Source organism: Shewanella sp. MTB7 (assembly GCF_027571385.1).
Lineage (GTDB): Bacteria > Pseudomonadota > Gammaproteobacteria > Enterobacterales > Shewanellaceae > Shewanella.
In genome coordinates, this window is the sequence record NZ_CP085636.1 from 3,657,672 (window position 1) to 3,715,342 (window position 57,671).

52 protein-coding genes, 1 pseudogene and 1 riboswitch (2 of these 54 cut by a window edge) are annotated in these 57,671 nt (G+C 41.9%); of the genes and pseudogenes, 13 read left to right on the top strand and 40 right to left on the bottom strand.

Going from position 1 to position 57,671, the window contains the following annotated elements; translation table 11 throughout:
- The 15 genes from HWQ47_RS15745 to HWQ47_RS15815 all read right to left on the bottom strand — a co-directional run.
- On the bottom strand, nt 1-18 hold the 5' portion of the coding sequence (locus HWQ47_RS15745; protein WP_269967017.1) for a hypothetical protein. The gene continues 648 nt to the left of window position 1, outside the view; 18 of the gene's 666 nt are visible here — the first part of the coding sequence; it begins with the start codon at nt 16-18; its stop codon lies off the left edge, out of view.
- A 54-nt stretch (nt 19-72) separates the two neighbouring features.
- A complete protein-coding gene (locus tag HWQ47_RS15750) occupies nt 73-513 on the bottom strand; it encodes a phage tail protein (RefSeq protein WP_269967018.1) in 441 nt (146 codons plus the stop codon).
- A 285-nt stretch (nt 514-798) separates the two neighbouring features.
- Nucleotides 799-2,769 (bottom strand): phage tail sheath C-terminal domain-containing protein, encoded by a 1,971-nt coding sequence (locus tag HWQ47_RS15755; protein ID WP_269967019.1) that lies wholly within the window; start codon nt 2,767-2,769, stop codon nt 799-801.
- Nucleotides 2,770-2,950: 181 nt separating this feature from the next.
- Nucleotides 2,951-3,535: a hypothetical protein gene (locus HWQ47_RS15760; protein ID WP_269967020.1), complete on the bottom strand. Its 585-nt coding sequence runs from the start codon at nt 3,533-3,535 to the stop codon at nt 2,951-2,953.
- A 327-nt stretch (nt 3,536-3,862) separates the two neighbouring features.
- Nucleotides 3,863-4,294 carry a glycoside hydrolase family protein gene (locus HWQ47_RS15765; protein ID WP_269967021.1) on the bottom strand — a complete coding sequence of 144 codons (432 nt, stop codon included), beginning with the start codon at nt 4,292-4,294 and terminating at the stop codon, nt 3,863-3,865.
- Entirely contained in the window at nt 4,291-4,803 is a 513-nt protein-coding gene (locus tag HWQ47_RS15770; RefSeq protein WP_269967022.1) for a UpxY family transcription antiterminator, read from the bottom strand. The genes HWQ47_RS15765 and HWQ47_RS15770 overlap by 4 nt, the downstream gene beginning before the upstream one ends.
- 96 nt (nt 4,804-4,899) lie before the next feature.
- A complete protein-coding gene (locus HWQ47_RS15775) occupies nt 4,900-5,523 on the bottom strand; it encodes an RNA polymerase sigma factor (protein WP_269967023.1) in 624 nt (207 codons plus the stop codon).
- Nucleotides 5,524-6,266: 743 nt separating this feature from the next.
- Nucleotides 6,267-6,887, bottom strand: a complete 621-nt coding sequence (locus tag HWQ47_RS15780; protein WP_442802062.1) for a thiol:disulfide interchange protein DsbA/DsbL — start codon at nt 6,885-6,887, stop codon at nt 6,267-6,269.
- A gap of 57 nt (nt 6,888-6,944) precedes the next feature.
- A complete protein-coding gene (locus HWQ47_RS15785) occupies nt 6,945-7,760 on the bottom strand; it encodes an SDR family oxidoreductase (RefSeq protein ID WP_269967025.1) in 816 nt (271 codons plus the stop codon).
- Nucleotides 7,761-7,843: 83 nt separating this feature from the next.
- Nucleotides 7,844-9,058: an HD-GYP domain-containing protein gene (locus HWQ47_RS15790; RefSeq protein ID WP_269967026.1), complete on the bottom strand. Its 1,215-nt coding sequence runs from the start codon at nt 9,056-9,058 to the stop codon at nt 7,844-7,846.
- Nucleotides 9,059-9,423: 365 nt separating this feature from the next.
- Nucleotides 9,424-9,891, bottom strand: a complete 468-nt coding sequence (locus HWQ47_RS15795) for a DUF2919 domain-containing protein (protein ID WP_269967027.1) — start codon at nt 9,889-9,891, stop codon at nt 9,424-9,426.
- 143 nt (nt 9,892-10,034) lie between these two features.
- Nucleotides 10,035-10,526: a DUF1842 domain-containing protein gene (locus HWQ47_RS15800; RefSeq protein WP_269967028.1), complete on the bottom strand. Its 492-nt coding sequence runs from the start codon at nt 10,524-10,526 to the stop codon at nt 10,035-10,037.
- Between the two features lie 212 nt (nt 10,527-10,738).
- Nucleotides 10,739-12,751 carry an NAD-dependent DNA ligase LigA gene (ligA, locus tag HWQ47_RS15805; protein WP_269967029.1) on the bottom strand — a complete coding sequence of 671 codons (2,013 nt, stop codon included), beginning with the start codon at nt 12,749-12,751 and terminating at the stop codon, nt 10,739-10,741.
- A 67-nt stretch (nt 12,752-12,818) separates the two neighbouring features.
- The gene (gene zipA, locus HWQ47_RS15810; protein WP_269967030.1) at nt 12,819-13,748 is read right to left on the bottom strand and encodes a cell division protein ZipA; all 930 of its coding nucleotides are present in this window, start codon (nt 13,746-13,748) and stop codon (nt 12,819-12,821) included.
- 27 nt (nt 13,749-13,775) lie between these two features.
- A complete protein-coding gene (locus tag HWQ47_RS15815; protein ID WP_269967031.1) occupies nt 13,776-17,180 on the bottom strand; it encodes a chromosome segregation protein SMC in 3,405 nt (1,134 codons plus the stop codon).
- A 216-nt stretch (nt 17,181-17,396) separates the two neighbouring features.
- Between HWQ47_RS15815 and cysZ the strand changes: the two genes are divergently transcribed.
- The 3 genes from cysZ (at nt 17,397) to HWQ47_RS15830 (ending at nt 20,258) form a co-directional block, all read left to right on the top strand.
- Nucleotides 17,397-18,170: a sulfate transporter CysZ gene (gene cysZ, locus HWQ47_RS15820; RefSeq protein ID WP_269967032.1), complete on the top strand. Its 774-nt coding sequence runs from the start codon at nt 17,397-17,399 to the stop codon at nt 18,168-18,170.
- Nucleotides 18,171-18,892: 722 nt separating this feature from the next.
- A complete protein-coding gene (locus HWQ47_RS15825; RefSeq protein ID WP_269967033.1) occupies nt 18,893-19,270 on the top strand; it encodes a nuclear transport factor 2 family protein in 378 nt (125 codons plus the stop codon).
- Between the two features lie 61 nt (nt 19,271-19,331).
- Entirely contained in the window at nt 19,332-20,258 is a 927-nt protein-coding gene (locus HWQ47_RS15830) for an MBL fold metallo-hydrolase (protein ID WP_269967034.1), read from the top strand.
- Here HWQ47_RS15830 and HWQ47_RS15835 read toward each other — a convergent pair.
- From HWQ47_RS15835 to HWQ47_RS15845, 3 genes are all read right to left on the bottom strand, one after another.
- Nucleotides 20,255-21,031, bottom strand: coding sequence for a helix-turn-helix domain-containing protein (locus tag HWQ47_RS15835; protein WP_269967035.1), 777 nt, complete (start codon nt 21,029-21,031; stop codon nt 20,255-20,257). The genes HWQ47_RS15830 and HWQ47_RS15835 overlap by 4 nt on opposite strands.
- 24 nt (nt 21,032-21,055) lie before the next feature.
- Nucleotides 21,056-21,580 carry a YbhB/YbcL family Raf kinase inhibitor-like protein gene (locus tag HWQ47_RS15840; protein ID WP_269967036.1) on the bottom strand — a complete coding sequence of 175 codons (525 nt, stop codon included), beginning with the start codon at nt 21,578-21,580 and terminating at the stop codon, nt 21,056-21,058.
- Between the two features lie 197 nt (nt 21,581-21,777).
- Nucleotides 21,778-23,568, bottom strand: a complete 1,791-nt coding sequence (locus tag HWQ47_RS15845) for an acyl-CoA dehydrogenase C-terminal domain-containing protein (protein WP_269967037.1) — start codon at nt 23,566-23,568, stop codon at nt 21,778-21,780.
- Nucleotides 23,569-23,954: 386 nt separating this feature from the next.
- Here HWQ47_RS15845 and HWQ47_RS15850 point away from each other — a divergent pair, with 386 nt between their 5' ends.
- The 5 genes and pseudogenes from HWQ47_RS15850 to HWQ47_RS15870 all read left to right on the top strand — a co-directional run bounded on the left by HWQ47_RS15850 (nt 23,955) and on the right by HWQ47_RS15870 (nt 29,283).
- Nucleotides 23,955-24,803 (top strand): D-hexose-6-phosphate mutarotase, encoded by an 849-nt coding sequence (locus HWQ47_RS15850; protein ID WP_269967038.1) that lies wholly within the window; start codon nt 23,955-23,957, stop codon nt 24,801-24,803.
- Nucleotides 24,804-24,912: 109 nt separating this feature from the next.
- Nucleotides 24,913-25,011, top strand: a pseudogene (locus HWQ47_RS15855) (D-hexose-6-phosphate mutarotase); the annotation flags it as partial.
- Between the two features lie 108 nt (nt 25,012-25,119).
- Nucleotides 25,120-28,647 carry a YdbH domain-containing protein gene (locus tag HWQ47_RS15860; protein WP_442802230.1) on the top strand — a complete coding sequence of 1,176 codons (3,528 nt, stop codon included), beginning with the start codon at nt 25,120-25,122 and terminating at the stop codon, nt 28,645-28,647.
- An 87-nt stretch (nt 28,648-28,734) separates the two neighbouring features.
- Entirely contained in the window at nt 28,735-28,935 is a 201-nt protein-coding gene (locus tag HWQ47_RS15865; RefSeq protein WP_144041698.1) for a YnbE family lipoprotein, read from the top strand.
- A gap of 27 nt (nt 28,936-28,962) precedes the next feature.
- Entirely contained in the window at nt 28,963-29,283 is a 321-nt protein-coding gene (locus HWQ47_RS15870; RefSeq protein ID WP_269967040.1) for a YdbL family protein, read from the top strand.
- 113 nt (nt 29,284-29,396) lie between these two features.
- Here the strand turns inward: HWQ47_RS15870 and HWQ47_RS15875 are convergent, their stop codons facing one another.
- Nucleotides 29,397-32,225, bottom strand: a complete 2,829-nt coding sequence (locus HWQ47_RS15875) for an ExeM/NucH family extracellular endonuclease (protein WP_269967041.1) — start codon at nt 32,223-32,225, stop codon at nt 29,397-29,399.
- Nucleotides 32,226-32,720: 495 nt separating this feature from the next.
- Between HWQ47_RS15875 and HWQ47_RS15880 the strand changes: the two genes are divergently transcribed.
- Nucleotides 32,721-34,022 carry an anaerobic C4-dicarboxylate transporter gene (locus HWQ47_RS15880; RefSeq protein ID WP_269967042.1) on the top strand — a complete coding sequence of 434 codons (1,302 nt, stop codon included), beginning with the start codon at nt 32,721-32,723 and terminating at the stop codon, nt 34,020-34,022.
- 110 nt (nt 34,023-34,132) lie between these two features.
- On the opposite strand, the gene HWQ47_RS15885 is transcribed toward HWQ47_RS15880, so the two are convergent.
- The gene (locus HWQ47_RS15885; protein WP_269967043.1) at nt 34,133-34,828 is read right to left on the bottom strand and encodes an aspartate/glutamate racemase family protein; all 696 of its coding nucleotides are present in this window, start codon (nt 34,826-34,828) and stop codon (nt 34,133-34,135) included.
- Between the two features lie 270 nt (nt 34,829-35,098).
- Here HWQ47_RS15885 and HWQ47_RS15890 point away from each other — a divergent pair, with 270 nt between their 5' ends.
- Complete coding sequence (locus HWQ47_RS15890) at nt 35,099-36,823, top strand: tetratricopeptide repeat protein (RefSeq protein ID WP_269967044.1); 1,725 nt, start codon at nt 35,099-35,101, stop codon at nt 36,821-36,823.
- A 43-nt stretch (nt 36,824-36,866) separates the two neighbouring features.
- Here the strand turns inward: HWQ47_RS15890 and HWQ47_RS15895 are convergent, their stop codons facing one another.
- Nucleotides 36,867-37,535, bottom strand: coding sequence for a hypothetical protein (locus HWQ47_RS15895; RefSeq protein WP_269967045.1), 669 nt, complete (start codon nt 37,533-37,535; stop codon nt 36,867-36,869).
- A gap of 273 nt (nt 37,536-37,808) precedes the next feature.
- Here HWQ47_RS15895 and HWQ47_RS15900 point away from each other — a divergent pair, with 273 nt between their 5' ends.
- Nucleotides 37,809-38,840: a DUF7450 family protein gene (locus tag HWQ47_RS15900; RefSeq protein WP_269967046.1), complete on the top strand. Its 1,032-nt coding sequence runs from the start codon at nt 37,809-37,811 to the stop codon at nt 38,838-38,840.
- Between the two features lie 96 nt (nt 38,841-38,936).
- On the opposite strand, the gene HWQ47_RS15905 is transcribed toward HWQ47_RS15900, so the two are convergent.
- From HWQ47_RS15905 to HWQ47_RS15950, 10 genes are all read right to left on the bottom strand, one after another.
- The gene (locus HWQ47_RS15905) at nt 38,937-39,977 is read right to left on the bottom strand and encodes a Preprotein translocase subunit SecY (RefSeq protein WP_269967047.1); all 1,041 of its coding nucleotides are present in this window, start codon (nt 39,975-39,977) and stop codon (nt 38,937-38,939) included.
- 284 nt (nt 39,978-40,261) lie between these two features.
- Nucleotides 40,262-41,509 (bottom strand): ABC transporter permease, encoded by a 1,248-nt coding sequence (locus HWQ47_RS15910; RefSeq protein WP_269971762.1) that lies wholly within the window; start codon nt 41,507-41,509, stop codon nt 40,262-40,264.
- Nucleotides 41,510-41,517: 8 nt separating this feature from the next.
- Nucleotides 41,518-42,720, bottom strand: a complete 1,203-nt coding sequence (locus HWQ47_RS15915; RefSeq protein WP_269971763.1) for an efflux RND transporter periplasmic adaptor subunit — start codon at nt 42,718-42,720, stop codon at nt 41,518-41,520.
- 53 nt (nt 42,721-42,773) lie between these two features.
- The gene (locus HWQ47_RS15920; protein WP_269967048.1) at nt 42,774-43,985 is read right to left on the bottom strand and encodes an efflux RND transporter periplasmic adaptor subunit; all 1,212 of its coding nucleotides are present in this window, start codon (nt 43,983-43,985) and stop codon (nt 42,774-42,776) included.
- Nucleotides 43,982-44,971, bottom strand: coding sequence for an HlyD family secretion protein (locus HWQ47_RS15925; RefSeq protein WP_269967049.1), 990 nt, complete (start codon nt 44,969-44,971; stop codon nt 43,982-43,984). The genes HWQ47_RS15920 and HWQ47_RS15925 overlap by 4 nt, the downstream gene beginning before the upstream one ends.
- 25 nt (nt 44,972-44,996) lie before the next feature.
- Nucleotides 44,997-45,683 carry an ABC transporter ATP-binding protein gene (locus HWQ47_RS15930; RefSeq protein ID WP_269967050.1) on the bottom strand — a complete coding sequence of 229 codons (687 nt, stop codon included), beginning with the start codon at nt 45,681-45,683 and terminating at the stop codon, nt 44,997-44,999.
- A 275-nt stretch (nt 45,684-45,958) separates the two neighbouring features.
- Nucleotides 45,959-46,345 (bottom strand): hypothetical protein, encoded by a 387-nt coding sequence (locus tag HWQ47_RS15935; RefSeq protein ID WP_269967051.1) that lies wholly within the window; start codon nt 46,343-46,345, stop codon nt 45,959-45,961.
- A gap of 78 nt (nt 46,346-46,423) precedes the next feature.
- Nucleotides 46,424-46,870, bottom strand: a complete 447-nt coding sequence (locus HWQ47_RS15940) for a hypothetical protein (protein WP_442802060.1) — start codon at nt 46,868-46,870, stop codon at nt 46,424-46,426.
- 131 nt (nt 46,871-47,001) lie between these two features.
- Nucleotides 47,002-47,553 (bottom strand): GNAT family N-acetyltransferase, encoded by a 552-nt coding sequence (locus HWQ47_RS15945; RefSeq protein WP_326515431.1) that lies wholly within the window; start codon nt 47,551-47,553, stop codon nt 47,002-47,004.
- A 155-nt stretch (nt 47,554-47,708) separates the two neighbouring features.
- Nucleotides 47,709-48,215, bottom strand: coding sequence for a GNAT family N-acetyltransferase (locus HWQ47_RS15950; RefSeq protein WP_269967053.1), 507 nt, complete (start codon nt 48,213-48,215; stop codon nt 47,709-47,711).
- A gap of 72 nt (nt 48,216-48,287) precedes the next feature.
- Here HWQ47_RS15950 and HWQ47_RS15955 point away from each other — a divergent pair, with 72 nt between their 5' ends.
- Both HWQ47_RS15955 and HWQ47_RS15960 read left to right on the top strand, forming a co-directional pair.
- Nucleotides 48,288-48,914: a chemotaxis protein gene (locus HWQ47_RS15955; RefSeq protein ID WP_269967054.1), complete on the top strand. Its 627-nt coding sequence runs from the start codon at nt 48,288-48,290 to the stop codon at nt 48,912-48,914.
- 39 nt (nt 48,915-48,953) lie between these two features.
- The gene (locus tag HWQ47_RS15960) at nt 48,954-49,700 is read left to right on the top strand and encodes an MBL fold metallo-hydrolase (protein ID WP_269967055.1); all 747 of its coding nucleotides are present in this window, start codon (nt 48,954-48,956) and stop codon (nt 49,698-49,700) included.
- A gap of 128 nt (nt 49,701-49,828) precedes the next feature.
- Here HWQ47_RS15960 and HWQ47_RS15965 read toward each other — a convergent pair whose 3' ends face one another.
- The 9 genes from HWQ47_RS15965 to hinT all read right to left on the bottom strand — a co-directional run.
- Complete coding sequence (locus tag HWQ47_RS15965; protein WP_269967056.1) at nt 49,829-50,377, bottom strand: NAD(P)H nitroreductase; 549 nt, start codon at nt 50,375-50,377, stop codon at nt 49,829-49,831.
- A 122-nt stretch (nt 50,378-50,499) separates the two neighbouring features.
- Nucleotides 50,500-51,090 (bottom strand): HvfX family Cu-binding RiPP maturation protein, encoded by a 591-nt coding sequence (locus HWQ47_RS15970; RefSeq protein WP_269967057.1) that lies wholly within the window; start codon nt 51,088-51,090, stop codon nt 50,500-50,502.
- 147 nt (nt 51,091-51,237) lie between these two features.
- Nucleotides 51,238-52,275, bottom strand: a complete 1,038-nt coding sequence (locus tag HWQ47_RS15975) for a phosphotransferase (RefSeq protein ID WP_269967058.1) — start codon at nt 52,273-52,275, stop codon at nt 51,238-51,240.
- A 59-nt stretch (nt 52,276-52,334) separates the two neighbouring features.
- Nucleotides 52,335-52,973, bottom strand: a complete 639-nt coding sequence (gene pnuC, locus HWQ47_RS15980) for a nicotinamide riboside transporter PnuC (protein WP_269967059.1) — start codon at nt 52,971-52,973, stop codon at nt 52,335-52,337.
- 107 nt (nt 52,974-53,080) lie between these two features.
- Nucleotides 53,081-53,341: a YkoF family thiamine/hydroxymethylpyrimidine-binding protein gene (locus HWQ47_RS15985; RefSeq protein ID WP_269967060.1), complete on the bottom strand. Its 261-nt coding sequence runs from the start codon at nt 53,339-53,341 to the stop codon at nt 53,081-53,083.
- Nucleotides 53,342-53,430: 89 nt separating this feature from the next.
- Nucleotides 53,431-55,587 carry a TonB-dependent receptor gene (locus tag HWQ47_RS15990; RefSeq protein WP_269967061.1) on the bottom strand — a complete coding sequence of 719 codons (2,157 nt, stop codon included), beginning with the start codon at nt 55,585-55,587 and terminating at the stop codon, nt 53,431-53,433.
- A 76-nt stretch (nt 55,588-55,663) separates the two neighbouring features.
- Nucleotides 55,664-55,775: riboswitch (TPP riboswitch) on the bottom strand.
- A 110-nt stretch (nt 55,776-55,885) separates the two neighbouring features.
- The gene (locus tag HWQ47_RS15995; RefSeq protein WP_269967062.1) at nt 55,886-56,275 is read right to left on the bottom strand and encodes a YcfL family protein; all 390 of its coding nucleotides are present in this window, start codon (nt 56,273-56,275) and stop codon (nt 55,886-55,888) included.
- Nucleotides 56,276-56,336: 61 nt separating this feature from the next.
- Entirely contained in the window at nt 56,337-57,341 is a 1,005-nt protein-coding gene (locus tag HWQ47_RS28100) for a PaaI family thioesterase (protein ID WP_269967063.1), read from the bottom strand.
- Between the two features lie 13 nt (nt 57,342-57,354).
- A protein-coding gene (gene hinT, locus HWQ47_RS16005; protein WP_269967064.1) for a purine nucleoside phosphoramidase crosses the window boundary here: on the bottom strand, nt 57,355-57,671 show its 3' portion. It continues 43 nt past the right edge of the window; only the last 317 of its 360 coding nucleotides appear in the window; its start codon lies off the right edge, out of view; the stop codon is at nt 57,355-57,357.

A 57,671-nucleotide genomic window follows, 5' to 3' on the forward strand; every position in this document is an offset into this window, starting at 1 on the left:
TTGCTGTTGAAAAGCCATATTCAATCTCTACGTCAATGGAAAAATATGCCGGGTTTCCCCGGCGTTAATGGCCTAAGGGAATTCCACTTCCAGATCTTCGGCGATCAGTTCAATCTTCTCTACCGCGATACTGTTCTCTTCGATATTCCACTCAGGGGCATGCAGTGCTACTGGGAAAGCACGTTTTATCTTCCATATCACTGCAGGTTCATCGGTTTTCTGAGCATTATTGTACAAGGTGATAAGCAGTTCTTTTTTATCCAGATTGCCTTCACGGATCTGCTTGAACCAGGCATATAAACCTTTAAGTCCCTTACCTACGCCACGCTCTAGGGTCAAGGTCACAGGTTCGATATCACCGGCGATATTTTCAATGGCACCATATTGGTTTACGCTGCGAGCAGTATTGAGACGCAGGTTAAGGCCATACACTTTTTTGCACACAATGGGAGAATCTTCGCCTTCCAGCGGCTCGACAAATTCCACACTGTAATTAGAGGCAAGTAATGCCATAGTTTCACTCCAATCAAATAAAAGGCCTTTTACCACCCGATATCCATCAGTGCTGTTGCCTAACGGTTAAGTTTTCACTCTATATCTTTATCTAGAATGCTCTATCTAGAACACTCTCAAAGAGATGATATTAGGAGCAGAGATGCTTACACATTAACCGGGAACATGGCGCTAAATAGATATCTTGAACAAGCTGACAATCAAGATGGTAAAAGGCAAAACGGGGCTTCCGTAAACACGGGACAATATCAATATAGGCTAGGCCCTGAATTGACTCTTCTAGGTCTAGTTATCTTGTACATAGTGGGTAAAGTTGATCACAATAAATTCCGCCGGACGACTCGCTCTTAGGCCGACATCTATTTTCATTCTGCCTTCGAGAATATCCTGTTCGTTCATGGTGATACCTTTTCCCACCCGCACAAAGAAAGCTTGCTCTTTGGTTTCTCCGACTAGGCCGCCAGCCTGCCAGAGATCTTCTAGATAACTTTCCATCATGGCGCGAACTTTAAGCCAAGTGATCGGAGTGTTGGGCTGGAATACCGCAAAGCCAGTTGCCTTTTGCAAGGATGCTTTGACCATATTGAACAGGCGACGAACGTTGACATAGCGCCACTCATTGTCGTTACCTGCCAGAGTACGGGCGCCCCATACCAGATTGCCTTTACCGGTAAAGTTACGGATAACGTTAATCGACTTACCTGCATTGACATCTACATTGAGGTTTTCCTGCTCGCGGTTATTCAAGCGACGCAAAGGCTCTATCACAGAGGCAATACCGGTGTTTGCCGGCGCTTGCCACACACCAAACGTGCTGTCGATATTGGCATAAATACCCGCAATACCCGTTGAGGGCGGTAGCACCATACGCTTGAGTTTTAGCTCTGCGAGGATGTCGTTATACAGCGCGCCTTTATCGAACTTGATATCTTTAAGCTTGATTTCTGAAGTCGCAAATTCAAGAACGGTTTCTGCCTGTTCAGTCACTGCAGTCGTGCCATTGCCCATCGCCTTGATAGTGAACAACTGTTTCTCTTTGACCTTATCCCACCCCTTCATCAGCTCCTTTATGGTCAGGGTCTCGCCCTTGATTTTTATCTCAAGGCTCGCCGAAGTGTCTGGCGTGGTTTGCGGCGTTAAAGTAAATTCAGTTGTTGCGTGGCCTTTGCTTACCATCACCTTGGCATTGCTGCTCTCAGGCCCATGGTAGAACACCCCAAGACCATTAGCATCTTGAATAGATCGCCCTTCGTGATACACCATACTTTGCACAGCAAAGGGGGTTAATAATGCATCACCGCCACCTTGAATCGCGACGTTAAAGCCTTTACGTTCAGCTTTAATTACCTTTTTCCAAAGCTTAATTGCATCGGCAGGTGTAATACCTTCAGCATCTTTGGGAATCGTCAACGTCAACTTGGTGTCAGTGGCACTGTAACTGGCCGCTACACCGTCCGCAGTGGCATTGATCACTTCTACTTGAGGGATAACACTGTCATCACCCTGGAAATAGAAGGCAACACCATTGGGATTGGCAATGTACTGAGCAATATCGTCGTCATAACCGAGTAGCCTAACTGACTCATCGGTAAAGGCATGGGTTAATGTGGTACGCACGTCGGGGTAATATGCAGCCCCGTACTGGAGGTTGTTGTTACCAATACTTTCACGGAATGCAGTTGCAGCATCTTCAATGCTATATGTATTGCCATCTCTGTCTTGATTGAGCACATCAAGAATACAGAAACGATTATCCATACTGGCACACTGCAGTAATGATTGTTGAATAAGATCATGGTAATCATCGGGATCTAAATTAACCGCATCTGTCAGGCAGATAAGCGTCGGTACGTCTGTTTTTTCAAGCGTCCTTAGTGCAGCTTCAAATTTCGCTTTATCAAAAGTATCTTCATAGGTACCCAGCGAAATAACATAGCTGACACCACCGCCGTTTTTATAGAAAAACTCCATGCAGGGAGACAACATATAACTGGTTTTTGGCGTTTGAATATCCAGGATCTCATAACCTTTCACTTTGACCGTATAAGCTGGATCCAAATAAGCTGCGCCAAACTCTTCCCTGTATTCAAGCATCGAACCCACTCTAACCAACTGAGGTAGACCGTCTGCATCCAACTCCTGTGTTTTTTCGGTATAACCGATAAATACAGGGATGGCTGTTGCGACTTCAGCGACCGAAGGTGCTAGCGTCGGTGTTTCCTTGGTATAAACACCTGGGGTTTTTAATTGTGCCATTAATTTTCCTCTTTAACTTTCTCTTTTTGAATCCAATCTGAGCATCAAAAACAATAATGCTAATAGTGTTATGGAATAGACAATATTCAAATTAGAGATAGAATTGATTTATTAGAAATATAACTCGTACCAATCGTTAATCTTTCACGCCTTTTACTAATACATCACTCCTATCTGATATTTACGTTATTGCAGACTCATTAATAATTTTCTTGTCAGCAGGTTTAGCAAGACTTATTTCGTCAAACACCTGCATGCTAGCCCGTAGATTGACCAATAGTGACAAGGGTTCCAGTTCTGTTGTTTTAATCTTTTCTATATCCATTCTATCTATGCTGTTTTCCGGTACGTCACCAGAAAAACTCCCTTTGAGAGAATCGAGGGGAATATCTTCATTTACGCTAATAACATGGAGTAAGGCTGTCATCAACATCAGCTCCGCTTGCTCAGTTGTACTGACTTTCCCCACAAAAGGGGCGCTCAATAAGGCCGTAGTGCCAACCTTGGGAGTCAACTCAAACTGACTGTCAAACCATAGCGGTGCGGGCCTTCGATGAAACATTCGTTGATCATCAACCCGAACCTTTTCCCCAACCCCTTTCAATCTTTTATTCTCAAGTACTGATGACATTTTTATGTAAATTGAAACTTGGTCATTATTAATTTGGTTGGGTATAGCCTGAGGCTTAATTATCAGCGATGTGAATTGAGAAGTTAAACTACTCGATAAAAAATCAGACAGTGACAGTTCCAGATCCAGTAACATTGTTATATCCTGATTTAGATAAGCTTCGCCGGGTCAGTCCCATGTGGACTAACAATTATTGATATGATTTAGTGTTGAGACTGTTTACATTAATATGTATAAATACAATCTGTGTTTATATTTCGACAATAACTCTTTATTAATACGGCTTCGCCGGGTTAGTCACAATAAGGACTAACAAAAAATTGAATATTAACTAAAATTATAACTTGATAAATAATTAATCAATCCAACTAAATATTAACCCAATAAAGATTTATCTATTCCATATTTATCAAGCTTATTATTAAGACGTCAGTACAAACATAATGTGAATAAATTGTTTGATTATTTTTCATTTGCAATCATTTTGACTAAATCATCACAACGCTTGCCCACTTGACCAGCCCAACGGGAGTTTAGCATTTCATGCTGAGTGGAGCTAATATCTTGCCTTTCGAGCGCTGCCAACATGTTTTTAAACCTCAATAATCCCCCCACCCCAAGGTTAAATGCCATGTTTAACAAAACCAACTGCTGAGACTCTGACAGTGTGGCTATCCAAGGAAGACGATAACTCAGTCTTAACTCCAGACGTTCAATATCATTTGCAAGCATCATAAGCGCCTCCTCCTGACTTATCCCAACGTCATCTAGATTACGCCCCACCCCTATTGTATTTTTGCCTGCTGTGCAGCGATAAGGTTTAAGCATCATACCTTCATGTTGAATAAGCATATCTGTCAACTTCTTACGGGAGTGCAGATTTAATAGCGTCATGCCGCAACTCCTTCTTTGATCAACTCAGCTTCAGGTAATGTGACTAATAAAGTTTGCCCCAACTCGGTGATATCAACGCCAACTTTATGTTTGCCACAATGTTGAACCAAGGAACCAATTTTACCTTTTAATGGACCTGAAAGTACTCTGACTCTATCTCCTTTGGCAAAAGATATCGGCTGAGCTTCCATCTCCTGATGAAGCTTATTAAGCTCTGTTAACATCTCTATCTGTTCATCAGGAATTGTCACAGGGTAACCACCAAAACGGAGGAAATAAGAGAACCCCATTAAGGTTTTGATCTCATGCTGGCCGTGAACATCACAACGAGCAAAAAGGTATGACTTAAACACTGGCTCCTCAATAATTTTTTTCCTATCACTCCAAATCTTCTCTACCCATCTCATGGGTAAACAAGCCTCAAATCCACGTTCAATCAAGCGGGCATGTAGTTTTTTCTCCGCATTGGGTTTGGTATAAATTGCATACCAGCATTGCTTATTATTCACTCTAGATCTCCTTTCATTAAATTTAAGGAAACATAGCCCCATAACGACACAAAAAAGTGGCTATCAAAAATTTAATATGGGAACGATATTTTCCAATCAACTGGCTTCGCGGAGCTTCTCTCTAGCGAGTTGAACCCGTTTTCTGACATTTGATTGACTTAAGCTTAAGAGAGTTGCTATCTCCGGATAATCAAGCTCATTAATAAAGCGATACTTTAGAATTTCTTGAAGGTTCTCTGGTAAAGTTGACCAACATTCAGATAAGTTAATGATTCTTTGCTCCCTAACAAGTTGATCCTCAAGAACTTCACTGACACCTTCGGAAAAGTATACATTTCCATTGAGATGACGAACCTTGGTAATCAAAGAATTATCTCTCTTATGCTGTCTTAAAATATCCATACACACATGGTATGCAGTTCGGCAAACAAATGAATATAGGTTGTCAATTTCAGGGGACTTATCTTTAATGAATAAATATGATTTTTCCCTAGTAACAGATAGTGCATCATCAACCTTATCTAAATGTCCCTTTAACCATTTCCTACAACAATTACTCAACCTTTCTTCGTTTAAGCTCCATGCTCTCCAAAATTCATTAACTAACTCATCTTTCATTTTTAATTCGTAAAATGTATTTTCTAATTCTTTTTTAACTCTTAATTCGTAAATTTCATTTGCTCGTTTTTCTTTCAATTTTAGTTCGCAAAAATTAGCCATTGCATATCCGCATTTGTTAATTATTGGTTTCTACATGACGCTATTCCCCATTGTTTTGTGAATATCTAAGGGCTGTTGAAAATATATCAAAACCTCCTATAGACATATCGCAAGTAATTGAAAAAAATGATTTTAATATAGTTCAACAATCAAATGCTAAATGGTATATTATATAAACAACAAAAATCAAAGGTCCATATAGATCAAGTATTTAACAGTACCGCTAATATTACAATTTTACAATATTACTAAGCACTCTCATTCGTCATGTTATAAACATAAATTAAAAAAATAATTAAATTCAATGAAATAGGAAGTGAAAAAGTAAATAAAAGAGAGAGGATACAGGTGAACACAGTCTCGCTATTCAAGTAATTACTTACCCTACGTTAAGCTCGAGTAACCACTGCAAGATATGGATTATGCTTAGCGCATGATTATTTTAAAAAGTTGCAACTTTCTAGTTTAGTATCCTTTATTATCGTAGTAAATAGACATAAATATATATTCCATGAATGATTCACTAAAGCTGACTCAAAAACATTATTGAGTTCTCAATATAGAGTTTATGCTAGTTAAGGCTTTCATTGTTGAATGACTCTCACATCCAACAATGATTAAGGAGCATTAAGGTAGGAGATCAAGTATTAAACGCATTGATAAAAAAGCCAGAAGCAGAAGCAAGATAAAAATATCGTTAACCTCACATTTAAAGGTTAACGATAACAACTTGTAGGGTGCGTTTACTGCTTATTCTCAAGTGCTGAAAGGTAAGTCACCAATTCAGCAAGCTCCTCTGCACTTCTATGCTTAGAGGAGATAAGATACTTTCCGTTAACCAGTAACGAAGGAACACCACGTATTCCTGCGAGCTGAGCCTGAGTATCGTAATTAGATACCGCCAGATTGACGTCGACAGAATTTATGGCATTCTCAACATCTGTTCGCTTAACACCTTGCTTGACGAAATAATCTGTTAGCTGATCCTTACGAGTAAACGCCAGCCCTTTTTCATGGATACGTTTAAATATATTGCCGTGGAACTGTGGGCTCAGTTTAAATTTTTGCGCTAAGTAATAAGCCTCTTGACTCAAAATCCAACTTGCCCGTCCCGCACCAATCGGGGTTCTAGCAAACTCGACCTTTCCCTTAAGCAAAATCTCTGTTTCTGCAAAGAGTGGATCCTGACGATAACAATGAGGACAGTTATAGGAGAAAAACTCTCTCACAACCGGAACACTTGGTTCAGGGATCCCAGTGACCAGCGTATAATCAACCCCCTCTACATAAGGCTTTGCCTGAACGCTCACTGATATCAAACCTACGACCAAGAGAAACAGGATTACGTTTATGGGACTTTTCATTATTTTCATCTTATCTCCGTTAATTAGCTCAGTTTAATAAGTTGATTCTCAAAGTAGCTAACAATCGGTCAGCATACTCATTGGATTTTTATGTTGATAGTCAAACTTTAAATCTCGAGTGATCTTACTACCATCGATCACTTTCGCCATTTGAGTAACCTCCCCAAATTCAGGTTCTGGCAGAGAAAGAAGTTGTGCAGCTTTAGAATAGAATGCTTTACGTGTCGGATGCTCAGCAGCACATAAGTTATAAATAGCATCAGTTTTCTCACTCGTTAACACACAAACAACAGCACTGATACAATCATCTAAATGCACTATGTTTACAGGAGCATCAGCACCAGCCAAATCTTTTTTACCCGCCAAAAATCGACCGGGATGTCTTGCTGGTCCTACGAGCCCTGCAAAACGTATCACACAGCTGTTGCTCTCACTACTAAAAAGCCCCTCAGCCTGTAATAGGATCTCACTTGCCGATGAATGAGCTTGAGCATCTTGTTCTAGGATCAATTGTTGTAATGTGGGGTAAACACCGGTAGTGCTGATAAAGATAAGTTTTCTATATTGATGGTTTGCGATAATATGCTTAAGAAGGCTCAACCGCTGTAGATAGGCATCTGGGGACTTTCGGATCTCAGGAGGGATATTAATCACAATTGCATCTGTGTGAAGGTGAGTTGTTAACGTTTTCTCATCGATACCTTCATGGTCCAGATCTAAGGTAAATCCAATGATGCTTTCTCGGTTCAATTCACTAGCAGCAAGGCTTGTCCTCTTACTGCCACTTACCACAAAACCCTGTTTGATTAATTCTCTTGCCAACGGCAAACCAAACCAGCCACAACCTACAATACTCACGGTTTTAATGTTCAAGGTATGTCCAATACACCACAATTTGTGACATCATAGCTAAAGAGACATTAAGTTACCAGAATTAGCCCTGTAGCTCACCCCCCTTAACTCTCACCTGCAACACCATTAAAATAAAAGCTTATACCCATTTCAGGTTGTAATGCTTTTATTGCTCCTTCTGAAAGTTCCTCGACTTTAAGCACTTGCTCAACCGATACTTTCTCCTGCATTAAAAAACGCAAACTCGACTCACTGCCATCGGGCTCACAGGCCCACACATGGGGTTGTTTAACCTCTTTCGTCGTCATCATCACTTTGCCTATGCTCTTATCGGAAAGTTGCACAATCGTCCCAGGAGGATAAATCCCTAAGATTTGAACTAAACAAGACATCAATGCTTCATCATGTTTACCCGCTCTATTCTTAAACAGATAACCTAGTGCAACTTGAGGAGAGCGTACTGTCTCGGCCCATAACTGTCGGTCAAAATCATTAGCCAAACTGACAATTTGCGTGGTAAGAGGTATTTTTTTACCTTTCAAGCCATCAGGATAACCCGAACCATCCATAAATTCATGGTGATGAAGAATGATATGAAGGACCTTTTCAGGAAATAGCCCTGACTTGCTGATCATATCGTAACCAAAGTTAGGGTGCATTTTCATAAAATTAGCTTCATGGTCTGTCAAAGCCACCTTCTTACGTCGAATATTATCAGGTACTTTAAGCTTGCCAATATCATGATATAAACAACCAAGAGCAATATCCTTCATATCCGACATATTAAGTTTCATCGCTTTGGCTATCATCAAAGCCACCACAGCAACTGAGATCCCATGCTGAGTAATACTGCTGTCTGACTCTCCAGCACTCACAAGTGCTAACTCTGGAAGTTCAACCTCAGACATATGCTCTAACATCTCTTCAACTAAAGCGGCAGAGCAACGATAAGCGCCCTCGGGATCGCTCCCTGTTTTACTAAAAGCGGATCGACAGTCATTCACACTCTTAATGAACCTTTGCTGACTCACTCTTAGGGATTTACGCACCTGCAATTTCACATCAACTTGCGGAGCAACCTTTTCAACTTCTGGGAGTTTCTCACTGCTAACTTCAACCTCTTCAGTTAGCAACTCTTGCCCAGCTAATAAAATAACATAAGGGATACCTAAGCTTTTTATCAGCTCGATTTGAATTTCTTCTTTAATTTGAATTCGATTAAACAGGAAAGGATGATTCTTCCAAGAAATTGGCAACTTTATCGTGAGCCCGATCTGTAACTTAGCTAAAGGTAAATGTACCTGTTCGGCTCTAGCCACTCCGTGAACCTCCAATAAAGATTATGTTTAGGTAATGAATTCTTAGAGACGAGTTTAACGTCTAACCGTATTTCCGTTAAGTATAATACTCTCTAATAGAAACGTACTTAACTTATAATGGATAACGATAGAACACAGAGTAATTTATCCTAAGCTTAATGTTAAAGTAACAGCCATTAACTGACTGTTTTCACCAATTTATACATTCAACGTCACTTTAAAGTTAAGTTTAGACATTAAAAATCTGTTTTATAGATAAATTTAGTATATTAAAATATCAGATCGGCAGGGGTTCCTGCTCTTTATTTATCGTCTAAAGCATAAACGAGTCGAGCTCAAAGACCTTAGCGATATCAATATCTAGATCACTCATTCCTGTTCCAATCAGCGAAATAGTAATTCAACCGCTTAGATTTAAACAGGTAGATAAGACTCCAAAACAGAATTATGCCGTCTAATCCCATACTCCAACTGTACAGATAATATGAATTGATACTTCTCTCAATCAGCAACAACCCATCGAGTAATAATAGCAATAAGAGCAGCCACTTAAACTTGTTAAAAAGGGGCCGTATCCAAGCAGGTGAACGTTTACGTTCAGCAATGATAAAAGCGTAAAGCAGTAATGCGCCAACGCCAGCGATTAACGCCATGATAAAATCAGCTTTCTGAGGATAAAAGAGTGTCACTAAGCCTGTGCGGTCACTGGCTTGTGTCAAAGAAGCGATGAAGATACACCAGCCTCGAGCAATAAACACTAACATCAGATATAGGTATATGGGGGGTTTAATATGGCCTTTATCATCAAGCCAAGTAATATTACTAAAATTCACAAACTTACCTTATAATCTCTTTCTTGCTGAAGATATGGAGACAAATAAAATAAATTCAATCCCGATGGGAGATCATAGAAGGAATAACCCTTTACCAAGTTAGGCAAAGGGCCAGATTCAACGTTCTAATCTAATGAGACCGTTCAAGCTGTCACACTAGGCTTGTTGACACTAGTAAAAGTCGTTAATGCATCTAAGTTGTGCTTGGTTTCATCATTTGAAACAGTCACTTGAGCTGCTTCAACCTGATGCCATTTTCCACAGTGTAAGTATGAGAAGTTTGCCGCACCAGATTGCCAGTCTTCATTAAGAGACATGCGCAAAGTTACGTTCTTATGCTCAACTGGCTGGCCGCCAATGAGAATTGAAGAGAAGTCAAATCCATCAGCGACAACCAAAATATTGCACGAGTCCACCGTGCACATATATGACCACTCACCGACAAATTGTGAGATCACATTAACCGGTGGATTGATTGCTTGAAAAACATGGCCGACACCATTCACCGTTTTATCGACGGTATTAACCACCAACTCTAATGTGAGTTGAGATGCACCTAATAAAGGTTGGTCCGCAACAGAAGGCGAAATAATATAGGAAACGCGAAATAATCCAACCTGATTCTCTTTACTCATGAGTAATTCCTTTTATGATAAACAACTAAGATGAACACGTACTTTCCATAGCAATATGGACAAGCAGAATTAAAAGTAGTCAATAGAGGAATATCTTCGTATTACACCGTATTACAGCAATGAATTAAGTATGAAAAGTGGATGAAAATAGAGAGATTAAAGAAAAATCTGGATACCTATTTACTTATTGGTATCCAGCTAATAGACCAGGGTTATTCAGTTGAAGAAAGTAACAATAGCAGCGCCTCTTCGTCGATAACCTTTACTCCTAAGTCCTGAGCTTTGGTTAACTTAGAGCCCGCAGCCTCACCAGCCACTAAGCAATCAGTATTTTTAGAGACACTGCCGGCCACCTTTGCACCCAGAGCCTGTAACCTTGCTTTAGCGTCATTGCGATTAAGTTTAATTAATGTGCCTGTCAATACCCAAGTTTGGCCTTTTAAAGAGAGCGACTCCTCTGCCACTTCTTCAATGTCAGGCCAATTAACACCGGCCTCGATAAGCGAGTTCACGACTTCAAGATTGTGAGGCTGAGCAAAGAAGTGTGTTAAATGTTGAGCAACAATAGTCCCTACATCATCCACCTTAATAAAGGTTTCGGCATCGGCAGTTGTCAACTTATCTAACGTCTTAAAGTAATTAGCTAAATTAGCTGCGGTTGCTTCCCCAACTTCTCGGATCCCTAGAGCATACAAAAAACGGTTAAACGTAGTGGTCTTGGCCACTTCAATAGCAACGACTAAGTTTGTGGCTGACTTCATGCCCATACGATCTAACATGGTCATAGCTGACGCCGTCAGTTTAAACAGATCGGCTGGACTTTCAACCAACTCTTTATCAATCAACTGTTCAACCACTTTATCACCCATGCCATCGATATCCAGAGCTTTACGGGAAGCGAAATGTTTAATGGCCTCTTTACGTTGAGCCTTACAGAATAAACCTCCAGTACAACGTGCTACCACCTCACCTTCAATCTGCTCAACCATACTGTCACACACAGGACATGTTTTCGGGAACTCAATATCAGCCGCATCATCAGGACGTTTTTCGGCAACAACGGCAACGATTTGCGGAATAACATCACCAGCACGTCGAACAATAACAGTATCACCCACTTTCACGCCTAAACGAGCAATTTCATCGGCATTATGCAAGGTTGCATTTGATACTGTGACTCCGCCAACAAAGATAGGCTTAAGTCTGGCTACTGGTGTTACAGCACCTGTGCGTCCAACTTGAAAATCAACTCCTTCAAGTAGCGTCATCTCCTCCTGAGCCGGAAATTTAAACGCGGTAGCCCATCTTGGCGCTTTAGCGACAAAACCAAGCTGACCTTGATGTTTGATACTGTCCACTTTGATCACGACACCATCAATCTCATAATCAAGAGAATCTCGACGCGTCATAATTTCAGTGTAGTAGGCCACCACAGCACTCACATCGTGACATTGTTTAACTTCCGCACTCACAGGGAAACCCCATGATTTAAGCTGCATCAATTGACCATAATGAGTGTCTGCCAACGGCCAAGACTCTGGCTCAACCACACCCAGTGCATAGGCGTAAAAGCCTAAAGCGCGGCTAGCCGTTATCTTACTGTCTAACTGCCTAAGGCTCCCCGCTGCGGCGTTCCTTGGGTTAACAAACAACTTATCTCCCTTTTTTCTAGCTCTTTCGTTGAGCGCGTCAAACGCCCTCTTTGGCATAATCACCTCACCTCGAACTTCGAGCAGAGGAGGAAAATTGTCGCCCCGTAACTTAAGAGGGATAGAGAGAATAGTACGCACATTTTCAGTGATGTTTTCACCAGTTGTACCATCACCCCGCGTTGCCGCTCGCTCGTAGACGCCGTCACGGTACAGTATGCTTACAGCGAGTCCATCGAGTTTAGGCTCACAACAGAAACTGGGGAGTTCACTTGTTTTACCGCTAATGCGTTTATAAAAAGCCTCAAACTCCTCTTCACTAAACACATTATCTAAACTCAACATGGGTTTTAGATGAGTGATTTGCTCAAACTTAGCTAACGCGATACCACCAACCCTTTGTGTCGGTGAAGTGATAAGACACAGCTCCGGATTCTCCATCTCAAGCTGTTTAAGGCGATGAATTAAACGGTCATACTCGGCATCGGGTACACTCGGTGAATCTTCAACATAATAACGATGATTATGCTCATTAAGTGTGTCGGTTAGTTGTTTGATCTCTGCTATCGCGTGCATTTTATATTTCCAGAAACGTGAAAAAGGCCGCAAATAGGCGGCCTTTCTAATTTAACTTTTACAGGTATTAGTCAAGCTGGGCGCGAATACGTTGTAGGTACACTTGCTTAGTACTTTCGCTCCACTGGACTCGGCCACCATCTAAGAGTCGGCCACTAACATCGTCGGCAAGTTGATGAGCTGAATTAAGCATGATTGAGAAGTTCATCAATGGATCACCGTGACAGGGGAGTGTCATAAATAACACCACACCTTCCGTGGTAAACTGCTCCATGTTATCCAGATTAAATATCCCTGGTTTCACCATATTTGCCAATGAAAAAAGGACTTTCCCGTTGCCAGCATTGTCTTCATGGCGATGAAAAATATCCATATCCCCGAACTTGAAGTTTAACGAAAGTAGGCAAGGCAACAATTCTGCACCATTTAACTCTTCACCTTCATTAGCCACCACATGTAACACCAACACATCCTTTGGTTCACCTAATGGTTTAATTGCTTCAACTTTTACTTCAGGCTCAGGTATCGGTTCAACTGCAACTGCAACTTCATCCTCAACAGACTCGAACAGTGAACTTTGGCTATTCTGGCCTAAACCTAACTCCATCTGCCCCTCATCGTCCTGAGCGTCGATAGAGATCACTGGATCCATCCGTTGGCGTGAACTTCGTTGTACTGGCTCATCGGTTAGGGCAAATTTTTGCTCAACATTATCTAGATCAACGGTATCCACTGAAGCGGTAAAATCTTTAACTATAGGCTGTTGCTCCTCTGGTTCAGGATCTACAGCATTTTTCTTAATCCTCACCTCTCCAATGCCATCAGAATCGAAACCGTGTGAGTCACGAGACGATGCTTGGTGCTTATAAAAGCCCGTCATAGGGCTCTCTTTTAGCGATTTAGGTTGCTGCTTCCTGATGGACCAAAAACCATGCACAAGTACCGCGATAATTGCAATCGCACCTATTACAAACAATACCAGTTGCAAATTTTCCATTGGTTACCCTGTCTTTCCTATAAATTGTTATACCGCGTCGGCCATCGCCACCGCTTCTTCAATATTGACTGCAACTATACGTGAAACTCCGGGTTCATGCATAGTGACTCCTATCAGCTGATCAGCCAATTCCATGGTGATCTTGTTATGACTGATATAAATAAATTGCACGCTTTGAGACATCTCTTTAACCAAGCGACAAAAACGCTCGACATTGGCATCATCTAAAGGTGCATCCACTTCATCTAACATGCAAAACGGTGCTGGATTTAGTCTAAATATCGCAAACACCAATGATAAAGCGGTTAACGCTTTTTCTCCACCAGAAAGAAGGTGAATTGTACTATTCTTTTTACCCGGCGGTCTTGCCATAATGGTCACACCGGCCTCTAACAGATCGTCATGGGTCAAGGCTAACTGGGCACTGCCACCACCAAATACTTTGGGGAAAAGTAAGCCTAAATCTTTATTGACCTTATCAAACGTATCTTTAAAGCGAACTTTGGTCTCTTTATCAATCTTACGAATCGCTTCTTCAAGGCTCGTTAATGCCTTCGTTAGATCGGTATCTTGACTGTCCAAATAAAATTTACGTTCACTTTGTTGCTCAAACTCTTCAATGGCCGCTAAGTTGATCGCCCCAAGGTGAACAATCCTTGCTCTAATCCTTTCAAGCTCTCGTTGACGGGCCGCCAGAGAAACATTCATATCCATGCCTGCGTGGATTTTGTCCACTTCTATCTCTTGTTCCTTGAGCTGCATAGCTTGACTGTCAGCTTGACCTTTAATTCCCTCACGACGTAACTTTAACGTGCTGATAGATTGAGTCAAGCGTTCTATCTTTCCAAGCTCTTGTTTTTTCTTTAAACCTGCCCTATCACTCGCTTCTTCTAATTGAGCTTGCTGCAGGCGTACTTGTGACAATTTATCTTGTTTTACTTGCTGCTGTGCTAAAGCATGACTTAATTGCTCTGTTAATGCACTTAACTGTCCATCGCCTTGGCGGTCTTGCTCTAAAAGCTGCTGTTCTAACGCCATTTTGGCTAACTTAAGCTCTTCAATTCGCTCTTGTTGTTGAACAATGGCTTGCTCTTTAAGTGCCTGCTTAGTTTTCAATGCTTGAATGCGACTATTTAATGCGTCCAACTGACTCTTGAGCTCGTCCCTATGAATTTTAAGCCCTCGATCTTGCATGAGGTGGGTTTGATACTCACTCTCAAGTTCAATTAATCTTTCGCTTGCATGCTTATATCGCGCTTCATCTTGAGTAAGCTTATCAGCTAATTTATTCAGCTCCTGCTCACCGTGTTCAATATCAAGCATTAGCTGTTTCAGCTCAATCTCTAATCGCCCAATACTCACCTTCTGCTCTGCAACTCTCTGTTTGGATGATGTTAACTGTGAGCTGAGACTGGCTATCAATAATTTTAACTGTTGCAGCCGCTCTTGGCCGAGATTGAGTTCCTGTTTCAAGGACTCCAACATAGCAGCCTGTTCATAGCTGGCACGGTTAATCTCATTTAACAGCGCCTCGGAATCGCCAATACTTTGCTCCAGCGCTTCTTGCTCTCGTTTTAATTGGACTAAAGAAGCTGAATCAGTGCCTTTTTTAATGCAAAAACCTTTACCCAACAGGTATCCATCAGCCGTGGCAATACGTTCATTATCAGCCAGAGAATCAAGTCCCTTTTGGGCTAACGCTAACGTTTCAACCCAGTGAACATTGGCTAGCCAAGGAGATAAATTTGCATAAGCATGAACCCCATGCCAGCACTGCTGCTCAAACATGGCAAAACCCATTCCATCATGCTCTTGTAATGCTGGCACTTTTAACAAGCCATCAAACAGAAGTTCTACCGCTTTCTCCCATCCAGGCTGAACATCAAGCAACTGCCATAAGGCCTGCCCTTCCATTTCACTCTCATCAGGAAGAAGTTTTGACACTAAAGAAAAACGACCACGCTCTTCAGCTAGAGATTGACTCAAAGCCTCCTGCTTAGCTTTTAACTTAATCTGAGTTTGATTAGCAGAGTCAAACCTCTCAACCAATTCATCGATGATCTCCTGTTGGGTAACCGACTCTTCAGTGAGTTGTTCAAGTTCATCTAACTGCGCCTGTTCTGCATGATTAGCACTGTTAACCGTCAGCTCTTCAAGTTGCAATGTCACCTTAACGCTTTGCTGTGACTTATGCTCTAGCATCGACTGATGATGGCTTAACTTCCCACGAGCTATCTCCTGCTCCAGTCGATAAGTGGAGACTAACTCCTTATGCAAACTCGCCGCTTCAGCCAGTTGCTCTGTCTGAACGCCCTGTTTATGCAACTGGTTTTTAACGTAACTGACTTGTTCACTCAAGGTTTCAAAAGCGGGCGTTAAATGAGTCAATTCAGATGAGAGCTCAGCCGTCATGACTTCATCGACACTAAGCAACTCAAGCTGGCTAGTTACTTTAACCACAATCTCTTCGATACGCGTGTCAATATGTGCATCTTGCTGTTGTCTGTGTTTAAGCTCCTGTTCAAGTTTGGCGATGTGAGTTCCACAAAGATAGAAATCTTCCACCCTCTTTTGTTCTTGTCCATCAAGTTCGACCGACTGGACCTTAAGTTGCGTCAAGCTTAACTCAGTGCTCTCTTTTAATGCTAAAAGCTCAGCCAAATCCACTTCAAGCAGATTAATTTCGCCGGTTAACGTCTCCATCAACAGGTTTAATTCGCTATAGCGGCTCACACTCAGTTCAGCGTCTAATTTACGCTCTGAGAGCTTTAATTCCCGATACTGTTTGGCTGCATTGGCTTGATCTGCCAGTTTATCTAACTGACGACCTAACTCGTTACGGATATCACCCAGTCGCTCTAAATTTTCTCGGGTATGGCGAATACGGTTTTCAGTTTCACGGCGACGCTCTTTGTATCTGGAGATCCCAGCGGCTTCTTCGATGAAGACTCGTAGATCTTGAGGTTTAGATTCAATGAGTCTAGTGATCGTACCTTGCTCAATAATGGCGTAACTGCGAGGTCCAAGACCGGTCCCCATAAAGAGATTGGTAATATCTTTACGACGGCACTTCTGGCCATTAAGAAAGTAGTTAGAATCACCATCACGACTGACTTGACGTTTGACGGAGATCTCTTGATAACCGGCATACTCCCCCGACAATCGCCCATCTTGATTATCAAACAAGAGTTCGACACTGGCCACAGAGACAGGTCGTCTCGCGGTTGAGCCATTAAAGATGACATCTGCCATCGAATCTCCACGTAGATGCTTAGCAGAGCTTTCGCCTAGCACCCAACGCACCGCATCGATAATATTGGATTTTCCACAGCCATTAGGGCCAATAACAGCGGTTAATGGATTAAGAAATGGTATTTTAGTTGGATCGACAAACGACTTAAATCCAGCAAGTTTTATCTGTTTGAGTCTCATGGTGCCAGTTAGGTCGTTTTCAGCTAATGTTGTAATAGCAATAAATTAGCGGAACAGAGCTTATTAAGTATTGATTTTCTGGATGCTACTTTACCAAAACAGGCAGTATTTTGTAACGTTTTTATTATACCAGCAGCGATTTACTGCTTGTCATCACCATCTGACTGGAACACAATCCATTTAAGCATTTTCTTATTCGATAGTCGTGTCTAATTTATGAACCAAACTACTGAAAGATCCCCAAAAAGTGGGGTTAACTATTTTCTCGATGGATTTAGCCTCATCAAAGTCAAAGGGCTAAGAAGCTTTGTGTTTATTCCCTTGATGATAAACCTAGTACTATTCGCCAGTGTGATCTATTTTGCTATCGGTCAACTCGGACTCATGTTTGACTGGGTTTCTGCTCAACTTCCAGATTATTTGAGTTGGTTAAACTTCCTGTTGTGGCCATTAGCAGTGCTTACCTTGCTTGTAGTACTCTCCTTTTTGTTCAGCTCAGTAATGAACTGGCTAGCCGCCCCTTTCAATGGGCTACTTGCAGAGAAAGTGGAACAATATCTCACAGGCAAAGACCTGAATACCGGCACGACAATCGATTTAGTCAAAGATTTACCAAGAATTTTAGGACGAGAATGGATTAAATTAAAATACTATCTCCCCAGAGCCATCATCTGTCTGATTCTATTTTGGGTCCCCTTTATCGGCCAAACCTTCGCACCCATAATCTGGTTCCTGTTCAGTGCCTGGATGATGGCTATTCAATATTGTGACTATCCGTTCGATAATCACAAGGTGCCTTTTGATGATATGAAGTTTGCGCTCAATCAAACTAAGGGAAGTAGCTTTAGCTTCGGTGCCACCGTGACCCTATTTTCAATGATCCCTATCGTAAATTTTATCGTCATGCCAGTGGCCATATGTGGTGCCACATCCATGTGGGTAGATAAGTATCGCGAAGCTTATAAACACCCTGACATCGCGCCAGAGTAACGTCTCCGGTAACGTTTAATTTAGGTTTAATCTTACCTATTTAGTCGGATTATTTGTATTGGATAGAATTGCAGAAGGGTCAAACCTTCAGCAACTCTATCGCCTCCAGCGAGGTATGTGCACCCTTGTTTCGAGAACGTTCTGTGACACACTGCAAGTACGTCTGACCTCCATATATGGAGGGAATGCAGAAAAATGTCTGGTTCATTTTCTGCCCTGCAAGTTCTACGACAGCCAATAATTTCCACGTTAAACAGCCAGTTGACCTTCTAACCCTGTCATCCCGAACGGGTTTCAGACTCCTAATTAGCTTTGTCTTCAGTTTCAGCTGTAGCGAGCTAAGCAATGGTACTAACTTGCTACTTACTCATTATTTAAACAGTGTTATGGTATTTTAAAATACGCAGAGTAATTAGGGAAAGGCGTCCAGATGTTGCATTTGGTTCCAAAACCAAAAGAACCCAAGATATCACACACTGTCAACCTCATAGCTCTACTTTCATCTCTCGCTCCTAAGCAGATAATTTATACCGAGATAGATCGTTCAGTATAGTAAAGACTTCATCTTTACTTGTTAGATTGAAATCTTAGTAGAGAAGATGTAGGTTACTTGAGTAATGCCTTATGTAAGTACTTATGCACCAAGACTACACATCCTTTACCTAGTCATACACTAGAGATCTACTGCCCATCATTCGAGCATGAAAATAAAATGGAGTCCCATGACCTCAAAAAGAAAAGCTCAAATCCACAACTTACTTAAAGGAATTGAAACGGGAGACGCTGAAGCGGTACGGGTGGTCAATCCGGATAAATACATACAGCATAACCCAGTACTCGATGATGCACTGTCATCGCTACACGCTGCATTATCAGAGTCAAATTCAAACGGCACTTTTGCGATCCAATATGACAAATTACACCGAATACTGGCGGAAGGGAACTTTGTACTGTCGGTCAGTGAAGGGCATTACCAGGGGAATCACACCTCTTTTTATGATCTCTTTCAGGTAGAAAAAGGCAAAATTATCGAGCATTGGGACACGACAGAAATCATTTTGCCCAAATCAGAGTGGAAGAACGAAAACGGTAAATTTTAGTTGGCAATAAGCGTAATACACTTGTTGTGTGACAACCTAGTCAAGCTTGGAAAAAGCCAAAATGACCAATAAAATCGGTTTATTCTTTCTATTAATCACTGCTATTTTTCAACTCACCTTTAGTCATCCTGCGGTAGCAAAAGAACATGTTTGTAAAGTAGCGGATAACGTCTACCGATATGGCGATGCTAGCTTTGGTTACTACTCCATGTTTATCATCACTGACGAGGGCGTTATCGTCATTGACCCCATGAATGTTGCACATTCAAAAGGCATGTTAAAGGCCATAAAAAAACTGACAGGTCAACCGATTCGTTATCTACTTTACAGTCATAACCATTGGGATCACATCAAAGGTGGTCATGTTTTTCGCGAGCAAGGCGCAAAAATTATCGCCCATAAAGAAGCCGCCGAGTGGATGAAAGCTAATCCTCATCCAGATCTCGTGTTACCAGATCAAGTATGGAGTGGAAACCGCCATGATCTGGCGTTAGGCGGAAAGAAAATTGAGTTACATTACTTTGGTATCAATCACGGCTTAGGCATGACTACATTTATACTACCAAAAGAGAAAATTGCCTATATCGCAGATTTAGTGACCCCAAATAGACTCCCATTCTCTATTGCCGATTTTAATATCAAAGCCTTAAGGGCAACACTTGATGAACTCGTCAAAATGGATTTTTCAAGAGCCGTCTTCTCTCACTCGCATGCGCAAGAGCCTGTTGGTGGTAAATCCGATATCATTGATACCCAAATGTTTTTTACAGATTTACAAAATGCCATTTTTGCTGAGTTTAATAAAGGCACTTCGTTTTATCAAATGCCAACTAAGTTGACACTTCCTAAATATGAGCCCTGGGGTTTTTATAATGAATGGTTACCTATCAACACTTGGAACATGATGTTTCAACTGGAGATGGGACCTTTCCCATGGCGAGTCGTAGACAAGGAAATCGAAGCCAATCAAGAGTCGTTAACCGACTAAACCGTCTTCATGTACTGTTTCGGTGTCAGTCCAAATTGTTTAAAGAAGCGTTGACCAAATCGAGATTCTGACTGGTAACCACAGGCCAAAGCCAGTTCCAGCTGTTTATAGGGTCTGGTCTGCATCAAGCTCAGTGCATGAAGCATACGCGCCTCGCTAAGGAGATCACGATAGGTAGTACCCTCCTTGGCCAATCGACGGGTTAAGGTCGACTTACTCAAGGCAAAGTGCTCGCACAGCTCATCAATCAGATGAGCTTTAGCAGGATTGCTACTAAAAAAACGGCACACTCTCTCGCGCATTGAGATAGCGGACACAGGAAAAAGTAGGTGCAGCACCCGCTCCTCTAACAACACCTGATAAAAAGCATTTAAATACTGTTGTTGAGTCTGCACATTAAATGCGAGTTCTTGCATGGCAAGTAACTGTTTTAACGCAAAATCGAGCTTAGCGCTCGTGCTCACTTCTGGCGACTTTGCCTGATAAACGGCAACATCCGCCATAGCCTCAATAATGGTTGACGCAGGAGCCGACAAAAAACAGATCTGTACCGAACGAAATGGAATATTTGATGGTAGATTGATAAAAGTAAGCGATTGATCTGCATGGGCAAATAACCATTTTCCATTATCGAATGTTAAGGTCTCTGTCTGCCAGTTTAATAATTTATGGCCTGTTTCAACCAAGATAATACTGGGGATATAAACGGGCACGTTTCGTAATGCTTGTGGCTGTGCACTTTTAAAGCGATGCACACTGATTAAATTAGCCATTCTATCCCCATGATATATAAAATTTTACCGTACGAACGTTGCAGTCAACACTGCTTTGTCTAACGCTATGCTGTTCAGCGTAAAGCCGACAACTGCAGGGGGAATATCCGCTGGCAGATCGATCTTATCTTGCGGCAATGCCCACACAGTAAATTGGTACCGGTGCATACCGTCACCTTGTGGAGGACATGCTCCGCCAAAACCGGGTTTACCAAAATCAGTACGGGTTTCAAGACCTTTGGTTATCTTGGCTCCCTGCGCTAAGTGCAAGGTTGTTACAGGTAAATTAAGTACGGTCCAATGCCACCAGCCACTGCCGGTAGGCGCATCTGGATCAAACGCCGTGATAGCAAAGCTTTTTGTTCCCTTTGGCGCCCCAGACCAAGAAAGTTCAGGTGAGACATTGCCACCATCACAGCCCATTCCTGAGAATTCAAACTGGCTGCTCATAAGCTGGCCTTCGTGGATGTCTTTACTCTTGAGCTCTAATGCCTGACTTGAAAATGATGCAGCTGCTGCCATTAGGATAATTAAGGTTTTCAGTTTCATAATAAGCTTCCGGTTAATAAACTGAGATAATGGTAAGTTAAAACAAACAGCGTAAGTTAACATTAAAGCTCAAATAGATTAAAAATACTATCAATATGAACTTTAGAGTTTAATTTAAGCCATAAAAAAAGCATAAATAGTTGATACCATCTCTACTTATGCTCTGTGTATTAAACGACTAATCGCTGAAATAGACGCTAAAAATCACACTCTTCAAATTGGGTTAACTGCTCACTGCAGGCTTCTATTTGCTTACGTAAGCTTCTAGTTTGTACCGCCCAATAACCCATGTAAAACTTAGCCGTTTTCAATTTTCCTTGGTAAAATTCAACTTCTGTGGTGCCAGCCTCAAGTGCAGCTAAAGCCGTCGACGCTGTGCGTGTCCACATCCAAGCCAACGCTGTGATCCCTAAAATTTGCATATATGCCATAGAGGCAGCACCTAGGATATCCGGATTTTTCTCAGCATTTGTAGCAATGAACTGGGTTGCTTTTTCAAGATCGCCAGATGAATCCATCAGTCCGGCAATATAGGGCTTCATCAGCTCATTGCCTATATTCTCACCAATAAGCTGTTTGACAAGTGCAGACCAACTCATGAGCGCCGCGCCTTTATCCGACAGTATCTTACGACCAACCAGATCCAGTGCCTGAACACCATTAGTGCCTTCATAGATCATGGCGATGCGAATATCACGAACAAACTGCTCCATGCCCCACTCGTGAATATAACCATGACCACCAAAAACTTGTTGCGCATCAACACAGGCATTAAAGCCTCTATCCGTCACAAAGCCTTTAACGATTGGAGTAAATAGTGCGGCTAACTTAGATGCCGCTTTAGCTTTTTCAGGATCACTATGACGCTCAGCTTTATCCAGCCATAGCGCTTGCTGGCCCATCATCGCCCTCGCCCCTTCATTAAAGGCTTTTTGCGACATCAACATACGGCGAACATCACCATGCACTAAGATAGGATCCGCCGCCATTTCAGGTGCCTTAACACCACTTAAGCCACGTCCCTGAATTCTGTCTTTGGCATAGAGAAGTGCATTTTGATAGGCAATTTCAGAAACACCTAAACCTTGTACACCAACAGCCAATCGAGCCAGATTCATCATGGTAAACATGGCTCGCAAACCTTGATGAGACTCGCCAACAAGCTCGCCGATCGCACCGTCAAAATTCATCACGCAAGTTGAGTTTCCATGAATTCCCATCTTGTGCTCGAGTGCTGAAGCACACAGTGTATTTGCTTTTCCTAAGCTACCGTCTTCATTAACCAAGAACTTAGGAACTGCAAATAATGAGATCCCTTTTACCCCTTCTGGTGCATCTGGTAGCCTTGCTAACACTAGATGTATTATATTTTCTGCTAAATCATGATCCCCCGATGAGATAAATATTTTTTCACCTGAAATAGCGAACAAACCTTCACCCGCTTCAACTGCTTTGGTACGTAACAACGCCAGATCGGTACCCGCGTGAGATTCTGTCAAGTTCATGGTACCAGTCCACTCACCCGTCACCAACTTCTCTAAGTATTTCTGCTTTAGTGCATCACTACCATGCGCATGGATCGCGGCGTAAGCACCATGAGTGAGTCCTGGGTACATGGCAAACGCCATATTCGTTGATGTCTTCATCTCAGTGGCAAACACACCGATAACTTCAGGAAGACCTTGACCACCAAATTCGGGATCACAGGTTAATGTGCCCCAACCATTCTCCACATACTGCTTATACGCTTCCTTAAATCCCTTAGGGGTAATGACATTTCCATCAAGCAATTTACACCCTTCGACATCACCACTACTATTAAGAGGTAGCATAATCTCGGTAGCAAAATCAGCAACGCCCTGCAAAATAGCATCGCTAAGATCTGCATCGATCTCATCGAAACCTTTTAGCTCTGTCTCTTGATAGATGTTAAGCAGTTCATTTAGTACAAATTGATAATCTCGAAGTGGTGCTTGATATGTTGGCATTGCCTAATCCTTTTTTTTATACCAGCTAATAAAATTCAGACTTTTCATACAATAGTTTCAATCATGCGTTTAAATACTGTTTTTTACAAGAGACAGTTTACGTCAACGACAAATAAGACTTTTTCATTACAGATTAACAATATCTGATCATACTTGTTTCTATTTGATCTTAAACAAGTTACCTCTATTATTCGGCGATAATAAATATGAGAGTTACATTTATTATCCTAATTCAGGCGTTGTTTTACCAACCGAACAGCTTAACCGTAAATTGAAGACAAGTTCCTCTTATGAAAAAGAGTAAAACACGCTAAGCTAACTCCGTTATTATTCCGACGACCGATCAAGAATAGTGCGTTCAGTATTTTGGAATGGAGAGACAGTTCATGGGTTCAGTGACAACCAAGAAACACGTTAATGGCTTAGAGTACGTAGATGTGGATACGCCAGCATGTAAAGCCAGAATTTTTTTACAAGGCGCACAAATTGATTTTTTCCAGCCTAAAGGCCAAGCCCCATTACTTTGGGTTTCGAGTGCCGATGATTATCAAGTAGGCAGCGGTATAAGAGGCGGGATCCCCGTTTGCTGGCCTTGGTTTGGTATGAATGATAATCCTGACTGGCCGCAACATGGATTTGCTCGTACCCGTTTATGGGATCTTGAATCAGTAAAGATGCAAGACTCTGGTGTCGAACTTAAATTCACCCTAAAAATAAGAGAAGATGATAAACAATATTGGCCACATGATACCCGTGTCGAGATGCTGTTTATCTTAAATGACAGTTTAACGGTCTCTTTAAGAAATACTAACTTATCTGATCACCCGATTAGCTTCACCCAAGCCCTACATACTTACTTCCCTATTGGTGATATTGCTAAACTTAAAGCCACTGGTTTTGAAGGCTCTCAATATATTGAATTTGGTGACGGTCCTTTTAAGCAAAAAGGCGATGAGGTATTGTTCGACAAGGAAACTGACCGAGTCTATACCAAGCTAAGTGATATTCAAGCACTGCATACCCCTACGGGGATCATTGAAGTCGGTCGCGAGAACAGTAACTCAGCCGTACTCTGGAATCCTTGGATAGACAAGTCTCAACGTTTATCTCGATTTAATGCCGATGACTACCTTTCAATGGTCTGCTTAGAAGCCGCTAATGTGCTCGACGATAGGGTGACATTGGCTCCAGATGAATCTCATGCCTTAACGACCAAGATCCGCTGGAAAAGTTAACCAGCACAAGTTAACCATTTATCAATGGCCGACAATCATTCGGCCTTTTTTGTCTCTCAGGTTAACTACAGCGCTCTCGATTTAACGACAACGACGACCTCTCTTTGCAATGGGCTGCTTGGAAGCCGCTAATGTGCTCGACGATAGGGTGACATTGGCTCCAGATGAATCTCATACCATAACGACCAAGATCCGCTGGAAAAGTTAAGTCATTTCTCACATATTTGTGTTTTCATCATGCTAGACTCAAACACTATTGACTGGCTATAGAAAATCACTATTGATGAGCAGTACGTTATCCCGAGCAAAGCGGCTTATGCTCGCTCTCTTTTTTATCTGTACCTGCCTACTCATAGCAATAATGTTTAGCTATGAGTGGCTTGCCATGAAAATTGCAAATCAATATCTAGTCAAATATAACACCCATATCACCGAAATCAGCATACGACCCCACTCAATCACCCATTGGCAACTGCCAAAATTGACATTGAAGGTGAATGGAAGCGAAATCAAAATCAAAGATGTCGACCTCATATTCGATAAACATCTCTCTCTATTTAATTTTTCTGCTGACCAACTGTTGAAGATTGCATTGGGTAGCATCGATGTCACCCTTAGTCCAAACATGCTCACGAATGAAGGCAAAACGTTTGACTCCCAAGGACCCACTCTGGCGTTGAATATCGCCCAACTTCCTCAAATAGATATCGGTTATACCCAGCTCAAGTTTAAAGGGATCCCGTCCACGAATTTGAGTATAGATTTAGCGTACCTAAGATTAGATAAACAGGGACAATTAACCAGTCTGCTCAATCTACAGGGCAAAAAAATTTTCGCCTTAAATGCTCAGCTAAATGAAAAAAAATGGACTATTTCAACTTCCATTGTCTTCGAGCAGCTTCAAACCCTGTTAACCCAAATAACCCAACAAGTTCATGATAGCAGTGCGTTAAGTTTACTGTTACAGGCAAAAGCAAGATTAGATAAACTTGGATTGAAGTTTAATGGCACTCTTAACAGTCAAGCTGATTTAAACCTTAAAACCGCTCAGTTATATTCCATTCATGAGCTGGTTGACACTGAAGTCACCTTAACTAAATTATCGAATTTAACCATACAGCCAAGCACGCTAGCCCTGCTGCCAAACACTTCAGTTGTATTCCCGAATGCTGAACCCCAACACTCGCCTAACCGGCTTATTAAGTTTGAGATAAACGGTCATATAGCAGATTTATCATTAACCCTGCTCCCTCTCTCTCTACAACTGGCACCTAATCATCAACAACAGGCAGCACTGCTCTCATTTATCAATGATGAGAAGTGTAACAAAATCATCAATCTGTTACACCTCGGCAATCAAAAAAATAAAAAGGAGTCTAGTAAGTTAACGCTAGTGGCCTCATTAAATAAGCCGCTCTCCTATTCATTTCAATCTCGAGAGATAAAAGCACAGCATGTGCAGTTATCACTTGAGAATGAAAATGTCACAGCAACAAGCTCTCTAAAAGAGCTAAACCTTAAACTTCCCGTTGATGATAGCGGTCCAACACTCAATAGTCAGTGGTCGCTCAAGGCTCAAACAAAAAACAGATTGGGGCTTGAACAGCTTTTTGATGAGAACCTAACCTCGCCCAAACTCACGCTGGCTAAAACGTCACTCGTTATGCATGGAGAGCTTAAGCTAGCGCAGCTGAATAACAAAGCCCTCAGCCCAAGTCATCAGGATCTCCAGTTCAATGATGTCCAATTAAGCCTGAATGTTGATAAAGAGATACGGCTCATCAGTGAAGGGTTTAGCGTAGAAGCTGTTAGTGATGACAAAAATGCAGCGATGAACATGAAAGTTGCATCATTCTCCTTATTTAGTCACTCTCCCCTTCAAGCCAGCTATGACTCTGGTGCCGTTTCATTCGTGTTACCTAGCCTAACGCTAGCCCTAGGCCCGATAAGCTACTATCATCCTCAACCTTCAGCTAAAGCTAAAGAGATAGAATTTAAAGCTAATAATTTAACCTTTTATGCCATAGCGCCAAGTTATCTCACTGCAGAAGTCGCTTCAGATAACAAACATGATCTGGCAAATATGAGTTTTCAATTCACCGGTTCGACATTCTCACTCGTCTCTTCTGGGGTGAGGTTTTTAGATAAGCAGCTAAGTTCACTTATTGATAAACAGGAAAATGCACAAGCGCAATTAACCCCACCGTCTGTTTCAATCTCAACCCAAGAGGCAAGGTTTACTTCGTTGGATACCTTTATCGTAAACAGTGTTCATGACAACACGAATACTGACACGGGTAAGACTAGCGGCTGGTTAACGATACAACTCCCCAGCTTTACATTGGAACAAACAGACACTGAATTCATCCATATCTCTAGGCAAGAGGGGCAAACTGTCGTTGAAAATAAGGAGGCAAAAGCTCAATCTCCCACACCAAGAAATCAAGAGGTTACAGGCCTTCTCCCACAACTATCAATGACAATATTTGAACCGACAACCCTAGAATTGAATCTGAAAAATGGCATTAGTTTACCGCGATTACTCAGCCAAACATCTTGGGTGAATAACGCTAAGTATCATATTGAGGGTTTAGAGGTAACGCGTCTTTATCACAAAAATAAGCGTCTTAGAACCGAAAAGCTATTGCAGCTTTATCAAGGCACAGTGACACAAACGTTCAATTGGAATACAACACGCTTAGTCACCCATGAGCAATGGGAATTCGATGAACTAGAACTCAACTCAGAACACAAGGTAACACCTAATCTGACTCATAAAGGTTTGACCCCGCTATCCATTGAAGGGCAAGTTAACCTTGATACTGAATTTAGTACCATTTTAGCTGTAGTTGAAGCAACTTATCCTCTACCAACTGCATTTTATGCCGATGGACATGCAGCGCTCAATGCGAGTTATAAGTTTACCCAAAAGATGGTTTTGGCAAATAAAAAAGATGATATGTCGACTCAAAAAGTCAGCCAGTTCGTTTTAGATTTCGCTCCAACACTCAGCAAACTCAGCGGTAGCATAAATGAGTTACCGTTTGAAGAGGCTACGATGGATGCCAACTGCCAACTGAGCTTACACAACAGTCGAGAGAGAGAGACTCTGGACAGTAAGGAGCAAAGCACACTCTCCTGCCCTGATATAAACCTTTCTGCTACAGCTTTTAATCCAGGCGTGCTTATTGAAGATTTCAACTCTCATGCCAGCCTCTCAGTTTCTTTGGATTCAGAGCACCCTATCGATCCTGCACACAAAGAGCCGTCAGCAAACATACTCGCCAATCTATCAGATCTCAATATACAGATGAATGCCGCTGGTAAGCTTTTAGGCGGTGAGTTCACCCTACCTGAGTTCAGCCTTAAACTGAAAGAACGTTCCTACGGGTATTTAGTTTTACAGGGGCTCAGTTTAGCAGAACTTATTGCCATCCAACCTCAAGTAGGCCTTTATGCTGACGGTACATTCGATGGTGTACTGCCCGTAGAACTGGTCGACGGAAAAGTCTCTGTAAGTGGTGGACGACTGGCCGCCAGAGCGCCGGGAGGACTTATTACACTAAACGGTAATCCTGCCGTTGAGCAAATGAGAAGCTCACAACCCTATCTGAATTTCGCCTTTTCAGCTTTAGAACATCTTGAGTATTCGCAACTTTCCAGCAGCTTCGATATGGAACCATCGGGAGATGCTATTTTAAACGTGAATGTAAAAGGAAGAGCAAAAGGGATTGAACGACCTATCCACTTGAACTACTCTCAGGAGGAGAATATGTTACAGCTTTTAAAAAGTTTGCAGATAGGTGATAAATTGCAGACTCAAATTGAACAGTCCATGAATTAAATATTCAAACTGAGGCGTTCAGCTTATCGTCATCTTAAACGGGTTATAGTTCGTATATAGCCAACACAGGATTAAAAGGAACTTGCTGTGAAAAAATTGCCCATCCAACGCACTAGCTTAAGCGCAATTATCGCTCTGCTACTGATGACTGGCTGCACGCCAACAATACAGATAGCGCCGCCGGATAAACCCATAGTGATTAATCTTAACGTTAAGATTGAACATGAGATACGCATTAAAGTGGACAAAGAGCTAGATGAGCTACTTACTAATGATGAACTTTTTTAACCAACTCAGCAAGATAAGGGGTAGAGAATGAAAACTAAATTACTCGTGTTCACTGCAGGTCTACTGCTGAGCTTAAATGCATTTGCCCTATCTTTACAGGATGCAAAATCTCAAGGCTTAGTCGGTGAGCAAGCTAACGGATATTTGGGCATCGTCATAAACGAACCTCAAGCCAATAGCGTTGCCAAAGAGGTTAATGCCAAGCGTAAGGCTCACTATGAAAAAATAGCGAAGAAGAATGGTATCACTGTCAGTGAAGTGGCCAAACTCGCGGCGAAGAAGGCCATGAAGGCAACGAAACGAGGCCAATATATAAAAGACTCAAGCGGTAAATGGATAAAGAAATAGCACTCATTAGTTTGCCCAAAATACTCTGAGTCGGTCACTTTCTTATACTGATTGGTATGCACCAACAAAAAAGCCCGCGACGCGGGCTTTTTACTGTTAACTAAACGGCTAAGTTAGAATCTTAACGTAGCACTGTCTTTCAAACCATCATTGTCTTTCACCACTAATTTAACTTTAGAGGCGCGACTGGCAAACTTGACCGCTACCGGACCAGATACCCGACTGCCATCATTAAACTTCCATTTATGACGAGTAATGTAGCCATCTTCATCGTAGCTAAGCGAGACGAAGATATCGATAAACCAAAGGTCGATATGATGGATCACAGCAACTGGATTAATATTTTCCGGCTCAGTGCTAATCGTGATTGTTTGTGAAACACTGTGGCTTAAGCCACCATTATCAGTAACCGTTAATGTCACAATGTAATCACCATCTTGTGCATATTCATGACTAACACTTTCGCCATTAGCGGCACTGTCATCACCAAACTGCCATTCGTAACTTACCAAGGAACCATCTTCATCAGTAGAGGTGCTAGTAAAGTTAACCACTGCGCCTTGAATATCAGAAGTAAAGCTGGCTACAGGAGCCACATTAGCGGCTTCAAGCAGTAAAGAGACTATAACAGGATCATGATCTGAAGAGCGGTATGCATCGTCATTATACAGCGTCTCTAACTGAGAAGCTGACTTGAACTCTTCGTTATAATCAATCGAGCGTGGCTCATCGGTATTGATATGCCACTCAGTGACATCGACAACATTGTCGAGCAGCTCACTATTGGCTAATGCATGATCTAGCTGGCCCGTTTCACCTGAAAACACATAAGAATAAGCCCCTGTTTTGCCTAAGTGGGCAAACAACTCTGTAAAGCCTGCATCACTTAATGCCGACAATGGGTTTTCTTGCGCATAGGCATTCAAGTCACCAATAAGCAGAATTGCAGCCTCTGGATATTCTCCATCTAACCAAGTTCCCACCGCTTGCGCCGCACGAGTACGTGTTAAGTTACAGTTAGCTTGACCATCATTGAGATCAGGATCCCCAAGACTGTCACAGTTACTGCCCTTCGACTTTAAATGGTTCACAGCCACTACCAGCGATTCATCACTATCGTTAAGCAAGAAAGCTTGCGTTAGCATAGGACGATTTTTACCGTCATTAAACAGCGGTTGACCATCACCATCTAACGGCGAGTTAGCTGATGATAGAATTTTTGCAGCCCCTTCTGGAGTAACCTTATCAAGTCGGTAGATAATACCGACTGCAATCGCATCGGTTCCGATTCCGATCCCACTACCACCGGCATTGACATAACCATAACGGGTATCGCCAAGCGCTATGTTAAGACCAGAGACCAGATCGGCAATGGCTGAACTGCCACCGAAACCGTCATTCTCAATCTCCATCAAACCAAACAGATCGGCGTCGATCCCAACCATAGCACTGATAATTTTGACTCGTTGACGTTCAAACTCCGTCGCAGTATCCGCCCCTCGTGGTGTTGGGAATCCAGCGCCCGCACCGTCACCATTGAAGTAGTTGAGTACGTTAAAACTGGCCACGGTTAAATTACCACCAGCAGCGAGATCGGGTGCTAACGTTCTGGCGTTGTCGGCAACAAAATTGACCGTATCAACGGGCATTAAACGATACTTACCAAACCCATAATGCATCATTGCATTCAGACCTGTGACCATATCACCAACACGCACCGTATTACTTGCACTCAAACCAGGCGCAGGATAACGAACGGGATCAGGATTTTGAGACGTTAAACCATCATCAAGTACAATCGCGTCTCTTGCATTGGCTGCAGTCACCGCTAGGGCATCCGCTCCCGGCGCTGCGACTTGCGTACCAATAAAGTGACGCTGGCTACCCAACAATAACTCTCCAAAACGGCCTAGGTTATACACTTCATTAACGACGAGATTCTGAGCGAAACTCACACGCATCCCTTCAAAGGCTTCAAGATCGGCCATATCAGCAACAGGCAGTGTCACGCTTGCAGCAGTTGGCATCGCTTGTGATGAACCACACAATGTGTGTGACACAATATCTGCCAACTCTGTTAAGCCGTTATATTCTTTGACCACAGCCTGAACACGGATAAGATCGCCCGCGAGGTAATCAGTCCCACCACCGGTATAAACAAATACACCTTCAGAAGTGAGAGGGTCAGCGTCAACTGCATCATCTGGAGTCTGAATAAAGAGCCCTTTAAGACCGGCCTCTTGATTACTGGTAACAACAGCCTCAACTTCAATGGTTTGTCCATTCAACGGACTCACATCAGTTTGGCCCTGCACAGCATGAATACTCACCGCAGGATCATGACACACTAGCTCGACTGGAGGTGGCGGATCAATGGGACCTGAACCATCGAATTGACCAAGATCTGAAATATCATCCTGAGCGAAGCCAAGCCAAGTGTCTAAACTGGCAACATCATCTGCTACTGTGTCAGCAGTTAACATCTCAGGATTACGACGCAATGTGTTATTTTGTGTCGATAAATCGCCACTGCCCCATTGGCTTCCTGGATCAAAACCCACTTGACCTAAACTGTCGACGACTTCACCGCCTGACGTTAACACAATGGCATCATCACCATTGAAAAAACTACTATTACTGACTTGATCCGCAATCGCTAAAATTTCGGCACTCGCATCATTATCAGCAACCACATAGGTTTCACCCGCAGCCAATGAGCCACTCAGACTAATGTTAGAGCCAACAGTAGTATTACCGTTAAAGTAAAATTCGACTTGGTATTGGCTAAGGTCGATTGAAGTAACTGTGGGATTGTAGAGTTCGAAGGCTTTATTGTTACTACTGCCTTCGACATATTCAGAAAAAATCAGATCATCAGCTGCCTGTGCGAACGTGGACACACCACCTATCGCCAAGGCAAGCAAGCTTGCTTTGGTAAACATATTAACCCCTTAATATCATCCATTAAATATCTTTTTATTTCAGTATTTGACTCTTTTGTTCAAATTACTGTTATTTCAAACCTAAAAATCAGCACAAAGTATAAATCGCACTGGTTACCATTAAGTTACAGGAAGGTGGCACCAAGGTAAATACAACTTACGAACCTCTTCGCATAGTTTGATTAAAAATACTTATGATATAAAACAGACGAGAAGATTAGTTGCGTAGAGACAAAGATGGAGGGGTATGCAGATATATTACTGTTACAAACTTAAACAACCGTGCACCAGGCACCTAAAAACTCCACCCACACGTGAGCAGACTCACAGTCTTAAAGAAAAATAAATTAAACGCCTCTACATTAGAGATAACGAGAGTAAAATTTAGTGTCTAGGGGCAAGCTGTACTGAAAACAAAAATTCATCTCCTCAGGCATCTCAATATATTTGTCGATGATAGGTATTCTCGCTGTTTGTTTTAAATTAAGGTTAATTATGGTCGTTGTTGAATTACTGGTAGTACTGGCTTTTATCTACCTTGGTGCTCGTATTGGTGGGATAGGCATTGGGCTTGCTGGCGGTGCTGGTGTCTTAGTCTTGTCACTTTTTCTAGGAGTCGATACTGGCAATATTCCTATTGATGTCATCTTGATCATCATGTCAGTCATTGCAGCCATCGCGGCAATGCAAGTGGCTGGAGGTCTTGAGTTACTGGTCGATATATCGGAAACCTTTCTCAGGAAACACCCGAAACGCATCACATTCTATGCGCCAATAGTGACCTATTTTATGACTTTACTTGCAGGAACCGGACATACTGCATTCTCCACCTTGCCAGTCATTGCCGAAGTAGCTAAAGAGCAAGGGATAAGACCGTCACGCCCACTGGCGATCTCTGTTGTCGCTTCGCAAATCGCCATAACAGCCTCGCCTATCTCTGCCGCAGTCGTCTTCTTTTCAGGTATTTTAGAACCGCTTGGCGTTAGTTATCTCACTTTGTTAGCTATCTGTATTCCAACCACTTTTACTGCCTGTATGGTTGGCGCATTCGTGTCTAACTTCCTTGGTTGCGAATTAAAAGATGATCCTGTATTTCAAGAGCGTCAAGCCAAGGGATTGATTAAGCTGCAAGGACAGACAAAGCGTACTCTTCTTCCTACAGCAAAGACAGCTACCTATATCTTTGTCACCGCGATAATCAGCGTCATAGTGTACGCAACCTTGATATCTGATTCAGTGAATCTAATTCAAGACCCAGCACTAGGTCGTAATGAAGCCATCATGGTGTTCATGCTTGCTGCAGCAACCGCGATTGTCACTATCACCAAAATTGATCCTTCAGAGATTTCCAATGCGCCCACCTTTAAATCAGGGATGTGCGCTTGTATCTGTGTATTGGGTGTCGCTTGGCTAGGAGATACCTTTGTCTCTAGCCACATAGGTGAGATCAAAGCGTTATCAGCTGACATACTCAATCAATATCCTTGGATGTTGGCCATAACCCTATTTTTTGCCTCTATGTTGCTCTACTCTCAAGGCGCGACAACCACAGCCTTGATGCCAGCCGCGTTAGCTATCGGTGTTGCACCAATAACAGCTATCGCCTCATTCGCAGCGGTCAGTGCTCTATTTGTATTGCCTACCTACCCGACACTTCTTGCAGCGGTAGAGATGGACGATACTGGTTCAACTCGCATAGGTAAGATGGTGTTCAACCATCCCTTCCTTATTCCTGGATTAGTGACGATTACTACTGCTGTTGGTTTAGGTTTTGCTTTAGGTAGCTTGGTACTTTAACTTATTAATAAAGATACATGGCCTTAAGCAAAAAAGGGATACCTGAAGTATCCCTTTTTTGTTGCTCTATTTACGAGAAAAATCAGAACTGCTAGTGGCATAACTAACAATTAAATATCTAACGCCATTTTTACCGCAGCGTCAGCATGAATGGCCGTTGTGTCGTAAAGAGCCACTGTAGTATCAGTCGGTTTGACTAAGAGCCCTATCTCTGTGCAGCCTAGAATAACCGCATCCGCACCATTCTCTTTGAGTTTATCAATAATCTCAACGTATGCAGCCCGTGAGCTAGCATCTACAATACCTAGGCATAGCTCTTCATAAATAATACGGTGAATAATAGACTGTTCAGCAAGACTAGGCGACAATACTTCAATACCATACTTATCCGTTAGTCTTCCCTTATAGAAATGCTCGGACATGGTAAACTGTGTCCCCAGTAATCCCACTTTTTTGATCCCATCTTTAACCAATAATTCAGCGGTTGCATCAGCAATATGCAATAAAGGGATATTCACTTTAGCCTGTACCTTGTCTGCAACCTTATGCATAGTATTAGTACAGATCATAAAGAAATCCGCACCTGCAGCCTCTAACCCTATCGCAGCTTCAGATAAGACCTCTGCCGTTTTATCCCACTCTCCAAGATGTTGCAACCGTTCAATCTCGGCAAAATCGACACTAACGAGTACAATTTTCGCACTGTGTAAGCCGCCTAATTCAGCTTTAACCCCGAGATTGAGCGCCTGGTAATAGCTCAATGTTGACTCCCAACTCATACCGCCTATCAATCCAATGGTTTTCACAGTCTTTCCTATTCATTTAATATTGAAAATTGTCACTTTAGAATAATGCCACGCTCAACACGCTAGCTCAAAGCACTTGTATGAACTCTGTACCTAGCCAAGCAATACGTATATGTTAATAACTAATGAAAAATAAGACTCTACTACCAAAAGTAGCCAAACTTTTAGTTAGTTAGCCTTGTCTACCATCAAAACTGCAACATTTTAAGGGCATACACTTAAGTGAAATCTCATATATATACCTACTTATATCTGATTACGTTGTTTAGCATGTTTTCAGTTCACGCTGAAGATTCCAGTGTAGAACAATGTCATATGAGTATGAAGCGAGAGAGTGCACAGATTAGCAAAACCGTGTGTGAAGAGAAGCTTGAGCAAGTCGATAGGATAATCAACCCGCTCATCACCGCTAAGCTCATGCTCGCCCTTTATGATATCAATTTAGACTTAGGTGACAGTCAAGCGGCTGAAAATTATCTTGATACGGTTAAGCAAAGTGATGAGTTCAATAAAAACGATGAAATTCAATATTTGTGGCTTCGTAAAAAAGCCACTCAACATCTCTATAAGAAGGAGTATTTATTAGCGAAAGAGTTATTTGAACAAGCCTTTGTCATCGCACAAACACAAGCATCAGACCTCTGGTTAGGTAAGAGCTATAACGACTTAGCATTAACGGAACAATATTTAAATAACTATCAAAAATCATTAGATTATTATAAAAAAAGTTTAGTGCTTAAAGAGAAAATTGGAAATAGCTTTTACATTGCTAACACACTAAATAATTTAGGGTTAATATATAAAGAATTAGAAAAATTCCAAGAAGCTCAAAAATATTTTGAGCTATCTCTAGAGCAATATCTTAAATACACGAGTAAAAATAAAAATATCCATATTCTCACCAGCATGTCACATCTTTACAGTGAACTTGCTGATATTTACAACATTAATGGTGAATTCCACAAGCGCTATTTTTACACTAATAAAATCATCAGTGCTTACAGTGATACCTTAAACAAAATCGATCTCATCACAGCCTTAATTCCCCTTGCATACATACACATCAACGCCAATGAATTCGAACCTGCAAGTGAAGTGATAAAAACGCTCTCCGAACACCTAGATTCTGATGAACACTCCTTCCATGGTGATATCTACCTATTAAAGTCCAAGCTTGCAAAACATGAGGTTGATGATCTAAAAGCCATCGAATATACCGAAGAAGCCATCAAGCGCAATGACTCAAATCAAGATGCATTGCAAAAAATGAAAATATACCACTACGCCAGTGAGCTTTATTATGATAATGGCCATCCCTACGAAGCCATAGTCTACTTAAAAAAATACCAAGCACTGCATGAAACACTGCTTGAAGCTAAATACAGTGAAAACATCAATATTATTCAAAAAGAGATTGAAAATGAGCGAATTCAAAGGGCCCTTGTTGAAGAGCAAGTGATTAATCAAAGTAAAACTCAAAAGATTGATAAGCTGGTTAACCTATCGTTGATCATCACCAGTATCAGTCTATTGATCGGATTTATCATCTCTCTCTATATTGTTAAGAAGAGAAAAGCCCAACAACACCTTCTCACTGTTATCGAATCCCATAAACAGCAACTATTTTTACTCATCAATGATGAGAGTGAACAAACAGTCTCTCCTTCAAGCCAACCATTATCTGAACTGCTGGTCAGCACCATGATCGACTGTATTGCCCTTTGGGAGAAAGCGACCCAAACCAACAAGGTAGAACTTGCTGACAGGAGTAAAATTTGGAAAATATCAGTTGATTCAGGACGGCTAAGAACCCGCTCTTTGGATAAATATTTAAGCCTAAAGAAGCTACCTGATAATCCAAGATGGCGTAACGTGGTGAAAACCTGCCATTTCATTTTATCTGAATGTGATTTATCTAACGATGACAGAGACCTACTCACATCTCACCTGAATCAGATCATGCTACAGGTAAAGAGTGAGTCGATGGAAGCCTAATTGGTAATAGGCACAGTTTGGTACTAACAGAGAGTACATCTTATTATTTGACTTTGGTAACTGCGCCCTGCTTTAAGTGCTTAAAATCCTTAATACTCTCTTTGGGCATAGGCCTAGCATGATCAATCTGGGAGACACAGTTAAATTTAACCCCTTCGCTAAGGGAGTAATCACTCAGTTCTGCTGTACTTGGGTTGATCCCTTGAAGCAAACTGACGGGGGCAATAAACTGAGGTGTGAGATGGTAAGAAGCTTGCTTAATATTGACACTTGCATAGGCATTACACATAGACACTGCCACTAGCCCTGCAATATTGACTCGATTAACGACACTATTTACCTCGCCTCCTGAATTTCCAGTTAAATTATTGCTCTTATTGAAAGGATCAATAGCTCCATGAAAACCTCCTTGATCATTCAAGATAATTTCAGGTTCTTGCAACTGCTTAGTATGCACCCCGTGGTTTGCTATCTCGACATTGGCAAGGTGATCCATCTTTAATACCAGATTTTGACTTTCCATCCATTTTTCGATATCAAAATACTTCGCCCTAAAATGGTATTGATTAATGATTTCCTGCTCATTTAAGTCGAATGAAACGACGGTTCTAGTGGCTTTATGGCCTGGAGTCAACTTGTCGAAAGCTAACTGATGGGCAGAACTCCCGCCAGCAATCAACAACAATGAAGCCAATGTTAATATCTTTTTCATAACGTTTCCCTCGTTTATTTTCAGTAAATCAGTCAATTGATTTAATCAATTCAATGTGATTCAACTTATTCAGATACTGCCAATGAGTCCACAAAATATTAGGGTAAATTTGGGTAAAAACAAAAGCGCCCCCTTTTTAACCCTCTAACTTTAATGAATTTATATTTATTCCTGTTAATTTTAAATTTCAGTTTAAGTCAACTTATAAAGTCAGCTAATAATGTAAATAAAGCTGACAACATGAGATTTAGTATTAGTAGAGGGAAATACAAAATGAGTATATTAAAGAAAACACTAATCAGTATGTACTTAATCAGCGCCTCAGGAATAGTAGGAGCAACCACAGTAACAGGTAATGTGGCTGTTGATAATGACTTTATTGTGGTGCATTCACCGGGAAGCGGCAGCCCAAATAACGTGGTTTATCGTGGCGCTCATGGCAGTCAGTGGAGAAATGTTGAATCATTTACTTTCAATATTAACAACGACCCTAGCGCATTAAAAACCTGTTCAGTCAGCGTTATTGCTTGGGGAGATGGCAAAGTATCCCAAGGCATGTCAGCCATTTTGAAAGCTGATAATGCGGTTTACTCAGGTTCAGGAAGGTTTAAGGCTTATCAATCAAATATCACTTCGTCGGGTTGGGCGCAAAATGGAGGACCCAACGCCTCACAAATTAACGCTTTGATCTCAGCCTCTCTAGCAAATGGGCAATCCCCCTATCACTTCCCTGGGACTGTTGTTTCTGGCACCTCTCCTTGGGGCTCCCTCAACTTTCCGTTGGCGAACAGTGTCAATAGCAATAATTTTAAATGGATCTGGTCAACCAACAACTTGCGTAAAAAAACCTATTCGGTATTCACCACCGCTTGTAATAATTTAGTCAAGGCTAAGCCCGTTGCCGTCAATATGCCTGGCGAGCATTACCAATGTTACAATGTAAAAGAGGGGGATAGGTTACCCAATGAAACAATCATGATTGAAGATCAGTTTGGCAAAACCAGAGCAGTATTAGGCAAACCTGTACTTCTGTGTAATCCCTCTTCTAAACGTCATAATGACAAATACTTTAGAATACAGAATAAAGAGCGTCACTTGGTCTGCTATAACTATGTGAAACAAAACAAGGTCAGAAGTCAGCGTTTGGAAGTAAATAACCAGTTCGCACCGGATCAGATTGTAAATGGTCAAAGAGAGCTGTTTTGCGTGCCTTCAAGTAAAAAGCACCTTTCACGTATCAATCCCGGTAGACCTATTAAAAAAGAGGCGGGAGTATCAAGGCCCATTAACTTCAAAGAGCATTAAACCACACTAAAACCAAATGCGTTTAACTCAATAAATCAGTCTATTTCCGAACAGGTTAGAGAGATGAGTTAAACGCAGTCTTATGACGCTATTAAATTAACCTTCTATTTCTATACCCTGCCATTGAAAGTGGTTGTTGGCTTTTTTAGTCACCATCCCTTCACTAAATAACCGAGTGAAAATCTTATCAACTTCATCGGGCCTTAAATTAAGTTGTTTAACCACAGCGCGCTTACTGCAAGTCACTTGATTTGAACTCAAAGCATCACGAACACGTTCATAGGGCGTTTTTTGAGGTTCGTTAAACGCCGTAACATCGAACTCACTGTTTATTGTCGGTGTAAAATGGCTCAGCATCTCGGGCTCTTTCATTTCATGCGTCGTAAATGCATCAATAGTAATGGGTTTCATACTTAGAAATTGGTGGCGAAAACGATTTTCCTCACCGATCAAACCCACAAAAAATGCCGCGAAGAAATCAAGCAAAATGGAGAGAAAGACCACTAATCCCAGCTGCGCCGTGTGAGGGCTTGTATTTAGAAACACCGCTAAGCCATCGATAAGTCCAATAACAGAGCCTTGTTCAGCCAGTGGCAGACGGTCTCTTTCCATTGCCAGCTTTTGCTGCTCGTCTCTTAAACGCTTGTTCTCTTTTTGTATGCGGACAACGCCCACAGCAATTCGCTCCATCTGAATGTACTTCTCAGCGGCAATATTATTAAGTGCTATCTGTTTATCGATAGCGGCTATTTGCATGTCAAAAGCGTTGACTTTACTCTGCTGTAAATCAACGTGACTTTGGGCCTTATTGGTAGCACTGTTTATTCCCCCTACCGATCCACCGATAGAGATAGCAGCGAGAACAGCATAGAAGCCTAACGCGAAAATCATGCCTGAGTAGTTACGTCTTGCATGACGTTCACCCACCTCATACCAAGCAAAAAACTTGCCCAGTTCAAAGGTAATTGCCAAACCACCAAATAGGAGCTGCATCAGCGGATTATCATCAATCGATAAAAAGAGCAGTAATGAAAAAATGATGGAGGCTAGGATTGAGGCACCAGTGAAACTGTAAACGCTCCACATGGCAAAAGGGCCTTTAGGGTAACGTACAGCTAAATTTTGGTCATAAAACATAACAGGCTTCTATTTCGGGGAGCAAAGCTCATTGTCTGGTAACTGACCAGACGAAAAATGGAGCGTAATGATACCTTAATTTAGCTATCACCTCTTAAGTAAATCCTTTGAAACCCTTACTACAGCTGGATTGTTATCCACTTCCAACCTTTCTGAATAAAACTTAAACAGGCATAGATTAATTAGTGTTCAGTGATCCACACATTAATAGCAGAATAACGGTTTGAGGAGTCAGAAGATGGAAGGATACAGCCCATGATTAACACTGGGCTGGTATTAATAGGTTAATCTCTTTGCAGGGCCACAATAGGATCAAGCTTAGCCGCTTTTTTAGCGGGATAGAGCCCAAAACCAACGCCGATGGTCATACATACCCCCAGAGCCAAGATAATAGCAAATGGAGACCAAGCCACTGGCCACCCCGCCGCCGTTGATATCACCATCGCCAATAACAAGCCGACTCCAATCCCGATCACTCCCCCAGTTGCAGAGATTACAATACTCTCTATCAGAAACTGACGCGCGATATCTTTTCGTCTCGCCCCTAAGGCCCGTAATAACCCAATCTCACCGGTACGCTCCATGATCGTCGCTAACATAATGTTCATGATCCCTATCCCGCCCACAAGCAAAGATATACCAGCAACACACGCCATCACGATATTGAATATTTGCTGTGTTTTTTGATGTTGGGCTAACAGATCCGCTGGCACGACAATATCGTAATCTCTCTCACCACCATGGCGGCGATCAATTAAGTGTCGCAAGCTTTTAGCCGCCAGCGAGGGATCCACGTCTTCAGATATCGACACTTTAAAGGTATCTAATTCATCTTCTAGAGGCTTGAAATTTAACTTCTTCAGTGCCGTCGACAACGGAATGAACACTTGATTTCGCTCACCTCCTAGTTTCACACCTTGAATTTTAGATTGCCCCACGTCGGCATCGCTTAACACACCAACGACAGTAAACCATTGATGGTTAATTTTAATCACGCTGCCGATGGCTTTGCCATGGGGAAACAAGCTTCGAGCGGCTTCAGGCCCCAGCACCGTAACTTGCCTGTAATGGCGATCGTCACTCTCATCAAAAATATTACCGCTACTTAGCTTCAATGCACTAAGTGAAAAATAACTGGGCGTCACACCTTTTACTTGCGCATCACTCCGCCCATCCAAACTGAATAAACTAAACGTCTTAACTTGCTTTTCAGCGCTCCATAGTTCGACAAAAGGTAGTGTCTCTTTAGCGCTTTCTACGTCCCTTAAGTTCAAGCCTAAACTATGTTCTCGAATTGACTTTAATGCATCCCCGTCAGCGGACCTGGCGTTAACCACTAAATTTCTGACACCCATGGACTCTATCATCTTAAGCGCTTCACGTTCGGCCCCTTCGCCAACACTGAGCATAGCGATCACGGCTCCTACACCAAATATCATGCCTAACAGGGTTAACGCAGTACGAAGCTTATGGTGACGCATCTCATCGAATGCTTGTTTTATGCCTTCGATATACACCTGACTTTGGCCCATCAAATATTTCACACCTGGCTCCTTTTGGGTGGTGTCGTAAGCGCAATAACATCCCCCTCTTTCAGCCCCACAGAGATCTCAGTACGATTTAAGCTTCGACTCCCAGGGATCACTCCATGCCTTATAAAACGATCATCGGCTTTCAAGTAGACCCAGTACTGTCCATCTTCATGAAAGAGAGATTGATTTGGTACGGTTAATACTTTCACTAAATTCAACAGATGCACGTTTGCACGAACCTGTCTGCCGGGTTGCATAATATCGACCGATGTTGTATCTAAGCTCACAATAAATTGAAAATAGTTAACCGGGCTGTCTTTATCTTTCGGTTTTGCTAATGCATCCAGTTGCGTGACTTTTCCAAGAAAAGGGTTGTCCGGGTAAGCGTCTAGATAAACGGTTACAGCTTTCCCTATTGCAAGTCCCGCCGCTTCAGACTCCTGCACATACATTCTTGCCTGCATAACTGAAATATCTGGTAACAAGCCAATGGAAAATCCTGACCACATCATGTCCCCCACCACAGGAAGTGAACCGTCCCACCCAGCTTGATATACGAATAGACCATCGTGGGGCGCGATTATCTCCATCTGTTGCAAATTATTCTCAAACCGTTCTATTTTTGCGGTGTGCCCTTTTTGCTTTAGCTTAATCAACTCTTGTTCGGCTTCAGCTTGAGAGCCGTGTTGCCCCAAACCCCAATCAAAATAGTGCATCTTAGCCACGAGGTAATCCTGATTTCGCATCTGATCGATGATCTCAATCTTGTTATAAACACGTTCATCATCACTGAAGTAGCGCTCAGCAAGATCTTGTTCTTGACTGGTCACTTGAGTTCCCTCGATCAAGGTTTGACTTGTCGTGTTATCTTTCTCGGTCTGGATCAAGCTATCAAAACCTAATTTATCGTAATCAAATTGCTCCATTTTCAAACGATAACGCTCTCGTTCAGGATCCATTCTAGCAACCACATCCCCCGCTTTAACTTGAGTGAAATTGCCTAATATCCATGCTAAAGATTGGGGGCCTCTTAAACCTGTAGGCACTGTCACAGCTGTAGATTGACTCGCTTCTAACTCCCCCACCGCCCTAATGTCGACCTTAAAATCAGCACGCTGGACTTCCATGGTGAGCACGCCATCTATATTTTGTTGACTGCATGCTGACACCGTTAAGCAAGCAATCAAAATCGCTGCTTTTAACCGATACATTGGCAATTTAAATGCACTAGCCTTAGCTAGAGCAAGGATCATAATGCTGTATCTCATGGCAAGAGTACCTCTTGACCTAACACTAAACCCGACATAATAGAGACCTGATTTTTGCCTATTTTGCCAATAGTTACAGGTCGCTTTCGATGACTAAATACACCCGGCGTTAACACAAATGCTTCACCTGCTAAGTAATGCACAGCATCAACAGACACAAGTAACGCCTCCTGCTCACTCGTTATATCTATTGATACCTTAGCTGTCATGCCTGGCCTCATTAACTCAGCATCAGGTTCGTCTATGCTGGCAACTGCATCGAAAATAACCAGAGGAATATCCTGACTTTTATTACGAAACACAGCACCAAGTGCGATAATGTTGCCCGAGAAAACTCTCCCCGGATTAGCATCGAGTGTGATTTTTAATGCTTGGCCTAATTTAACTCGACTTGCTTCAACCTCAGGGATGGTCATATTGACCTGCATATGACTTAAATCTGGAATGCTCAATACTGCATCGCCCATAAAAATTGATTGCCCCTCTTTAATCTTATTCCCTTTAGCGTCATTACCGTAAACCACCATGCCTGCACGTGGAGCTAGAAGCGTTAACGAGTCAATTCCCCGTTTCAGTTGCCCTACTTCCGCAGAAAACTTCTGACGATCCCCCATCAACATCACCAGCCTCTGCTTAGCACTTCTAGCCTCAAGTGCTAACTTTTGCTCGGTGAGCAAAAGCTTATCCTTGGCTATCTCTGCATCTTTCTGATATTTCACTTTTTCGATAGCCGCAACGGTTTCATCTGAGAGTTCATACTTGCGCGCAGCCTTCTCTAAATTCATCTTGGCTTCGGCCAAAGATAACTTCAGCTCTTGTAACTTTTGCGCGTTCCTTAGCTTTGAAGTCTCGATATCTTGAAGCGTAGCCTCTAATTTAGCCGTTTTAACTAAAAGACGTTGTGTGAGCTCAGAGGTATCAAGTTGGGCGACCAGATCTCCTCGCTTTACTTCAGCCCCCTCAGGGGCTAACTGTTGAACCTGATATTGCCATACCCGACGTATCACCGGTGGCATTAAAGAGATGGTATCTGCAGAAACAAGTTCGCCAGACGCTTCAATACTTTGATCCAAAACCCCCATTTCAACGGAAGTCACAGGGGCATTATTGCAGGCCGTCAACATTGAGACCGAGAGTAAAGTAAGCAAGAATACAATAACAACTCTGTGAGTAAAATTAGCCGAAATAGCCTTGACGTTATGTCTCATGGCTTCACCTCTGAACTCACTAATACGCTCATTCCCGGAATAATCTTAACCTTAATATTCCGTTCAAAGTTAATGCCTACTTTGAACCAATTGCTGTTGCCCCAGGCTGTTTGCTTCTGCGCTTGTCGACCAATATCCTTAATCTGGCCAATGAAGCTCATATCTGATTGGGAATCCAACCTTAGGTTTACTTGGCTACCAACCTCTATCTTATCAACATCAACTTCGCTCACCCAAGCCACAATCTCTAACTCTTCCATCGAGGGTAAACTGGCAACTTGACGGCCGATCTGCACCGTGTCCCCAACAGCATATTTCTTCTCTGATCTAGGATCACTACTGTAAAGAATGGGTCCTTTAATCTCAGCTTTCAATGTCAATCGTTCAATGCCATCTAGAGCCTGTTGTAGTTCAAGTCTGGCTCGACGCCTGTCGATAGTCTGCTGCGCCTGACTTGCCATTTGCTTATCTAACGCCTCTTTCAATGCTTGTTCGGCTTTAGTCAGTTCACTGTTAGCTTTCATAAGCTTAAATTGATTTTCGGCATACTCTTTAGCCGCAATATAATCAGCTGGCACATTAGCATCAAGCAAACTCTTATCTCGCTCTGACCGTTTTTGCTTTAGATCAAACTTTGCCTGCAGCACCCCAGATTTTAAGTCTATCGACAAACTTTGTTCTTTTGCCGTGACTCTTAGCAAGCTCGCTTCCAACTGTTCAATCTGATTATCTATTTGGCTCTTATCGAAAATAATCACAGTTTGTCCAGGTATTGCAATCTCTCCCTCCGGCATCATCCACTGTATTTGATATCGCCAAGCGTCACCCGCTTTAGGCACCATAAATGACTGGGATTTAACTGAGGATATTTTCCCTGTTAATAGCAAAGATTCCGGTTGAACAGGATTAACTGCCACAGATTCTCTCGCTGTAGTTGCTGGAATACAACTGAATACAAGCGGAAAAACCAGTACTGAAAACCACATCACTGTGCACCGTTTAAAGTAAAAATTAAGCGACATGCACTCTCCGATCTTCTATCTCTATAATGTTACCATCACGCATTCGAATGACTCGTTGTGCATAAGCAGCGACTTCCTCTTCGTGGGTGACAAGAATAATGGTTTGTCCGGCTTTATGTAACTCAGTAAAAAGCGTCATAATCTCGACCGAAGTTTTACTGTCTAAAGCTCCAGTGGGTTCATCAGCAAGTAAAATTGCGGGTCGATTAACTAAAGCTCGAGCGATAGCGACCCTCTGTCTTTGACCGCCAGATAATTGATTAGGCCTATGTTTTTGACGTGTACCTAACCCAACTCGTGTTAACAAGTCACTCGCGTATTGGGTATCGTTATTAGGAGGATTGGAAAAACGTAAAGGCAATAACACATTTTGAACTGCACTCAGACGTGACAGTAAGTGAAAACTTTGAAAAACAAAACCAATCTCTTTATTGCGAACAGCAGATAAGGCATCATCATCTAAACTTGCTACCTCTTGTTCATTAAGCTGATAGCTACCAGTGCTTGGTTTATCTAAACAGCCGATGATGTTCATTAATGTCGACTTACCTGAGCCTGATGGTCCCATGATAGCGACAAATTCATTCTCATTAATCGTAAAGTCGATCCCCCTTAAAGCAAACACTGAGGTATCGCCCATCTGATATTCCTTGGTTAATCCACTCACTTTGATCATAATGCTCGCTTAGACTTGTACTTATATTAATCGATAAAAATTTTGAAAATCAATGCCTCAACACAAGGCGTTACATTTCTACAACCCTTTAAAAACATATAAATTGTTACATCACACACGCAATTGGTTAGTTAGAGTATTAAGATACACAAAGTTCAACAAATTGACAGAGAACTCCACAATTTGATAAGTAAACAAGCATGTTAGATCAATAGGAAATAGTTGAAATAGGAGTAAAAAAAAAGCGGAGTAGCAGGCTTGCATTCGAGGGAAACCTAAAAATAGATCCCCATTAGACTCAAAATAGAAATACTAGCAAATGGTGCCCATTGAAAAAGATGACGATAGGGTGATTGTATCTCGCTATCAAAGGCTAGAAAGAGTTGCCAAATAGCAAATATCCCAAAGTTTAGCGCCACAAACAGCACTAAACCAAAACCTTGCATACTTGATATCACATCAAAACCGCAGGCTGCGAGGACGAACGTAGAAAGCACGATGAACACGGAAACAAAATGAAAGACACAATGTATCTCCCCCTTTACCACTGGATCTAAATCCGATTCAATCATGGGAGTTAAATATCGCTGTCGACCAAAACTAAAATGACCAAAAAAAGTCATCAATCCCATAATTGAAGCTGCAATAAAGAAGTAGTTCATATTTATTATCTTCTATTTTATAAACCTGAGTAAGTGTATAGACAGAGAATCACCAAATAAAATTTCATAATGCACATGTTACATGGTAGCCATGATCCAGTAGTCCAAACGTTTTTGTGGTTCGGCTAAAAGTGATTTACAAGCAACTTTATACTTTCCCATCAGTGAACCTAAACTTTTATTGTTCGGTAGACTCGCCAACTGTTGCTCTTTTATCTGTAATAACGAACTCGCAACAACATCTTTATTCTGATATTGCTCGGCCAATTCAATAGCCTGCACTGAGGAGTTGAGTAAGCGGTCACCTACAGCCTTCATTTGTGGCGCATTCATGCTTGCGATGGCATTCGAACTGATCTGATAGTAAGACGCGCACTCCAATACCTCATTGTTAAAAGCCACCTCCTCCTCGCTTGGGTTAGATGTTGCCATAGCCGAAGCACTGAGTAATAAAGGCACAGCAATAAGACTTCTTGTTGTCAACATACGACCAGAATTCAATTTGAGGATTAAAAAATTCAACATTGGGCTCCCTAGCACAAAACCTAAAAGTATAAATTATTATGTTTTACTTTAGTTATTACTTAATTTCAAGTGATTAGATAAACTCTCTGTCTTGAATATTTAACCCTTAGCATTAAAAATCCAATCCCAAACTAATTGGCAGCCGTTACATGTTGAGACAATCTGGCGTGAAGTTTTTCTTTTACTCCTGCCCATTCGCTATCGATAACGGAATAAATAACGGTGTCTCTAATAGTACCGTCTGCTAATAACTGATGATTTCTTAACACACCATCTTGTTTAGCTCCCATCCGAGTTATCGCCTCTCTTGACGCTTGATTACACCAATGCGTTCTAAACTCTACTGCAATAACATCTAATATATCAAACGCATATGTTAATAGAAGTAACTTAGCTTCGGTATTAACTCCTGTGCGTTGCGCACGCTTTGCGTACCAAGTATAACCAACTTCTAATCGTCGATTTTGTTGATCCCATCGACAGATCCGTGTTGACCCAATAATTTCACCCGAACGCTTATCCCTAACAACAAATGCTAATGTTTCTCCCACCTTCTCCGACGCTAATGCTGCTTCTATATACCATTTCATCTTATCTGGGTGGGGGATACTGGTATACCATAAAGTCCAAAGTTCACCATCAGCGGCGGCCAGAGATAATGCCGCAGTATGTTCCAAAGTCATTGGCTCTAATACAATATAATGACCTGTTAGGAATTCATTTTTGATCTCATTAGCCACAGACTCCTCCCACTTATTCGTTATTCATGTCTAGTAATGAACAATTGACAATGACCCATAAATTTATACAACTCTTTGAGTATTCTTGTAAATTTACTTTAATTCAACATCAATTTATACAGCAATATATCAGAGTCATCATCCCATTTTTGTCGACGATAAAACTGCATGCCCAGTTTTTCTAACACTTTGACAGAAGCTGTATTTCTCGGACTGACAATGCCCATCAGATTTGACATCTTTAATTCTCGAGCATAATCCAATACACCTTTGGCAGACTCTAGCGCATAGCCCTTTCCCCAAAAATCAGGTAAAAAAGCATAACCTAAGTCAGGAAGTGGCAAGCTTGCTCGCTTGACTAAACCTGATAAGCCTATCGGCTCACCCGTTTTAGTAAGTTCAACTAGATAAAGACCGAACCCATGTTCTTGATAGCTGGCTAATGGCCCCTCAGTGATATACGTTTCAGCTTGATACACATCCCTAACTCCTCTATCTCCTATATTGTTTAAAAACCCGGGAGTATTAAGTAGTTCTAACATAAAAACGGCATCCATTAATGTTAAATGCCGTAAGCTTAACCTGCTTGTCTCTAATACAATCAAAATTCTCCCAGCAATCTTACCCCATGATTTTTAGACTATACTTTGTTAAGTCTTGCAGAGGAAGCCACCGTTATGTCGAAGAAACGTACACAAGTTAGCCATTATGTGATTGCTGCAGTCGTCGCCGCAGAACTGAATCATACTTTAACTTACTGTAAACAAATTAATCTTACCGCAAGTAATGCTCAGGCAGCCTCTTCGAGAGTAGGTAATGCAGCCCTAGGGTTTAAAGCCTTAACTGGCTTTATCGATGATCTTGCTTGCTACACTATGAAAGCAGCAACAGATATCAATTTACTGGCAAATACAGCAAGTAAAATGGCCACCGCAACAGCAAGAGCCGACACGGCACTAAAACACTTTGAAAAAGCAAAGCTGAACTCTCGTGATGCCCAATATGCCCACACCATTTTACCTGCATATCAACATATAGTTAACAGGCATATGGAACTGAAAAAGTCTTTTCAAAAAGTGATCAATAAGATGGAAGTAGAGTTGTTCGAGCTAAAACGAAACCTGAGAACGGCTAACATTCTCGCCTCTATTTGCCGAATAGAAGCTTGTCGCGTCAACATTGCAAATCAGGCCACTTTTAATGATGTCGCAAATCGTGTCGATTTCGTTGCAAATAAAATACGTCAGAGGGTCGATAATGCCATTTCACTATTCGATACCACAACACAAAAGAAAGCTGCATAACACATTCAAACCACTTTATTTTGACAGGGAGCCAGTAGAATGAAGAGTCAAATACTCGTTGAAACCCCCACTCATAAATGGATTTATTTTGGACGAGATCCAGAGAAACCAGACAAAATTATTGATACCAATCAATACATGCTTGTCACAGAACGCAAAGCACTATTGATGGACCCAGGCGGAATTGAACTGTTTGCGCCTATGTTAGCCAATATTGTTAAACATATTCCCCTAGAACAATTGACTCACCTTTTTGCATCTCATCAAGATCCAGATATCATCTCCTCTCTCGGGCTTTGGGATCAAACTCTACCCGAAGCCAAACTCTATTCACCTTGGATTTGGGAAGGGTTTATTCGTCATTTTGGTATGAATAACATCAGTTACGAAGCACTCCCTGACGAAGGCAGCCGATTAATATTGGACCAAGTAGAAGTGCATTTTATTCCCGCTCACTATTTACATGCATCTGGGAATTTTCATGTTTATGATCCTAGCACTCGAGTCTTAATGAGTGGTGATGTTGGTGCTGCACTAGAGGGGCCTAATGTTAGTATTTTTGTCGATGATTTCGATGAACACGTGAAAAAGATGAGTTTTTTCCACCAAAGGTGGATGCCTTCAAATGCGGCTAAAAATGACTGGATTGCTAGGGTCAGAAAACTGGACATCGAATATATGTGCCCTCAACACGGAAGAATATTCAAAGGGAAGCAAGTTGGACAGTTTCTCGATTGGTTTGAACAACTCGAAGTAGGTCAAGCAATCACAAAGAAGTCTAGTTAATGTTGTTATCTCACTAAAATAAAATAAAGTGAAGTGAAGTGAAGTGAAACAACGCACATTACTTGCAAAAATACATGTTGCAAGTAATGTGCGTTGTTTATTGACTACCAATCATTACTACGACAGTACTAAAGGTAGCGAGTAAAATCACTTCCCTCTTTACTCGCTTTCAAAGGCGCTTTGAACACAGGTGTCCCTATATACAAGAAACCGACAATCTGGTCTTTTTCACTTAAGCCTAAATTTTGATTCACCTTAAGATCAAATGCCACACTTCCAGTTCGCCAAATAGCACCCAAGCCCATAGCAAATGCGGCTTGCTGCATTGCCATCGTGGCGCAACCAGCAGCAATGACTTGCTCAATTTCTGGCACCTTAACATGTTCAACAGGCTTGGCAGTAACCACGATTACCATTGGGGCACGAAGAGGCATTGAGAGAGCTTTAGCCTGAATCACCTCATTAGCATCATTGTGAATGGCTGCATCAACAAACATCTCACCAAGCCGCCCTAAACCTTCCCCTTGGGCAATAATGAACTCCCAAGGTGTTAAACCTCCATGATCAGGGACCCGCACTCCTGCATCTAAAATCGTTTTAAGTTGCGCCTCATTTGGGCCAGGCTCTACAAGCCGTGAACAAGATTGTCTGGTAAGTAATAACTCAATAGCGTCCAAAACATGTTCCTACTTATTTAAATTACCAACAACAATAACAAAGGTTTACTCGGTATAAAAGAATATCCCACCGAGTTGGTGGGATATTCTTTATTTATTGTCAAACCACTTTCGATTGGTGATTATTTTTTTACAAACTTGGCAATATAGTAATCCAAACTGGTGTAGCGTCCGCCGCCCATAAATAACAACACTAACAACATAATCAGGTAAGTAATTGCAAACTCGATACCATTGTTGAGTACGACGAAGTTACCGGAGCTGGTCAACCATTCGTAATTACCATTTTCCTGTAATAAGGTTTTAGCCGCGCTCAATTTATCCCCTGCAGCAAGCACTTGTTCATTGGCTAGCCAAGAGTTAACGTCGGCAATAGCCAACCAACCATTATCCCAATGTACTGCAAAAGCAGCAACTAGCATTGTCACCATTAATGGAATAGAGATTAGCCGAGTAGCCAGACCTAGAATGAGCAAGCCTCCACCAATTAACTCAGTACCTGCAGCCAGTGATACCATCAACTCAGGAAAAGGTAATCCTAAGCCCCAATCGGGGTTGCCAAACCAAGCAGCCGAATCACTGAAGTGTGAAAGTTTATTATATCCAGCTTGCATCAAAACTGGCGCTAAATAGAGCCTAAGCGCTAGCGGGGCAATGCCTTCGAAATGTTTAAGCTGGTCTACAAATTTTTGATACCTATTTACAAATAGCATGATCGCTCCTTTTTATCATCTGGTATATAGACCACTAAGAACAGCACTTTATTTCATGATATTCATATTTTATATCACATAGGCTTAACTATTTTACAAAACAGTGCAATTCATGGATCGAAAAATGACTTTGGAGCCGAAAGAAGACTAGTCTATCAAAGAGAAAAACTGTGTGAAACAATTGAGGTATTCTTGATCTTTATGGGGATTAGAATTCATTTTCGTGCCCAGATAATTTCCATCAAACACTGTAGCATGGCTCGCAGCCATCAAGAGTGACCAACATGCACCAAACACCCAATAGATATTGATCGCTGCAGGCAATGCCGACCTAGCATCCGCAGTGAGCTTAGGATGATTAAGTAGATAAGCGTGAATCAAAGCCTCTCTTTGTTTTATTGAAAGCTCATGAGTCGACAATACTCCAGCAAGGTCGAACAGAGGATGTGAACCACAAGCATATTCGAAATCGATACACCATATCTGGCCATTTTTATATAACAAATTGTGGGGATTAAGATCTCTGTGACTGTACTGGCTACCCAAAGCACATGCGCTTAGCTCATCAAGCCATTGGGATATGTCAACCTCAAGACTCAAGAGTTGATGCCAGTGAACGAGCCATTGCGTTCTCATATTATTGCTTTTTTCAACCAAATTGCCAGCTTCTATAGTACGCAATTGTCCTAAATAACTCAGCCACTGACTAGTAACACTTATGATGTTATCTGGAACGGTTAACTTAGCCAGTCCATGCAAGAGAACTAAAAGCTGTTTATCTGCGTTAGGCCAGATTAATGAATCATGGGGAAGAAGCTGAGCCATTTGGGCCGTTTGAGCACTGAGTAACTCAGCCCACTGCCGACTCGCTTCCTCTTCAATATATTCACTAACAAAATATGCATGATCTGAACTGACGTAATACAAACTGGGGGCCAAACCAGCCTTTGCCGCCAAACGCCAATTTTCTACTTCAGCTTGACGATCACAAAGTTGATCACTGGCCGATGAATTGACTCTCAGCACCCATCGATTATCACCATCACGGAGTAAGTAATTTTGATTACTTAATCCGTGCGTCATTCTAGTGACTTGGGTAGAACAAGATAAAGTGATCCCCTGTAGCCTAAGCTCCTCAATAACAAGAGGTGGCAATGTAGCGAGCAGTTTTTCTGCTTGATTCATAAATTAATCAACTTAAACAGCCGTCGTTTCGACAGTAAACATCAAATCTAAGCTAACGCTTAATTTGCCGTAGATAGGGTTTCGTCTCGCATACTTGAGCGCCACAGAAAGTAACCCCAAATCGCCATTCCGACATAGAGGATAAAAAGTAATGAAGTTAGCATTAGCCCTTTCTGTACATAGAGGTATATTGAAGCTAAATCGATCACGACCCAGTAAAGCCAATTCTCAAGCACTTTTTTTGCCACTAAATAGGTCGTCATAACCGCATAACAGGTTGTGGCCGCATCCAAGTATGGATAGGATGCATGAGTGTGGTTAGCCATCAAATATCCAACTAGGACAGACACGATGCCAGTGACCAAAATTATCTTAACATGGCGACTCAAGCTCCATGAGATAACACCTCCGTTATGTTCACGCTGACCTTTAGACCATTGTTGGAAACCATATACGGCCATTGCCATATAATAGATATTAAGCACTGACTCCATTAACAATGACACCTTCCAAAAAAGCGCTGTGTAGATAGCCGTACTTGCAAAAGCTGCAAACCAACACCAAATACTGCCTTTCATCGCAAGGACGAGATACGCAGCAGCCAAAATGACGGCCACACCTTCCCAAGCTGTTAATGCATTAGCTTCAGACAAAGCTCTAGTGAAAGTACTTAATAATTCTGACCAGAAGTCTGTCATGAATTTCTCACTCAATTATTATTTATTTAAAGGCTCATAGCTACATTGTTAGATATGAGCCTTGTACTATTTAGCCTTCATCTAATAAGTATTGATCTTTTATCAAACTATTCAGTATGGGAAAGGTTTAATTCACCACCGATAAATTTACACACAAAAACAGCTTTGCCCCACTTTTCATGGGCCGCTTCCATTTCAGTTGCCAGCATATCCATCACATCGCGATACTCACCACACACCTGAGTCGCCATGGCATTGGTTTTTCGTTCAATATTCTCATAACTGTCCACTCGCCCAATAAACCAACGAATAGGATCTAGGTAGTTATCTTGCAATGGGTAGCAACTAATTTCGGCTGTTAATTTCATTTTATGACCTCAGGCCGCCACAAAGCGGCCAATAATAAATGAGTGAAAATTCACATGTATCAAACCCGATTAAAATCGGTGACTTTTATCTAGATAAACTTAAGACTAAACGTCATCCCTAACTGACGAGGATCGCCATAACGGATATATTGTTTATCCGCCCAATCTTGATCCGGTTCATTACCAAAATAGAAACCTCGGGTGCCATATTGTTCATCAAACAAGTTACGTCCCCATAAATAAACTGACCAAATCTCGGTTTCATAACCAACTCGGGCATTAAAGATGGTATAAGCTTCAGATTTAGACTCATTGCTGTCTGAGTAGTAAAAGTCACTCTTACCACTGCCTGTTAAGTTGGCAAACCAGCCCGAGTCAGTGCGATAAGTAGCCCCTGCACTGTAGTTAAACTGGGGAGAATGCGCTAACTCGCGACCAGATAAATCGACCGAACCCCCATTCTTATCTTGATATGAGTAATCACCATAGGCCGTTTGTAACCAGCCAAGGCTAGCATACAACGTCAGATTATCCGTCGCATACCAATTACCATCCAGCTCCGCACCATAGTTATGTGAGCTACCTGCATTTTCGGTGAAAAGGATGAAATTACCCTCTTGACCAGGCACTGTCGATTGTTGAGACGCTGCAACTTGCTGATCACGCCTATCCATATAAAACAGTGAGAAATTCGTGTTGGCATCACCATTAAGCCAGAGAGACTTCAACCCTATCTCATAGTTATACAAGGTCTCGGTATCATATTCTTTCTTGTCGGCAAGCTCTTCTGACAAAGACATATTAAAGCCGCCCGCTTTATAACCTCGCGCCACTCGTATGTAGGTTTCATGATCATCGTTAAGGGTTTTACTAAGGACAATATGTCCACCCCACATGGTTTCCCCCGGATTAAACTTGTCACCGTCGGAGTCTTTATACTCGCTATTACGACGCTCTACTCGCAAACCAAAAGACAGCGAATAATTATTGCCTAAATCAGTATCAAGTTGTCCAAATGCCGCATAATTATCCGCGCTATACTCGGCAGATAACTGACTGTAAGTATCGAATGTCTCATTGTCTTCGCTAAGCTGCATACCATAAAGCCCTAACAGCCAATCAGTACTGCCGTTAAAGATTCGTCCTGCTTCTGTTGAGCTTAATCTAAATTCCTGACTTAACGTATTACGCTCGCCCTCTTTATCCCAATTGTATACATTTTCACATGGCTCTCCGCCACAATCTAAACCGCCCCAATAATCTGGGTTAGCCCAGTCACCATCATAATTATGATGAGTTTGTGAACTTGCATAAGAGCTCAGAGAAACCAACTCGAATTTTTCTGCGCCTGTATAGGTAAATTTAAGTGAAGTGCCTGTTGTGCGCTGCTTATCTACCCCTGGTGCATCCGTTAAAGTATCGAAACCGTTATTATCCAGTGTCCAAACATCATAACCATTGTCATAGTTAGCGTGTAGTAAGGTTAAATCAATCTCTAAATCATCAGTGGCATACCAGCGTAATTTGGCTCGTCCAGTAAACTCATCACGGGCATTAGTATCGTCACGTCCAAGATAGAGGTTATTCTGATAACCATTTTGATTGTGTTGTTGTAATGACACTCGATAGAGCAGCTTGCCAGAATCTGTTAACGGCCCTGAACTAAACCCGCTAAAGGTAGTTAGGGCATCATCTCCGACAGAGACTTCAGCGCCATGTTCAAACACATCGGTAGGATCGTTACTCTTAAGATAGATAAGACCAGCAAGCGCATTCGCACCATAACGTGTACCTTGTGGGCCACGAAGCACTTCAACTTGTTGTAGGTCATACATGCTAGATACCATGCCTAAACCTGACATATCGATATCATCGATGATGTAACCAACAGATGAATTGGGTGCACCTTGATACTCCTCCTGCTCACCCACGCCACGGATCTGGAAGTATTTAGGTCTTGAGCTCCCCCCAGACCAGTTGAAATTAGCGATGGAGTTTAAGATATCTCCGAAGTGCTGAGCACCTTCATCTTCAATCTGCTGTTGATCGATAATAGTCACACTCGAAGGCATTTTTTCAAGAGTCATACCACGAAAATCGGAGGTGACCACGATCACTTCCATCTCATCGCTTGTCACATCGGGTGCTAGATCAGCAGAGAGCGCGTAGCAACTTGTCAGTGCCGTAGAGACAGCAAGCGTGACAGGTGAAACTTTTTTTAAAATAGACAGTTTTGACACAGACATCAGGACCCCAAATTATTATTTTGAGATCCGGCAATAGAAAAAGCGAGAAAGGAAATTGAGTTTGATCAGATACACATAATCAAATTTGGCCCATTCCTACGCCGGTATAAGCCGGATCAGGTTCAAAGGGTTCGTCAAATGACATCTCAGATAGCGCATTTTATGCAGTATCACCCCTTGGCGCTGGCGATTATACATGATAAATACCAATCCATAACAAACTTCTGTCACCATCGGGCAAAAAAACGCCAACTTATCGTTGGCGTTGTTTATCAAGCTTAGATCTTGAGCTAAAAAGCTAATTAGAAAACGCTTTTCTCACATACAAATCATACCTAACGGCACTGGTGTTTGGAGAGAGGCCAGAGACTTGGATCTGCTGTTTACCAAAAAGTTTCAACGGTTCCCAAGCCACGCCTTCATTATCTATGGTATAGCCATTAATATCATACCAAGTGAACTTATATTGAAGGTGAATATCGGTGGCAACTTTATTGATGATTAAACCAGAGCCCTGTAAAAATCCCCCCTGTTGACGAGACTTAAGCTGTTCAACGCTAACCTCACTGGCAAATGAGCGATTATCGACTCTCACCTCACCAGTAGAGCTGGCCATTACCCCTGCCGTATGTGGCGCACATGCACTGACAAGCAAGGCCAAAATTGATACTAAAATAAATTTTCTCATTGACTTATCTTCCTTAAAAGTAAAGTGGTTCCATGCCGATCTAACAGCGTTACCGCATAAATTAATCGATCAGAAAATGCGCTCTCGCTGTTGCTATCAACTTTTTCCTATTCATTTGCCAGCAGTTAATACTCACGTTCGCAACACGACGACCTTGACGGGTGATCTTACATTCGGCAAATGAATCCTTATGATAACCAGCTCTTAAATAGTCAATTGAAAAATCAACAACCTTTGGCACTTTTGTGGTATGCATAAACACCATAAGCTGAACAATCGCCGACATCTCCATAAAGCCAGCAATCACGCCACCATGGATAGCAGGCAGTATTGGGTTACCTATGTTGTCATCTTTTGCTGGTAACTTAAAGACCAATTCATCGCCAAAACACTCAACAGCCATACCAATAAAATTGGCATAAGGAACATGGGCTAAAAGGTGGCTAAAATCATTAAGCTCTGTTGCTTTTTTTACGATCTCTTTCACATCGATTTGAGATGATGTTGAAATAACCTGTTTTAAGGCATTCTTTCCCGCATCTCCCCCATCAGATTGCTCTAATTGAGTTGATGGTCCTTTACCCAGTAAAATTTGAGGAAACTCATCACCAATCATCTCAGGACTTATTCGCATAAAAGAACCAACAGCATGAGCAATAGGATCATCGATAGAATCTTGATAAGCGATGCAGCGAGTAAACGCGACACTCGACGATATTTTGTAGCACTCGGCAAAACCATACACAGGTTTATTCGGATCTGCTGGCTTCATATAATCAACACGAAGATCCAATGTTGGAGAAATTTCTAATACCTGATATTTTTCAAAAATAGAACAGACAACAGCACTGCCACTTGCTGTATCCATCAAAGTAGTAATGACTCCACCGTGTATAACACCGGTATCGGGGTAACCGATCAACTCATGGGAATACGGAAGCTCCACTAGCACATGATGCTCACTTGCCTCATGAACCCTTAAATTTAAACGGCGACACTGAGCAAGCTGATCAACAAAACGCGTTGCGATCTGAGTTAATGGAAAGAATTCAGGACTCACCTTCATATCGCTATGCTCACTATTCTTTTTCAGCTGTTAGCATACGACCTAAAGGTCTACCGCCAACTAAATGCATATGTATATGATAAACCTCCTGACCACCATGTTTATTGCAGTTCATGATTAAACGATATCCATCCTCGGCAATCCCCTCCTCTACAGCTAATTTCGCAGCAACCGTCATCATACGCCCAAGGGCTTTCTCATCAGAAGCTTTCACATCATTTACAGTGGGAATTAGGTGGTTTGGAATGATCAGGATGTGACTTGGAGCTTGGGCATTGATATCTCGAAATGCTGTCACTAATTCATCTTGGAACAAAATTTCAGCAGGGA

What these genes read in the sequence shown, in the direction of transcription:
- HWQ47_RS15800 (WP_269967028.1), bottom strand. Translation starts at nt 10,526, where the DNA reads ATGAGTAAAGAGAATCAGGTTGGATTATTTCGCGTTTCCTATATTATT.
- HWQ47_RS15960 (WP_269967055.1), top strand. Translation starts at nt 48,954, where the DNA reads ATGAAGAGTCAAATACTCGTTGAAACCCCCACTCATAAATGGATTTAT.
- HWQ47_RS15870 (WP_269967040.1), top strand. Translation starts at nt 28,963, where the DNA reads ATGAAAACTAAATTACTCGTGTTCACTGCAGGTCTACTGCTGAGCTTA.
- HWQ47_RS15750 (WP_269967018.1), bottom strand. Translation starts at nt 513, where the DNA reads ATGGCATTACTTGCCTCTAATTACAGTGTGGAATTTGTCGAGCCGCTG.
- HWQ47_RS15910 (WP_269971762.1), bottom strand. Translation starts at nt 41,509, where the DNA reads ATGGGCCAAAGTCAGGTGTATATCGAAGGCATAAAACAAGCATTCGAT.
- HWQ47_RS15860 (WP_442802230.1), top strand. Translation starts at nt 25,120, where the DNA reads ATGCTCGCTCTCTTTTTTATCTGTACCTGCCTACTCATAGCAATAATG.
- HWQ47_RS15830 (WP_269967034.1), top strand. Translation starts at nt 19,332, where the DNA reads ATGACCAATAAAATCGGTTTATTCTTTCTATTAATCACTGCTATTTTT.
- HWQ47_RS15755 (WP_269967019.1), bottom strand. Translation starts at nt 2,769, where the DNA reads ATGGCACAATTAAAAACCCCAGGTGTTTATACCAAGGAAACACCGACG.
- HWQ47_RS15840 (WP_269967036.1), bottom strand. Translation starts at nt 21,580, where the DNA reads ATGAAACTGAAAACCTTAATTATCCTAATGGCAGCAGCTGCATCATTT.
- ligA (WP_269967029.1), bottom strand. Translation starts at nt 12,751, where the DNA reads ATGCACGCGATAGCAGAGATCAAACAACTAACCGACACACTTAATGAG.
- HWQ47_RS15975 (WP_269967058.1), bottom strand. Translation starts at nt 52,275, where the DNA reads ATGAATCAAGCAGAAAAACTGCTCGCTACATTGCCACCTCTTGTTATT.
- HWQ47_RS15825 (WP_269967033.1), top strand. Translation starts at nt 18,893, where the DNA reads ATGACCTCAAAAAGAAAAGCTCAAATCCACAACTTACTTAAAGGAATT.
- HWQ47_RS15760 (WP_269967020.1), bottom strand. Translation starts at nt 3,535, where the DNA reads ATGTTACTGGATCTGGAACTGTCACTGTCTGATTTTTTATCGAGTAGT.
- HWQ47_RS15835 (WP_269967035.1), bottom strand. Translation starts at nt 21,031, where the DNA reads ATGGCTAATTTAATCAGTGTGCATCGCTTTAAAAGTGCACAGCCACAA.
- HWQ47_RS15845 (WP_269967037.1), bottom strand. Translation starts at nt 23,568, where the DNA reads ATGCCAACATATCAAGCACCACTTCGAGATTATCAATTTGTACTAAAT.
- HWQ47_RS15880 (WP_269967042.1), top strand. Translation starts at nt 32,721, where the DNA reads ATGGTCGTTGTTGAATTACTGGTAGTACTGGCTTTTATCTACCTTGGT.
- HWQ47_RS15900 (WP_269967046.1), top strand. Translation starts at nt 37,809, where the DNA reads ATGAGTATATTAAAGAAAACACTAATCAGTATGTACTTAATCAGCGCC.
- HWQ47_RS15945 (WP_326515431.1), bottom strand. Translation starts at nt 47,553, where the DNA reads ATGACTTTGGAACATACTGCGGCATTATCTCTGGCCGCCGCTGATGGT.
- HWQ47_RS15995 (WP_269967062.1), bottom strand. Translation starts at nt 56,275, where the DNA reads ATGAGAAAATTTATTTTAGTATCAATTTTGGCCTTGCTTGTCAGTGCA.
- HWQ47_RS15765 (WP_269967021.1), bottom strand. Translation starts at nt 4,294, where the DNA reads ATGACGCTATTAAATCTGCACTCCCGTAAGAAGTTGACAGATATGCTT.
- pnuC (WP_269967059.1), bottom strand. Translation starts at nt 52,973, where the DNA reads ATGACAGACTTCTGGTCAGAATTATTAAGTACTTTCACTAGAGCTTTG.
- HWQ47_RS15925 (WP_269967049.1), bottom strand. Translation starts at nt 44,971, where the DNA reads ATGTGGTTTTCAGTACTGGTTTTTCCGCTTGTATTCAGTTGTATTCCA.
- HWQ47_RS15780 (WP_442802062.1), bottom strand. Translation starts at nt 6,887, where the DNA reads ATGAAAAGTCCCATAAACGTAATCCTGTTTCTCTTGGTCGTAGGTTTG.
- HWQ47_RS15850 (WP_269967038.1), top strand. Translation starts at nt 23,955, where the DNA reads ATGGGTTCAGTGACAACCAAGAAACACGTTAATGGCTTAGAGTACGTA.
- HWQ47_RS15890 (WP_269967044.1), top strand. Translation starts at nt 35,099, where the DNA reads ATGTTTTCAGTTCACGCTGAAGATTCCAGTGTAGAACAATGTCATATG.
- HWQ47_RS15905 (WP_269967047.1), bottom strand. Translation starts at nt 39,977, where the DNA reads ATGTTTTATGACCAAAATTTAGCTGTACGTTACCCTAAAGGCCCTTTT.
- HWQ47_RS15940 (WP_442802060.1), bottom strand. Translation starts at nt 46,870, where the DNA reads ATGTTGAATTTTTTAATCCTCAAATTGAATTCTGGTCGTATGTTGACA.
- zipA (WP_269967030.1), bottom strand. Translation starts at nt 13,748, where the DNA reads ATGGAAAATTTGCAACTGGTATTGTTTGTAATAGGTGCGATTGCAATT.
- HWQ47_RS15935 (WP_269967051.1), bottom strand. Translation starts at nt 46,345, where the DNA reads ATGAACTACTTCTTTATTGCAGCTTCAATTATGGGATTGATGACTTTT.
- HWQ47_RS15970 (WP_269967057.1), bottom strand. Translation starts at nt 51,090, where the DNA reads ATGCTATTTGTAAATAGGTATCAAAAATTTGTAGACCAGCTTAAACAT.
- HWQ47_RS15875 (WP_269967041.1), bottom strand. Translation starts at nt 32,225, where the DNA reads ATGTTTACCAAAGCAAGCTTGCTTGCCTTGGCGATAGGTGGTGTGTCC.
- HWQ47_RS15815 (WP_269967031.1), bottom strand. Translation starts at nt 17,180, where the DNA reads ATGAGACTCAAACAGATAAAACTTGCTGGATTTAAGTCGTTTGTCGAT.
- HWQ47_RS15990 (WP_269967061.1), bottom strand. Translation starts at nt 55,587, where the DNA reads ATGTCTGTGTCAAAACTGTCTATTTTAAAAAAAGTTTCACCTGTCACG.
- HWQ47_RS15915 (WP_269971763.1), bottom strand. Translation starts at nt 42,720, where the DNA reads ATGTATCGGTTAAAAGCAGCGATTTTGATTGCTTGCTTAACGGTGTCA.
- HWQ47_RS15895 (WP_269967045.1), bottom strand. Translation starts at nt 37,535, where the DNA reads ATGAAAAAGATATTAACATTGGCTTCATTGTTGTTGATTGCTGGCGGG.
- HWQ47_RS15920 (WP_269967048.1), bottom strand. Translation starts at nt 43,985, where the DNA reads ATGAGACATAACGTCAAGGCTATTTCGGCTAATTTTACTCACAGAGTT.
- HWQ47_RS15775 (WP_269967023.1), bottom strand. Translation starts at nt 5,523, where the DNA reads ATGGCTAATTTTTGCGAACTAAAATTGAAAGAAAAACGAGCAAATGAA.
- HWQ47_RS15955 (WP_269967054.1), top strand. Translation starts at nt 48,288, where the DNA reads ATGTCGAAGAAACGTACACAAGTTAGCCATTATGTGATTGCTGCAGTC.
- HWQ47_RS15930 (WP_269967050.1), bottom strand. Translation starts at nt 45,683, where the DNA reads ATGATCAAAGTGAGTGGATTAACCAAGGAATATCAGATGGGCGATACC.
- HWQ47_RS28100 (WP_269967063.1), bottom strand. Translation starts at nt 57,341, where the DNA reads ATGAAGGTGAGTCCTGAATTCTTTCCATTAACTCAGATCGCAACGCGT.
- HWQ47_RS15985 (WP_269967060.1), bottom strand. Translation starts at nt 53,341, where the DNA reads ATGAAATTAACAGCCGAAATTAGTTGCTACCCATTGCAAGATAACTAC.
- cysZ (WP_269967032.1), top strand. Translation starts at nt 17,397, where the DNA reads ATGAACCAAACTACTGAAAGATCCCCAAAAAGTGGGGTTAACTATTTT.